At 54.5% G+C, this 56,211-nt stretch carries 59 protein-coding genes and 1 tRNA gene (2 of these 60 running past the window's edge); 35 read left to right on the top strand and 25 right to left on the bottom strand.

What is annotated here, in order from left to right; genetic code table 11:
* Together RO22_RS12660 and hemN are read right to left on the bottom strand one after the other, a co-directional pair.
* A protein-coding gene (locus RO22_RS12660; RefSeq protein WP_041158448.1) for a nitrate reductase subunit alpha crosses the window boundary here: on the bottom strand, positions 1–2,468 show its 5' portion. It extends 1,315 nt beyond the left edge of the window; only the first 2,468 of its 3,783 coding nucleotides appear in the window; it begins with the start codon at positions 2,466–2,468; its stop codon lies off the left edge, out of view.
* A 174-nt stretch (positions 2,469–2,642) separates the two neighbouring features.
* On the bottom strand, positions 2,643–4,028 hold the full coding sequence (gene hemN, locus RO22_RS12655; RefSeq protein WP_041158447.1) for an oxygen-independent coproporphyrinogen III oxidase: 1,386 nt from the start codon (positions 4,026–4,028) through the stop codon (positions 2,643–2,645).
* 241 nt (positions 4,029–4,269) lie between these two features.
* Here hemN and RO22_RS12650 point away from each other — a divergent pair, with 241 nt between their 5' ends.
* The 7 genes from RO22_RS12650 to RO22_RS12620 all read left to right on the top strand — a co-directional run bounded on the left by RO22_RS12650 (position 4,270) and on the right by RO22_RS12620 (position 10,310).
* On the top strand, positions 4,270–5,265 hold the full coding sequence (locus RO22_RS12650; protein WP_009286652.1) for a peptidase U32 family protein: 996 nt from the start codon (positions 4,270–4,272) through the stop codon (positions 5,263–5,265).
* A gap of 9 nt (positions 5,266–5,274) precedes the next feature.
* The gene (locus tag RO22_RS12645; protein WP_009286651.1) at positions 5,275–6,222 is read left to right on the top strand and encodes a U32 family peptidase; all 948 of its coding nucleotides are present in this window, start codon (positions 5,275–5,277) and stop codon (positions 6,220–6,222) included.
* Between the two features lie 137 nt (positions 6,223–6,359).
* Positions 6,360–8,111 carry a ribonucleoside triphosphate reductase gene (locus RO22_RS12640; protein ID WP_009286650.1) on the top strand — a complete coding sequence of 584 codons (1,752 nt, stop codon included), beginning with the start codon at positions 6,360–6,362 and terminating at the stop codon, positions 8,109–8,111.
* 44 nt (positions 8,112–8,155) lie between these two features.
* Positions 8,156–8,320 carry an anaerobic ribonucleoside-triphosphate reductase gene (nrdD, locus tag RO22_RS25205; RefSeq protein WP_027959384.1) on the top strand — a complete coding sequence of 55 codons (165 nt, stop codon included), beginning with the start codon at positions 8,156–8,158 and terminating at the stop codon, positions 8,318–8,320.
* Positions 8,321–8,390: 70 nt separating this feature from the next.
* Entirely contained in the window at positions 8,391–9,140 is a 750-nt protein-coding gene (locus tag RO22_RS12630; protein WP_009286649.1) for an anaerobic ribonucleoside-triphosphate reductase activating protein, read from the top strand.
* A gap of 119 nt (positions 9,141–9,259) precedes the next feature.
* Positions 9,260–9,706 (top strand): Rrf2 family transcriptional regulator, encoded by a 447-nt coding sequence (locus tag RO22_RS12625; RefSeq protein WP_022523538.1) that lies wholly within the window; start codon positions 9,260–9,262, stop codon positions 9,704–9,706.
* A 127-nt stretch (positions 9,707–9,833) separates the two neighbouring features.
* Positions 9,834–10,310 (top strand): DUF4870 family protein, encoded by a 477-nt coding sequence (locus tag RO22_RS12620; protein ID WP_022523539.1) that lies wholly within the window; start codon positions 9,834–9,836, stop codon positions 10,308–10,310.
* Positions 10,311–10,382: 72 nt separating this feature from the next.
* Here the strand turns inward: RO22_RS12620 and RO22_RS12615 are convergent, their stop codons facing one another.
* The gene (locus RO22_RS12615; protein ID WP_039858598.1) at positions 10,383–11,594 is read right to left on the bottom strand and encodes an NnrS family protein; all 1,212 of its coding nucleotides are present in this window, start codon (positions 11,592–11,594) and stop codon (positions 10,383–10,385) included.
* Positions 11,595–11,858: 264 nt separating this feature from the next.
* Here RO22_RS12615 and hmpA point away from each other — a divergent pair, with 264 nt between their 5' ends.
* The gene (gene hmpA, locus RO22_RS12610; RefSeq protein ID WP_009286645.1) at positions 11,859–13,031 is read left to right on the top strand and encodes an NO-inducible flavohemoprotein; all 1,173 of its coding nucleotides are present in this window, start codon (positions 11,859–11,861) and stop codon (positions 13,029–13,031) included.
* A 56-nt stretch (positions 13,032–13,087) separates the two neighbouring features.
* On the opposite strand, the gene RO22_RS12605 is transcribed toward hmpA, so the two are convergent.
* Positions 13,088–13,435: an SCP2 domain-containing protein gene (locus RO22_RS12605; RefSeq protein WP_223827950.1), complete on the bottom strand. Its 348-nt coding sequence runs from the start codon at positions 13,433–13,435 to the stop codon at positions 13,088–13,090.
* A gap of 306 nt (positions 13,436–13,741) precedes the next feature.
* Here RO22_RS12605 and RO22_RS12600 point away from each other — a divergent pair, with 306 nt between their 5' ends.
* Both RO22_RS12600 and RO22_RS12595 read left to right on the top strand, forming a co-directional pair.
* Positions 13,742–14,353, top strand: coding sequence for a cytochrome c oxidase subunit 3 family protein (locus RO22_RS12600; RefSeq protein ID WP_223827951.1), 612 nt, complete (start codon positions 13,742–13,744; stop codon positions 14,351–14,353).
* A 15-nt stretch (positions 14,354–14,368) separates the two neighbouring features.
* Entirely contained in the window at positions 14,369–14,671 is a 303-nt protein-coding gene (locus RO22_RS12595; protein WP_027959377.1) for a cytochrome C oxidase subunit IV family protein, read from the top strand.
* A gap of 40 nt (positions 14,672–14,711) precedes the next feature.
* On the opposite strand, the gene RO22_RS12590 is transcribed toward RO22_RS12595, so the two are convergent.
* From RO22_RS12590 to RO22_RS12570, 5 genes are all read right to left on the bottom strand, one after another.
* Positions 14,712–14,909: a hypothetical protein gene (locus RO22_RS12590; protein ID WP_022523544.1), complete on the bottom strand. Its 198-nt coding sequence runs from the start codon at positions 14,907–14,909 to the stop codon at positions 14,712–14,714.
* 11 nt (positions 14,910–14,920) lie between these two features.
* Positions 14,921–16,864, bottom strand: a complete 1,944-nt coding sequence (locus RO22_RS12585; RefSeq protein ID WP_027959376.1) for a nitric oxide reductase activation protein NorD — start codon at positions 16,862–16,864, stop codon at positions 14,921–14,923.
* Positions 16,865–16,873: 9 nt separating this feature from the next.
* On the bottom strand, positions 16,874–17,686 hold the full coding sequence (locus tag RO22_RS12580) for a CbbQ/NirQ/NorQ/GpvN family protein (RefSeq protein WP_009286643.1): 813 nt from the start codon (positions 17,684–17,686) through the stop codon (positions 16,874–16,876).
* Positions 17,687–17,758: 72 nt separating this feature from the next.
* Positions 17,759–19,114 carry a cbb3-type cytochrome c oxidase subunit I gene (locus tag RO22_RS12575; protein WP_009286642.1) on the bottom strand — a complete coding sequence of 452 codons (1,356 nt, stop codon included), beginning with the start codon at positions 19,112–19,114 and terminating at the stop codon, positions 17,759–17,761.
* Positions 19,115–19,152: 38 nt separating this feature from the next.
* A complete protein-coding gene (locus tag RO22_RS12570) occupies positions 19,153–19,605 on the bottom strand; it encodes a c-type cytochrome (RefSeq protein ID WP_027959375.1) in 453 nt (150 codons plus the stop codon).
* Between the two features lie 454 nt (positions 19,606–20,059).
* Here RO22_RS12570 and RO22_RS12565 point away from each other — a divergent pair, with 454 nt between their 5' ends.
* From RO22_RS12565 to RO22_RS12525, 9 genes are all read left to right on the top strand, one after another.
* On the top strand, positions 20,060–20,626 hold the full coding sequence (locus RO22_RS12565; protein ID WP_009286641.1) for a YIP1 family protein: 567 nt from the start codon (positions 20,060–20,062) through the stop codon (positions 20,624–20,626).
* 69 nt (positions 20,627–20,695) lie between these two features.
* Positions 20,696–21,046, top strand: a complete 351-nt coding sequence (locus RO22_RS12560) for a DUF488 domain-containing protein (RefSeq protein ID WP_027959374.1) — start codon at positions 20,696–20,698, stop codon at positions 21,044–21,046.
* A gap of 325 nt (positions 21,047–21,371) precedes the next feature.
* Entirely contained in the window at positions 21,372–21,674 is a 303-nt protein-coding gene (locus RO22_RS12555; RefSeq protein ID WP_022523551.1) for a c-type cytochrome, read from the top strand.
* Positions 21,675–21,700: 26 nt separating this feature from the next.
* Positions 21,701–23,848: a transcriptional regulator NosR gene (gene nosR / locus RO22_RS12550; protein ID WP_084625331.1), complete on the top strand. Its 2,148-nt coding sequence runs from the start codon at positions 21,701–21,703 to the stop codon at positions 23,846–23,848.
* Between the two features lie 17 nt (positions 23,849–23,865).
* Positions 23,866–25,743, top strand: a complete 1,878-nt coding sequence (gene nosZ, locus RO22_RS12545; protein WP_027959373.1) for a TAT-dependent nitrous-oxide reductase — start codon at positions 23,866–23,868, stop codon at positions 25,741–25,743.
* Positions 25,744–25,811: 68 nt separating this feature from the next.
* A complete protein-coding gene (locus RO22_RS12540) occupies positions 25,812–27,110 on the top strand; it encodes a nitrous oxide reductase family maturation protein NosD (RefSeq protein ID WP_083868730.1) in 1,299 nt (432 codons plus the stop codon).
* On the top strand, positions 27,107–28,039 hold the full coding sequence (locus RO22_RS12535; RefSeq protein WP_051051908.1) for an ABC transporter ATP-binding protein: 933 nt from the start codon (positions 27,107–27,109) through the stop codon (positions 28,037–28,039). The genes RO22_RS12540 and RO22_RS12535 overlap by 4 nt, the downstream gene beginning before the upstream one ends.
* Complete coding sequence (locus RO22_RS12530; protein WP_009286640.1) at positions 28,036–28,860, top strand: ABC transporter permease; 825 nt, start codon at positions 28,036–28,038, stop codon at positions 28,858–28,860. Before RO22_RS12535 ends, RO22_RS12530 begins: the two co-directional genes overlap by 4 nt.
* A 39-nt stretch (positions 28,861–28,899) precedes the next feature.
* On the top strand, positions 28,900–29,436 hold the full coding sequence (locus RO22_RS12525) for a nitrous oxide reductase accessory protein NosL (protein ID WP_039858446.1): 537 nt from the start codon (positions 28,900–28,902) through the stop codon (positions 29,434–29,436).
* Positions 29,437–29,468: 32 nt separating this feature from the next.
* Here the strand turns inward: RO22_RS12525 and RO22_RS12520 are convergent, their stop codons facing one another.
* The 3 genes from RO22_RS12520 to RO22_RS12510 form a co-directional block, all read right to left on the bottom strand.
* Positions 29,469–29,855 (bottom strand): SirB2 family protein, encoded by a 387-nt coding sequence (locus RO22_RS12520; RefSeq protein WP_039858445.1) that lies wholly within the window; start codon positions 29,853–29,855, stop codon positions 29,469–29,471.
* An 11-nt stretch (positions 29,856–29,866) separates the two neighbouring features.
* Positions 29,867–30,259 (bottom strand): hypothetical protein, encoded by a 393-nt coding sequence (locus tag RO22_RS12515; protein ID WP_039858443.1) that lies wholly within the window; start codon positions 30,257–30,259, stop codon positions 29,867–29,869.
* Between the two features lie 82 nt (positions 30,260–30,341).
* On the bottom strand, positions 30,342–30,911 hold the full coding sequence (locus RO22_RS12510; RefSeq protein WP_223827952.1) for a hypothetical protein: 570 nt from the start codon (positions 30,909–30,911) through the stop codon (positions 30,342–30,344).
* 176 nt (positions 30,912–31,087) lie between these two features.
* Here RO22_RS12510 and RO22_RS12505 point away from each other — a divergent pair, with 176 nt between their 5' ends.
* From RO22_RS12505 to RO22_RS12485, 5 genes are all read left to right on the top strand, one after another.
* Positions 31,088–32,986 carry a type IV pili methyl-accepting chemotaxis transducer N-terminal domain-containing protein gene (locus RO22_RS12505; RefSeq protein WP_041158445.1) on the top strand — a complete coding sequence of 633 codons (1,899 nt, stop codon included), beginning with the start codon at positions 31,088–31,090 and terminating at the stop codon, positions 32,984–32,986.
* Positions 32,986–33,654 carry a two-component system response regulator NarL gene (gene narL / locus RO22_RS12500; RefSeq protein ID WP_009286636.1) on the top strand — a complete coding sequence of 223 codons (669 nt, stop codon included), beginning with the start codon at positions 32,986–32,988 and terminating at the stop codon, positions 33,652–33,654. Before RO22_RS12505 ends, narL begins: the two co-directional genes overlap by 1 nt.
* A gap of 238 nt (positions 33,655–33,892) precedes the next feature.
* Entirely contained in the window at positions 33,893–35,485 is a 1,593-nt protein-coding gene (locus RO22_RS12495; protein ID WP_035558452.1) for an antiporter, read from the top strand.
* Between the two features lie 72 nt (positions 35,486–35,557).
* A complete protein-coding gene (locus RO22_RS12490; protein WP_022523564.1) occupies positions 35,558–36,016 on the top strand; it encodes a universal stress protein in 459 nt (152 codons plus the stop codon).
* A gap of 57 nt (positions 36,017–36,073) precedes the next feature.
* A complete protein-coding gene (locus RO22_RS12485; protein WP_041158444.1) occupies positions 36,074–37,567 on the top strand; it encodes an MFS transporter in 1,494 nt (497 codons plus the stop codon).
* 92 nt (positions 37,568–37,659) lie between these two features.
* Here RO22_RS12485 and RO22_RS12480 read toward each other — a convergent pair whose 3' ends face one another.
* Positions 37,660–37,980: a carboxymuconolactone decarboxylase family protein gene (locus tag RO22_RS12480; protein WP_039858439.1), complete on the bottom strand. Its 321-nt coding sequence runs from the start codon at positions 37,978–37,980 to the stop codon at positions 37,660–37,662.
* Between the two features lie 159 nt (positions 37,981–38,139).
* The gene (locus tag RO22_RS12475) at positions 38,140–38,556 is read right to left on the bottom strand and encodes a MarR family winged helix-turn-helix transcriptional regulator (protein ID WP_039858438.1); all 417 of its coding nucleotides are present in this window, start codon (positions 38,554–38,556) and stop codon (positions 38,140–38,142) included.
* Between the two features lie 127 nt (positions 38,557–38,683).
* On the opposite strand from RO22_RS12475, the gene RO22_RS12470 reads away from it, so the two are divergent.
* Positions 38,684–39,250 carry a YIP1 family protein gene (locus RO22_RS12470; RefSeq protein WP_039858437.1) on the top strand — a complete coding sequence of 189 codons (567 nt, stop codon included), beginning with the start codon at positions 38,684–38,686 and terminating at the stop codon, positions 39,248–39,250.
* A gap of 73 nt (positions 39,251–39,323) precedes the next feature.
* Here RO22_RS12470 and RO22_RS24150 read toward each other — a convergent pair whose 3' ends face one another.
* Entirely contained in the window at positions 39,324–39,755 is a 432-nt protein-coding gene (locus RO22_RS24150; protein ID WP_009286632.1) for a DUF488 domain-containing protein, read from the bottom strand.
* 425 nt (positions 39,756–40,180) lie between these two features.
* Here RO22_RS24150 and RO22_RS12465 point away from each other — a divergent pair, with 425 nt between their 5' ends.
* Positions 40,181–40,540, top strand: coding sequence for an Atu4866 domain-containing protein (locus RO22_RS12465; RefSeq protein WP_081742520.1), 360 nt, complete (start codon positions 40,181–40,183; stop codon positions 40,538–40,540).
* A 38-nt stretch (positions 40,541–40,578) separates the two neighbouring features.
* On the top strand, positions 40,579–40,785 hold the full coding sequence (locus RO22_RS24145) for a winged helix-turn-helix transcriptional regulator (protein ID WP_083868725.1): 207 nt from the start codon (positions 40,579–40,581) through the stop codon (positions 40,783–40,785).
* Between the two features lie 54 nt (positions 40,786–40,839).
* On the opposite strand, the gene RO22_RS12455 is transcribed toward RO22_RS24145, so the two are convergent.
* Entirely contained in the window at positions 40,840–41,670 is an 831-nt protein-coding gene (locus tag RO22_RS12455) for an AraC family transcriptional regulator (RefSeq protein WP_039858436.1), read from the bottom strand.
* A 123-nt stretch (positions 41,671–41,793) separates the two neighbouring features.
* Between RO22_RS12455 and RO22_RS12450 the strand changes: the two genes are divergently transcribed.
* Both RO22_RS12450 and RO22_RS12445 read left to right on the top strand, forming a co-directional pair.
* Positions 41,794–42,222, top strand: a complete 429-nt coding sequence (locus RO22_RS12450) for an organic hydroperoxide resistance protein (protein WP_039858435.1) — start codon at positions 41,794–41,796, stop codon at positions 42,220–42,222.
* A 43-nt stretch (positions 42,223–42,265) separates the two neighbouring features.
* Positions 42,266–43,207 (top strand): alpha/beta fold hydrolase, encoded by a 942-nt coding sequence (locus tag RO22_RS12445; RefSeq protein WP_009286629.1) that lies wholly within the window; start codon positions 42,266–42,268, stop codon positions 43,205–43,207.
* 210 nt (positions 43,208–43,417) lie between these two features.
* On the opposite strand, the gene RO22_RS12440 is transcribed toward RO22_RS12445, so the two are convergent.
* Positions 43,418–44,353, bottom strand: a complete 936-nt coding sequence (locus RO22_RS12440; protein WP_084625329.1) for an AraC family transcriptional regulator — start codon at positions 44,351–44,353, stop codon at positions 43,418–43,420.
* A 99-nt stretch (positions 44,354–44,452) separates the two neighbouring features.
* Here RO22_RS12440 and RO22_RS12435 point away from each other — a divergent pair, with 99 nt between their 5' ends.
* Entirely contained in the window at positions 44,453–45,397 is a 945-nt protein-coding gene (locus RO22_RS12435; protein ID WP_039858433.1) for an alpha/beta hydrolase family protein, read from the top strand.
* 99 nt (positions 45,398–45,496) lie between these two features.
* On the opposite strand, the gene RO22_RS12430 is transcribed toward RO22_RS12435, so the two are convergent.
* Positions 45,497–46,975 (bottom strand): PLP-dependent aminotransferase family protein, encoded by a 1,479-nt coding sequence (locus tag RO22_RS12430; RefSeq protein ID WP_039858432.1) that lies wholly within the window; start codon positions 46,973–46,975, stop codon positions 45,497–45,499.
* Positions 46,976–47,076: 101 nt separating this feature from the next.
* Here RO22_RS12430 and RO22_RS12425 point away from each other — a divergent pair, with 101 nt between their 5' ends.
* Positions 47,077–47,637, top strand: a complete 561-nt coding sequence (locus RO22_RS12425) for a LysE family translocator (RefSeq protein WP_235270504.1) — start codon at positions 47,077–47,079, stop codon at positions 47,635–47,637.
* A gap of 401 nt (positions 47,638–48,038) precedes the next feature.
* Here RO22_RS12425 and RO22_RS12420 read toward each other — a convergent pair whose 3' ends face one another.
* From RO22_RS12420 to RO22_RS12410, 3 genes are all read right to left on the bottom strand, one after another.
* Positions 48,039–48,986, bottom strand: a complete 948-nt coding sequence (locus tag RO22_RS12420; RefSeq protein ID WP_039858429.1) for a pirin family protein — start codon at positions 48,984–48,986, stop codon at positions 48,039–48,041.
* Positions 48,987–49,030: 44 nt separating this feature from the next.
* Positions 49,031–49,333 (bottom strand): GNAT family N-acetyltransferase, encoded by a 303-nt coding sequence (locus tag RO22_RS12415; RefSeq protein WP_027959351.1) that lies wholly within the window; start codon positions 49,331–49,333, stop codon positions 49,031–49,033.
* 265 nt (positions 49,334–49,598) lie between these two features.
* Complete coding sequence (locus RO22_RS12410; RefSeq protein ID WP_009286625.1) at positions 49,599–51,065, bottom strand: MFS transporter; 1,467 nt, start codon at positions 51,063–51,065, stop codon at positions 49,599–49,601.
* 62 nt (positions 51,066–51,127) lie between these two features.
* Here RO22_RS12410 and RO22_RS12405 point away from each other — a divergent pair, with 62 nt between their 5' ends.
* From RO22_RS12405 to RO22_RS25025, 3 genes are all read left to right on the top strand, one after another.
* A complete protein-coding gene (locus RO22_RS12405; protein ID WP_009286624.1) occupies positions 51,128–52,057 on the top strand; it encodes a dihydrodipicolinate synthase family protein in 930 nt (309 codons plus the stop codon).
* Complete coding sequence (locus RO22_RS12400; RefSeq protein ID WP_027959310.1) at positions 52,050–53,063, top strand: 2-hydroxyacid dehydrogenase; 1,014 nt, start codon at positions 52,050–52,052, stop codon at positions 53,061–53,063. Before RO22_RS12405 ends, RO22_RS12400 begins: the two co-directional genes overlap by 8 nt.
* A gap of 147 nt (positions 53,064–53,210) precedes the next feature.
* Positions 53,211–53,321, top strand: coding sequence for an IS66 family transposase zinc-finger binding domain-containing protein (locus tag RO22_RS25025; protein WP_309599316.1), 111 nt, complete (start codon positions 53,211–53,213; stop codon positions 53,319–53,321).
* Positions 53,322–53,464: 143 nt separating this feature from the next.
* Here the strand turns inward: RO22_RS25025 and RO22_RS12395 are convergent.
* From RO22_RS12395 to RO22_RS12380, 4 genes are all read right to left on the bottom strand, one after another.
* A tRNA-Pro gene (locus tag RO22_RS12395) sits at positions 53,465–53,541 on the bottom strand.
* A 132-nt stretch (positions 53,542–53,673) separates the two neighbouring features.
* Entirely contained in the window at positions 53,674–54,495 is an 822-nt protein-coding gene (locus RO22_RS12390; protein ID WP_009286596.1) for an inositol monophosphatase family protein, read from the bottom strand.
* A 94-nt stretch (positions 54,496–54,589) separates the two neighbouring features.
* Positions 54,590–55,024: an anti-virulence regulator CigR family protein gene (locus tag RO22_RS12385; RefSeq protein ID WP_009286595.1), complete on the bottom strand. Its 435-nt coding sequence runs from the start codon at positions 55,022–55,024 to the stop codon at positions 54,590–54,592.
* A 114-nt stretch (positions 55,025–55,138) separates the two neighbouring features.
* Positions 55,139–55,633, bottom strand: coding sequence for a pilin (locus RO22_RS12380; RefSeq protein ID WP_162836268.1), 495 nt, complete (start codon positions 55,631–55,633; stop codon positions 55,139–55,141).
* 241 nt (positions 55,634–55,874) lie between these two features.
* On the opposite strand from RO22_RS12380, the gene pilB reads away from it, so the two are divergent.
* Positions 55,875–56,211, top strand: the 5' end (the start) of a protein-coding gene (pilB, locus tag RO22_RS12375) for a type IV-A pilus assembly ATPase PilB (protein ID WP_041158443.1). 1,412 nt of this gene lie beyond the right edge of the window; only the first 337 of its 1,749 coding nucleotides appear in the window; its start codon is at positions 55,875–55,877; the stop codon falls past the right edge of the window.

The following is a 56,211-nucleotide window of genomic DNA, read 5'->3' as shown; positions in this document are numbered from 1 at the left end:
GGGTGAATAAAGGGGTGCATATCAGAAGTGTTAAGGTCGTCCTTCTCATACCAGGTCGCCGTCGGCAGCACGATATCCGAGTAGAGGCAGGTGGTGGACATGCGGAAATCCAGCGTCACCAGCAGGTCGAGCTTGCCTTCCGGCGCCTCGTCACGCCATACCACTTCTTCGGGCTTCTGGCCGCCGAAGTCGCCCAGGTCTTTACCCTGAATACCGTGGCGAGTACCCAGCAGGTACTTGAGCATGTACTCATGGCCCTTACCGGAGCTACCCAGCAGGTTGGAGCGCCAGATGAACATATTGCGCGGGAAGTTCTCCGGTGCATCCGGGTCTTCCGCTGCAAAGCGCAGTTCACCGCTCTTGAGCTGCTGAACAGCATAGTCGGCTGTCGACATACCCGCGGCTTCGGCTTTTTTCGCCAGGCGTAGCGGGTTAGTGTCCAGTTGTGGTGCTGACGGCAGCCAGCCCATGCGCTCAGCGCGCACGTTAAAGTCAATCAGGCTACCGGGGTAATCCTCGGCCTTGGCCAACGGCGAAAGAATTTCTTTAATCTCGAGCTTCTCGTAGCGCCACTGGGAGGAGTGACTATAGAAGAAGGAAGTAGAGTTCATGTGGCGCGGCGGGCGCTGCCAGTCGAGGCCAAAGGCCAAAGGCGTCCAGCCAGTCTGCGGACGCAGTTTTTCCTGACCAACATAGTGGGCCCAGCCGCCACCGCTTTGACCGATACAACCACACATGACCAGCATGTTAATCAGGCCGCGGTAGTTCATATCCATGTGGTACCAGTGGTTCATACCGGCACCAACGATGATCATGCTACGGCCGTTGGTTTTATGGGCGTTATCGGCAAATTCACGGGCAATGCGGGTGCACTGCTCTGCAGGGACACCGGTGATTTTCTCCTGCCACGCGGGAGTATAGGGGCGAATCTGATCAAACGAGGTCGCGCCATCATCTTCGCCGTCGCCGACAAAGCCACGGTCGATACCGTAGTTGGCACACATCAGATCAAAAACGGTGACCGCCAGCATTTCGCTGCCATCGGCTCTCTTTAACCGCTTGGCGGGCAAATTGTGGAACAGCAGGTCGTCAGCAGCGCCGACACCGGCCCCTTTGACGTGTTCAAAGTGTTCGTGCTCAATGCCACCGAAATAAGGAAACGCCACGCGAGCGACGCTATCGTGGTGGTTGACCAAACTTAGCAACGGCTTGATTTCAGTGCCTGCGGCGTCAAGCGATTCCAGGTTCCACTTGCCCACTTCGTCACCAGTTTCGCCCCAGCGGAAACCGATGGAACCGCGCGGTACCACCAGCTGGTCACGGGTTTCGTCCCAGGCAACGGTTTTCCACTCGGGATTGTTTTCCTGGCCCAGGGCAGCATCAAAATCACTGGCACGCAGTTGGCGGCCCGGTGCGAAGCTGCCATCTTCACGCACTTCCAGTTCCACCAGGAACGGCATGTCGGTATAGCGCCGCACATAGTCAGTGAAGTAAGCACTCGGGTTATCGAGGTGGAACTCTTTGAGGATGACATGGCCCATGGCCATCGCCAGGGCGGCATCGGTGCCCTGTTTGGCGGACAGCCATTCGTCGGTGAGTTTGGAAACCTCGGCATAATCCGGGGTGATCGAAACCGTCTTGGTGCCCTTGTAACGTACTTCGGTAAAGAAGTGGGCATCCGGGGTACGCGTCTGGGGCACGTTGGAGCCCCAAGCGATAATGTAGCCGGAGTTGTACCAGTCAGCGGACTCGGGAACGTCGGTCTGCTCGCCCCAGGTCATCGGTGACGCCGGCGGCAAATCGCAGTACCAGTCGTAGAAGCTCATGCAGACGCCACCAATCAGCGAGAGGTAGCGACTACCTGCGGCGTAACTGACCATGGACATGGCAGGAATCGGCGAGAAGCCGAGAATACGGTCGGGGCCGTACTGCTTGGCGGTGTAAACGTTAGAAGCAGCGACCAGCTCGTTGAGCTCGTCCCAGTTACCGCGAACGAAGCCGCCCATGCCGCGAGCACGTTTGTACTGTTTGGTCTTGGCGGGGTCTTCGACAATAGACGCCCAGGCGTCTACCGGGTCTGGGTTAGCCTTGAGCGCTTCGCGCCATAGCGCCAGCAACGGCTTGCGAATCAACGGGTACTTGAGGCGGTTGGCGCTGTACAGATACCAGGAGTAGCTGGCGCCGCGCGGGCAGCCACGCGGCTCATGGTTAGGCAGGTCGGGACGGGTACGGGGGTAGTCAGTCTGCTGGGTTTCCCAGGTAACTAAACCGTTCTTAACGTAGATCTTCCAGCTACAGGAGCCGGTGCAGTTCACCCCGTGGGTGCTACGCACTACCTTGTCGTGTTGCCAGCGGGCACGATAACTATCTTCCCACTGGCGGGATTCGCTGCGTAGCTCACCGTGTTCGTTGGCAAAAGGCTCGCGGGACTTGCGGAAGAAATTCAGCCGATCTATGAAGTGACTCATGGTCGATCTCCAGGCTCCTCGGAAATTTGCATACCCGACAGTGCGGGTTCCATGGAGTGGATTCTGCGTGATCGACAAGCGAATTACTGCGTGATTACCTCCATATACACCCTATCTACCCCCAAGGTGATAGAGCGGCCAACGTAAAGGAATAGACGGTTGGCACTGTTGAAATTACACCGTGCGCGAATAACGGTTTTCCGTTGGTTTCAGGTAGGCGTCGAACGCCATGGCCAGGTTGCGGATCATCAACCTCCCTGAAGGCAGCACCTCGATTTCATGGTCGCGCAAAGCAATTAACCCGTCGTCCGCCATCTCTTCGAGGCTCGCCAAGGCACTCGCGAAGTAGCTGCGAAAATCGATATTGTGCCGGGCCTCGATAGCGGCAAATTCAAGTCGGCCGTGACACATCAGGGTATTAATGACATCGCGGCGCAGGCGGTCGTCATCGCTAAGGCGATAGCCACGGAAGACCGGTAAATGCCCTTCATCCAAACGATGCTGATACTGGGCAGTTTCCTTGACGTTTTGGCTGTAGGTATCGCCCACCTTACCAATCGAAGTAATGCCCAGCCCAATCATGTCGCAGTCGGCGTGGGTAGAGTAGCCCTGAAAATTGCGCTGCAGAGTGCCATTTTCACGGGCCAGGCTCAGCTCGTCATTCGGAAGGGCGAAATGGTCCATGCCGATGTAGACATACCCTGCGGCCGTCAGGCGGTTAATCGTAAGCTCCAGCAGCTCCAACTTGCGCTCGGGTGGCGGCATGTCTTCGGGGCGAATTAGCCGCTGAGCTTTAAACAGTTCGGGTAGATGGGCGTAGCTATAAGCGGCAATGCGATCCGGTTGCAGGTCAATAATCTTGGTTAGCGTCGTATCGAAACTCGCCACCGTCTGCAGCGGTAAACCGTAAATCAGGTCAACGCTGACCGATTCAAACCCCGCCTCGCGGGCAGCCTTGACCAGGGATACCACCTGCTCTTCACTCTGGACGCGATTGACCGCTTGCTGCACGTCGTGATCGAAGTCCTGAACCCCGAAGCTCAACCGATTGAAGCCCAGCGTGTAGAGCTCGTACACCTGTTCGGGTGTCACGGTGCGAGGGTCTACCTCCAGCGAGAATTCACGCTCTTCAGGTGCGGCGAAGTGAAAGGCTTCGTCCAGCGCCGCCATCAGTTCGCGTAGCTGGGCATTGCTTAAGTAGGTTGGGGTGCCGCCGCCCAGATGCAGTTGGGTCATTTGGCGGGTGGTATCGAACAGCGCTCCCTGAACACGTATCTCCTGTTTTAACCACTGGAGGTATTCGGCAGCTCGCTCGGTATTATGAGTAATGATTTTGTTGCAGGCGCAGTAGTAGCACAGGCTTTTGCAGAACGGGATATGCACATAGACCGAAAGCGGCTTGGGTACTGCGACCCGATTACTGCGCTCGGCGGCGCTACGGTAATCATCCTCGGCAAACGCGGCATGAAACTGGGGCGCAGTGGGATAAGAAGTGTACCGCGGGCCTGGGCGGTCATATTTCTCTACCAGGGGGCGATTGAAGAGCAGTTCATCTTGCATGATCGAAGTAGGTCTCTGAAAAGGGGCTCTAAAAGAGGTCTCTGAAATGGAACTCTGGAAGTGGGTGCAGCAAGCATTGGTTAATATTCATACAATATACGTTTTAAAAACTGCCTGCATCCAGCTTGCCTCCTCTGCAGCGTTATCCTCTTTTGAAAGCCACCCCGATATGACCTGTGTCAAAAGCCGACAAAAAATAGGTGACTAAAATGCTCGGACTTTCCCCGCAAGGAGTCTCGCTATGGAGCTTGTATGTCCCGCTGGCAACCTGCCCGCCCTAAAGCGCGCTGTAGATGAAGGTGCCGACGCCATCTATTTTGGCTTCCAGAACATCACCAACGCACGGCAATTCGCCGGGCTAAACTTTACCGACAAACGTGCCCGCGAGGGGATCGATTACGCCCACCGACATGGCAAACGCGTTTTTTGCGCCATTAATACCTATCCCCAGCCCGATGGCTGGGAACACTGGACTCGGGCCGTGGATCAGGCCGCCGAACTGGGCGTGGATGCGCTGATTCTCGCCGATATGGGACTGCTCGACTACGCGACTCGCCATCACCCCGAGATCTCGCGGCACCTTTCAGTGCAGGGTTCGGCGACCAGCCATGAAGCGCTACGCTTTTACCACCAGCATTTCGGCATCAAGCGCGCCGTACTTCCACGGGTGCTGTCAATCACTCAGGTACGCGACCTGGCCAAGCAAACACCGGTAGAACTGGAGGTGTTCGCTTTCGGCAGCCTGTGCATCATGGCCGAAGGACGCTGCTATCTCTCCTCCTACCTGACCGGCGAATCGCCCAATACCCGGGGCGTCTGCTCGCCAGCGGCTCATGTCCGCTGGGAAGAAACGCCTGAGGGCTTAGAGTCACGCCTTAACAATGTTCTTATCGACCGCTACGCCGAAGGCGAGCGCGCAGGCTACCCCACCCTATGCAAGGGTCGCTTCGAGGTAACGGGCGAGACCTATCACGCCATTGAGGAACCCACCAGCCTCAATACTCTGGAGCTATTGCCGGAACTACGCGACCTGGGTATTAGCGCCGTCAAAATTGAAGGTCGTCAGCGCAGCCCCGCCTATGTCTCTAAAGTGGCCGGGATCTGGCGTCAGGCGCTCAACCGCCTAGAGGCTCAGCCTGAGCGCTTTGATCCAGAACCCGCCTGGATGGCAGGCCTTGCCGAGCTTTCCGAAGGTGCCATCACTACCCTAGGCGCCTACGAGCGCCGCTGGAAATAGGAGCCTACTATGCCGAACACTACACCTCCCCTATCACCGACCTTATCAACCGGCCCTCTGCAACTCTCCCTCGGGCCGGTGCTTTTTTACTGGACTCGGCAACGCTACGCCGACTTCTACCGCGAGGCGGCCGACTGGCCGGTAGAGATTATAACCCTGGGCGAAACCGTCTGCTCGCGGCGCCGCGATATGAAACTGGACGACTGGCTAGGCATTGGGCGCGAGCTCACCCAGGCGGGCAAGCAGGTGGTACTCGCCAGCCAGACCTTGATCGAGTCCGAAGCCGACTTGCGTGACTTGCGCAAGCTGTGTGACAACGGTGATTTTATCGTCGAGGCCAATGACCAAAGTGCCCTGCAGCGCCTCTCCAGTGCCGGACTGCCGTTTATCGCCGGTGCTGCGCTCAACCTCTACAACCCGGCGACACTGGGCGTTATGGCCCGTGCCGGCATGCGGCGTTGGCAAGCCCCGGTGGAAATGTCACAGCAAGACTTAGCCAAGCTTATTAACGATTGCCACCAGGCAGGCGTTCCCCACCCATGCGAAGTATTCGCCTACGGGCATCTCCCCTTGGCCTGGTCGTCACGCTGTTTTACCGCCCGGCGTCACCAAACACCCAAAGACCGCTGCAAGTTCGTCTGCCAAAAATACCCCGAAGGCTTGGTGCTACGTTCACAAGAGTCCCGGGATGTTTTTACCCTGAACGGTATTCAAACCCTTTCCAGCGCCTGCCAGGATCTGCGCCATGAACTGACGTGCATGGCGGATATGGGGGTATCAGTAGCGCGTCTCAGCCCACGGGCGGAAGGCATGGCCGAGGTGGTCACGGCTTTCGACCAGGCCCGCCACGGCAGGTTAGCTACGCCCGATCCTTTGGCGCTGGTGGATGCTGAAATCTGCGACGGTTACTGGTATGGCCGACCGGGTATGGATAACACCCGCACGATGATTGGCTAAAGCCATAGCCTAGGCGCCACCACGCCTTACTATTTTTCCCCACCATTTTTGACCTGGATCATTTATTGCAAAATCCTGAACGCTTACCCTTCAACACCACATATAGTATTTATTTTTATTAAATCTAGCATATATAGGTGAATTGGGTGAAAAGCTCCACAAGCGTTCAGGTAGCAAAGCATCATATTGACGTCGCCTCGACGGTCAATGAGTACCTCCAACGCGCCGACTGGCGTGTTCACGCCAATGCCAACCAGGGGTATTCATTGGGCGGTTTAATCCTCAACGTCTCAGGCAAGTTGATAGCCAACTACTGGCTCGATGAGATTTACCCCCACGCCGTGGGGGAAGCTCATAGGGAAGGTGATTTGCATATTCACGACCTGGATATGCTGTGCGGCTATTGCGCCGGCTGGTCGCTACGTACTTTGCTTTTAGAGGGATTCAATGGGGTGCCGGGACGGGCGGAAAGCCACCCGCCCCGCCACCTTTCAAGTGCCCTCGGGCAAATGGTTAATTTTCTTGGCACCTTGCAGAACGAGTGGGCCGGGGCACAAGCCTTCAGCTCTTTCGATACCTATCTGGCACCCTACGTACGCAAGGACGGCCTGACCTACGCGCAGGTTAAGCAGGCGCTTCAGGAATTCATCTACAATCTCAATGTACCTTCGCGCTGGGGTAGTCAGACGCCCTTCACCAACCTAACCTTCGACTGGGTTTGCCCCGACGACTTGCGCCAACAGGCACCGGTTATCGGTGGAGAGGAGCAGCCGTTCAGTTACGGCGAACTACAGGTTGAAATGGACTTAATCAACCGGGCCTATTTGGAAGTGATGGAGGCCGGGGATCGCCACGGGCGTGTGTTCACCTTCCCGATACCCACTTATAACATCACCCATGATTTCGACTGGGAAAGCGACAACGCCGAGCGGCTCTTCGCACTGACCGCCAAGTACGGCCTGCCCTACTTTCAAAACTTTCTAAATTCGGATCTGGAACCCCACATGGTGCGCTCCATGTGCTGCCGCCTGCAGCTTGATTTAAGTGAACTGCTCAAACGCGGCAACGGTCTGTTCGGCAGCGCGGAGCAAACCGGATCGTTGGGAGTAGTGACGATCAACTGCGCCCGGCTGGGTTACCGCTTTGCCGGCGACCGGGCCGGGCTGTTCAGCGAGCTGGATCGCCTACTGTCGCTCGGGCGCGATAGCCTCGAACTCAAGCGCGAGCGCATTCAGCAACTAATGGATCAGGGGCTCTACCCCTTTACCCAGCGCTACCTGGGCACGTTACGTAATCATTTCTCTACTCTGGGTGTGAATGGGCTTAACGAAATGGTGCGCAACTTTACTGGGGATCGCTGCGATATAGCCGACGCCCAAGGGCTGCAGCTGGCGCTGGATCTTCTTGACCACGTCCGGGAGCGGATGCGCGAATTTCAAGAACAGACCGGCCATATGTATAACCTTGAAGCTACTCCTGCAGAGGGCACCACTCACCGCTTTGCCCGGGAGGATCTGACTCGCTTTCCTGACATTCTTCAGGCCGGTACACCCGAGGCGCCCTACTACACCAATTCCAGCCAATTGCCGGTGGATCATACCGATGATCCCTTTGAGGCACTGAGCCATCAAGACCCCTTACAGACTCGCTATACCGGTGGCACGGTATTGCATCTCTATATGCGCGAACGGATTACCTCGGCCACCGCCTGTCGCAAGCTGGTTAAAACGGCGCTCTCTCACTTTCGCTTACCCTACCTCACAGTCACACCCACCTTTTCGATCTGCCCGGTGCATGGCTACCTGTCGGGTGAACATGAGTTCTGCCCCAAGTGCGACGAAGCACTTTGGGCAAAAACGGCGAGCGCAATCGACGCCGCCACGGCTTGAGGCATTTGCCTCACTTTTTCTCAACTCGTTTAAGGAACACGCTAATGCAAACCTCTCAATATGCTAGCTTGCCCACTGAGCAGCGCCAGCGCTGCGAAGTCTGGACCCGCGTCATGGGCTACCACCGCCCGGTAAGTCAGTTCAATATCGGCAAACGTGCCGAACACCAGGAGCGACGCCATTTTACTGAAGCCGCCGCCTCTCGGTAGCTAGCCCTCACTTTTCTCTAACGACAGCTGGGGGGTCTGGCTACAGGCGCCCCAGCAGGGGGATATCACTATGGCTATGCAGACGACACTTGACGACATCACAACTAAATTATCTTCGGTTCGGCTGCCGACTGCCGGCCTTGTGCCCATGACCACACTGGATTATCCCGATCATCTGGCGTGTGTTGTCTTTCTCCAAGGCTGCCCGCTACGCTGCGGCTACTGCCACAATCCCAACATGATCCCGTCGCGCCGAGGTGAACCCCAGGAGTGGCAAGCGATACGGGAATTCCTGAGCACCAGGCAAGGCCTGCTGGAAGCGGTGGTTTTCAGCGGTGGTGAGCCCACCCTGAATGCCGGTTTGTCCGATGCAGTAAAGGAAGTGAAAGCATTGGGCTTTAAGGTGGGACTACATACCGCCGGCCCTTATCCTGACCGCCTCACCCAGCTATTACCGCACCTTGACTGGGTGGGGCTGGATGTAAAAGGACGCGGAAAAGAGTTTGACCGCATCTGCGGCCGTCCCGGCATCTGGCAGTTGCATGCCCGTAGCTTGGAGGCTTTGCTCGACAGCGGACTCAATTTCGAGTGCCGTACCACCATTCACTGGAAAGATTTTCAGCTTACCGATGTGGAACGCCTGGCACTGAGTCTTGCCGACTGTGGGGTACGCCACTATGCGCTGCAGGTGGCCCGCAGCGAGCAATGCTTCGATCCCACCTATTCTCAGCCAGTTGCCAATACTCCATCTACAGCTCAGATGAATGCGCTGGTAAGCCGTTTGAAACCGTACTTTGACCAGCTTGAGCTAAGGCAATAACGCTTTCCTTCTTGACTCAGGTCAGCATTAGTACCCCCATGTTCTGATTGCAACTTACTGAACGTTCATACAACATGTTTCTTTTACAGTTGGATTACTCTCGGAGCAAAGCACACTCCATGCATCTCACTCGATTCACCGATTATTCAATACGCGTGTTGATCTTCCTCGCCGTGAAAGGCGAAGAGCGTTCTACTATCAATGAGATCGCAGAGACCTTTGATATTTCTCGCAATCACCTGATGAAAGTCGTTCAGGAGCTTAGCCAGAAGAACTACGTTACCGCTATTCGGGGCAAGAACGGTGGCCTATTGCTCACGCGAGACCCCGCTACTATCGTGCTGGGTAAACTCGTGCGCGAAATGGAACATGGCATGGAGCTAGTCGAGTGCTTTCATAGCGATAACAACTGCATCATTACTCCCTCGTGTCGGCTCCAGCCCATTCTAAACGAAGCCTTGTCAGCGTTTCTGGAGGTGCTTGACCGCTATACTTTGGCAGATGTGTTGTCCAATCGTTACCCGCAGTTGGCAGGACTAATGCGTATCCCCACCGTCAATGTCTGACGATCACTAGAAACAACCCTATTAATTTCAGCTAAGGAAATTCTGCATAGTTGCTCTACAATAAATGCATTAAAAATGCATTTTAACGCGCTATTAATGATTCCCACTTTGCCGAATGAGGTTTTCTATGGCTATCTCCCCATCATCCATGCCCTCCGCATCTCACTCCGCGGCCACTTCAACGTCGACTTCCTCTAATACGTTTAAGAAAAGCCGCGGGCGTGGCGCGGCTATCGTTGTCTATATGCTCTTTCTGGGTAGCGTATTAGCGGTGGTCACCGCCCCCATAGGGGTACTCATTGCCCACATGAAAAGAAACGATGCCGAGGAGTGGGTCGCTTCCCATTTGCAGTTTCAGATTAGAACGTTTTGGTTAGGGCTATTAGGCGGGGTGTTGTTCACTGCCATTTGGCATCTACTGGGCTGGATCGGGCTACCCGCCGTAGCCCCCTGGGCTCTAGGCTACCTCTATTTTACAGCCTGCCTGATCTGGATGGTGGGCCGTTGCGGGGTAGGCATTACCCGCCTCACCAACAACCGTCCAGTGGCTAACCCACGCAGTCTTGCCTTTGGCGGTGCCCGGGTCACCCTGGCTGATCGCTAATGAGCGTTTGAATACCTCAATGGTTTTAATACGCCTGCATCCGGACGGATGCAGGCGCCATCTATTATTCGTTCAGCCATCCTGATCATCGACTCGCGCCTGCATCAACGGCCAAGTGTAGTGCACGACGAATATTGCGTAGGCAACGCACCAGAAGATGATGCTCAGCGTATAGGTCCAGTGGGTGATCTGGGGAAATAACGCCAAGACGGGTGAGCGCACCAAGGCGGCTATTAGCATTAAGCCCAGCGCCACACCAATACCGGGCAAAGTGCGTATGGGGCGGCCCGTATGACCTAGCGAAACTCTGGCCATCATGGCCAGCATCATGGTGCCCATGCCACCAATGGTCAGGGCGTGCACGGCAAGTTCAACGCGCATCAGCCCCATGAGTGCCAAGACCCACATGACAAGCCCTAGCGGAATGCAGGCGTAGCTGCCGTGCAGCCCCCAAAGTAAAGGTTCACGCCAGCTATGCAACCCACCCCAACGCGCCATGCGAACAGTGTTGGCCAACGCCGCCAAGAGCATCACTCCCCCCATTAATAAAGCAGGAATGGCAACCCCCAACATGATGACCAGCTGCAGCACGACTACGCCAGCCGTACTCACCAGCGTCACTCCTTCGAGCAAAGCAATAGGTTCAGGTTTGGTGCGGCCCAAACGATTGGCAGTGAACATGGCAATCACACGTCCGCCAACGACTGTCATCATCAGTGTGATTAACAGTACGGCCAAGTAGGCGGCTTGGCGGATCAGCTCGGCGTCACCCTGCATCACCCCTAAGTGCATCGCCAGGTTAGCCGTGGCAAACAGCAACAGCACAGGTATAAAGATCAAGTTGCGCCAACGCTTTGCGGTAATAACCAGACGCGCCATAGTAATGGCGACCACTGGAAGAAATGCAAGGTCAACCGCCAGCAGCAGCCATCCTGGCAAATCCATGGGAAAAGCCATCAGCACTCTACCCAATAGCCATAACACCACCAGTCCCAATAGCGGCCCGCCGTTTAAGCTCGGCAAGCCTGTCCAGTTTCGTACAGCGGTAAGCAAAAACCCTCCGATCACTGCTGCGGCAAAACCAAACAACATTTCATGCTGATGCCAGAACACCAGGCCGCCATAAGGGCGCAGCAAAATATTGCCATGCCAAAAGCCCAGCCATACCAGTAGAGATAAAATACTGAACAGCGCGGCCAACAGGAAAAAGGGCCGAAAAGCCAGACGCAGCAACGGTAGTTGCTTGAGCTTGGAGGCAGGCTGGGAAGAGGTGATGGTTGGCATAGCATAATACCCCACTGAATTACTTGGATTTGCATTGTGCGCCAGGCCAATAGCAAAAACCATGACAAGTATCAAAAATGCATCTTATAGACACAGATAAGCTTCATCGTCACTCCATACCAAGCGCTTTTGCATTGTGTTCAGGCCTTGTTGTTCAAATGGCTGGCAGCCCCTCTCCTCAACAGAGCCCCTGCATGGTTGGTATTTATCGCTTTTGGCGTTAAGATGCATTTGTAATGAATCTTAACGCTTGAGGTATTATCCGTGCTAACACATGAGCAAGAAAAGCTGATCAACGCGACCGCTCCCGTCGTGGCCGAACACCTGAATGCGATTACGCAGCGCTTCTATCCGCTGATGTTTACCCGTTACCCAGAGGTTAAGCCGCTCTTTAATGAGGTTCATCAGCAAAGCGGTGGTCAGCCCCGTGCCCTGGCCAACGCCGTGTTGGCCTATGTGCAACTACGCAGTAATCCAGCTCAGGCGCGTGCTACTCTGGATGTTGTGGTCAGTAAACACGTCTCGCTAGGCATTCTTCCCGAGCAGTACCCTATTGTCGGTGAATGCCTGCTGGCAGCGATTGACGAAGTGCTGGGTGAAGCTGTCACCCCGGAAATCGCCGACGCATGGGGCGCTCTATATAACGAGCTTGCCGCCCTGTTAATTGACCTCGAAGACCAGCGCTATCGTGAGTTTGAGCAACGCCCGGGGGGATGGCGCGGCACACGCCGTTTCAAGATTGCCAGTACCCAGCAGGAAAGTGCTTTAATTCGCTCTTTTATCCTTGAGCCCGAGGATGGAGGTCGTGTGGCTGAGCATGAGCCAGGTCAGTATATCGGTGTACGTCTAACCATTAATGGCGAGCTGGTTTATCGGCATTACAGCCTCTCAGACACGCCAAATGGCCAAAGCTATCGAATCTCGATCAAACGCGAAGAACAGGGCCAAGTCAGCCGCCACTTCCACGATGTCTTACAACCCGGCGACACCTTGGAACTGTTACCACCAGCAGGTGACCTCACGCTGATTGAAGGTGACGAACCTCTGCTGCTTGCCAGCGGCGGCGTTGGGCAAACGCCCCTGCTCCCCATGGCAAGACATGCCTTGTCCCTTGGGCGGCAAGTCACCTACCTACACGCTGCCCTGGATGCCGACCACCAGGCCTTTAAAGGCGAATTAGAAGCGCTGAAGAGCGAGTATCCTCAACGTCTTAAGGCTGTCCGTATTCATGAGCGCGGCAACGAAGCCGAACATATTGGTCGTATCGACCACAGCTTATTAGCTCACTACCTGCCTGATCTTAAGGCGCGCTGCTATTTCGTCGGCCCCCAAGGATTCATGACAGCGATTAACAGCGCTTTGTCCGAACTGGGTGTCGACGAGGATCGCCGACACTTTGAGCACTTTGGCCCCTCACGCCCCCTCGACGCAGCGTAATAATGGGCGGCCTCGGGATATCCCGAGGCCGCTTGTGAACATTTCAGAAGCCTGGGTCACTCTTTACGTACCAAACGCTCCAGCCCCAACAACAGTTCCCCCACACGCCCTTGTGCAAGGCCTTCCTCGCAACCGTCAAGTAGATTTTTGAGCGTCAACCCCAGCTCTGTATCCCCTTCAATGATTAAGCGACGCTGGAAAAACAGGCTGTCGGGATCTTCGCGGCGCGTGGCAAGGCACAAGAATTCCCGCCAACCTCCCCGAATGGTTGCCTCGCCTTTCTCGCGACATAATATCAAGCGCTGGGATTCAAGCGTCAGACTTAGCGTCACACCTAAATCGGCGATGGTGAGACTAATGCGCCGACCTTCCAAAGCATCGAATTCCCCCTCAGCAAGCGGCATAGCAAAAGTACGGTTGAGTAAAGGCTCGACTATACGTTGCTTAATTGTAAACGGTACCCGTGGATCAAGGAGACGTATCAAATGGCTAGGCGTTATAGGAGGGGAAATTGAAAAAGAGGGCATGGAAAAAGGTAAAGACAGCAATGACATAACAGTCACTCCGAAGTAAAGGCATCATCGGCAAACACTAGGCCACTGATGCTAAGCGTTGCCGTGGCGCTGGGTAGTGACGCGTGTCAAATAAAAGAAATATTGCACCAAAATTAACATGTATTTAAAATGCACTTAATATATTGACGAAAACTAATGAGCCCTGATACCTCGGCACAACGCTTACCGAGTGGAGTATTAATGAGGCACGACCTGCCCAATCCCGGCTGGGGGCCGCTTTCAGCGCTACCTGGCAATCCACTGATGTGGGTATTGATACTGAGCGAAATGCTGGTTTTCACCGCCTTCTTTGCGCTCTATGCCGGTCAACGCGCCCTTGACCCTGCACTATTCAATGAATCCCAACATCAGCTTGACCCGGTGCTGGGCGGCCTCAATACCCTGGTGCTCTTGACCAGTGGGCTTTTTGTAGCCTTTGCCGTTGAGGCGATAAGCGCTAAGCGCATACAGCGCAGCCGACAGTGGTTAGGCGCCGCTATACTGTTGGGCCTACTGTTCTGTCTCATTAAGGTTTTTGAGTATACAAGTAAGTTTGCCGCTGGAATAACGCCAGAAACGAACGTTTTTTTTGGTTTTTACTATGGTTTAACCGCCTTCCATTTTGCTCACGTTGTGTTCGGCTTAGCGCTACTAGGCTTAGTGAGCTGGCGCACCTCCACCGAGAACGTAGAAACGGCGGCAGCCTTCTGGCATATGGTGGACTTGATTTGGATCCTGCTTTATCCACTGATTTATCTGCTCAGATAATTTTGTGAGGAAACAATGAGGGCACTGCCCGGTACACGACGTTTACTGATTACTTGGGGCGTATTAATGGCGCTGACCCTGGTTTCCATGGTTTCCGCTCGGCTAGATCAGACCACCGACTGGCAGGTGCTTCCCCTATGGTCAGCCGCCATGATAATGATGGCGACGGGGTTCAAAGCCCACTGTGTGCTCATGGTCTATTTAAACTTGCGCGCCGCGACCCCAGCCTGGAAGGGAGTTTTCATTGCCCTGACACTATTAACGTTAACGCTGATTGCCGCGGGCTACCTGGCCGGTCGCTTTCATTTAGTGGGGTAGCCTCACAGGATTGGATTTAGCGAAGTGCGGAATCAGTACCTCAAGGCCGCTGCGCGGCGTTTGCCCAGGCTTCCAGCGACCGACCCAACCGCATCAAACCATAAACGATAAAGGGAACCAGCAACATCAGCGCCACGCCCCAATCTCGGTTATTGATAAGCCATACCAGCGGCACGACTATCCCTAAAGCGACCAAAGACCACAGACTAATCGCCGCTACGAAGCGCAAGCGCACCATAGATAACCTCCTTAGGAAGCAACAATCTGGCGGTAGATACTCGGCAGCGCCAAGGCGAGATGCTCCGGACGCTGGACAATGGCATAACCCCCTCGCCCAAACAGATGAGGAATATAGCGCCCCGCCTCCCGGTCAATCGTTACCCCGAACACGCGCACTTCTTCCCGTCGCGCTTCAAGTACCGCTTTGCGCGTATCCTCTATACCATAGCGCCCTTCATAATAGTCGGTATCGTTAGGCTTACCGTCGGTCAGAAGTAGCAGCAACCGGTGCCGATTGGGCCGTTTGGCAAGCGCTTGGGAAAGGTGCCGAATAGCGGGCCCCATACGCGTGTAGTGGCCTGGTTTGAGCGCTGCGATCCGCCGTGACACCCGCTCGCCCATTGGCTCATCGAAACTTTTAAGCGTATTGACCCAAACACGGTGACGACGGTGGGAGGTAAAGCTGTGAATGGCATAGTCATCGCCGCACCCCGCAAGGCCGTGCCCCAATACCAGCAGCGCTTCTTTAGCCACATCCAGCACTCGCCGGTCTTCCAGCCAGGCCTCAGTGGAAAGGGATACATCGACCAGGATCGAAACCGCCAAATCCCTCGCCTGGGTACGGCTAGCTTGATAGAGACGGTCGCTGGCTTCACCGGTCGCCGCCAGATCACAGCGGGAGCGAATGACGGCGTCCATATCCAGCTCGCTGCCATCCAGCTGGCCACGTAGCGTCTCACGACGCGGCCTAAGTGCTTCAAACTCGCGTCGGACTCGTCGAATGCGCCGTTTTGTCGTTTCATCCGGCTGCCAGTTCTCCCCCTCCTCGCTCTGGACATCGCTGAGTACCACACAGTGGTCAGGCATATAGATTTGCTTACGATGATTCCATTCCGGATAGGTATGGCGCCCACGCAGCCTTCCCCCACTCACCTCACCCGGCGCCAGATCAAGATCAAGCTTTAGCTTGGAAGCCGCCTTCTTACGGTTAGCACTGAGCACAATTTCATCAATCTGATCGGCCGCCTGTTTGGCCTCATCATCGTCTTCATCCTCTACATGACGATTGAGATTGACCATTTCGGCCCAGGAAAGCATCTTTTCGGATGCATTGAGCATTAAAGAGTCATCGCGGTCGGCCTGATCCTGCTCGCGCCGGTCAGCCTTACGTTTACCATGATCATCTTGTAGTGAATTCTTCCCTGCGACCGGTGCCTCATCATCTTCCTGCTCGGTTCGTGCTTTCTTATGGGTACCCAGGGCAACGGCTTGCCCCCATAGCGGCACCGGAAGTGGCGGCCGGTATCCATGCGGCGCATGAAAATTGTCCAAAGACAGGGTCTCGTCGAGGATGGCGATATGCATCACTTCGGCCCAGCCAGCCTCGGGCGGCGTTTCTCCCAGCTGGGCACAGAGAACGGATTCAAGCGCTGCTTCCATCGGCGGCAAGCGCTTGCGCTGGGGGCGAATGGCCAGCAATGCCTGACATAATCTGGCGTGGCGCTGAGCGAGCCCAGGGAAATGGGCCAACACTGCCCGAGTCGCCCGGTTTACTTCACGCAGCTGGAGAAGGTCTTGCTGTAGCGGATCTTCGACGACGTGCACATGCTGGGTCGCCGCCAGGTACGCTACCAGCCAAAGGTAGAGGTCCCGGTTCAAGGAAGCCTCGGCGAACAAGGCAATGCGTGGCGGTAACAACAGGCTTTCTTCGTCACGGCGTGCTTGATCGAGCACCTCCTCATCAAGCCCAAGCCTTTGGCGTAAGGATAAGCGATGCGACGAATTACGCCCCGCAATAGCAGCAACATCGATACCCGCCTCGCCACCTCCGGCGCGGAAAAAGACGCCGAGCATGGGCCGCAGCGTTTCAAGACGCACTGCGGCTTCGGGATGGTCAGGGTAACTTGCCGCACTGGAAGCCCAACGGTGCCAATGGCGGCCTACAAACTCCTCGACTTCAAGAAAATCAAGCATGCCGTGCCCTCACCCAAAGGTTGCTTGAATGGCTTCCATCAGCCCTTCCTGAACATCTGCGTCATCACTCAGCGGCTCCACTAAGGTAGCCCGGGCAGCTTCCAAAATGGGCACCCCGGCGGCAATCAGGGTAGCGCAGTAAACCAATAGGCGAGTAGAAACACCCTCTTCTAAATCCTGCCCCTTCATGGCCCGCAGGCTGGCGGCAAGATTGACCAGCGCGGCGCACTGCTCACCGGGCAAACCACTCTCCCGCGCGACAATATCGCGCTCGACTTTGGGTGGTGGAAAATCAAATGACATGGCCAGGAAGCGCTGGCGGGTACTCGGTTTAAGCGATTTGAGAATATGCTGATAGCCAGGGTTATAAGACACTACCAGCATGAAGTCATCCGGCGCTTCGAGCAGTTCCCCGGTACGTTCCAACGGCAGTAGTCGGCGGTCATCGGTCAGCGGGTGAAGCACCACGGTGACATCTTTACGCGCCTCCACCACCTCATCGAGATAGCAGATCCCCCCTTCGCGCACTGCTCGAGTAAGCGGGCCATCGACCCAGCGGGTCTCACCGCCCTGCAATAGATAGCGGCCTGTAAGGTCGGCTGAAGTCAGATCGTCGTGACATGAAATAGTGAATAGCGGACGGCCCAGCTTCGCGGCCATATGGCTAACAAAACGTGTTTTACCACACCCGGTGGGGCCTTTAAGTAACAGCGGCAAACGTTGACGAAAGGCGTGCTCAAACATAGCGCATTCGTTGCCGACATTCTCGTAGAAAGGTATTTCACGCTCATCGATAGGATTAGCGACAGAAGAAAGAGGCATGGGAAGACTCCATTGCCGGAAAATAAATAAATAAAGAAAGAAAGCAAAAACGGCCCCGCAGGGCCGTTAAGTTCAGGCCGAGCCTGCCCCAGCTGTAATTTGTGTGCCGCCGGCTGGCACCTGCTCTCGGGCGGGCCCGAAGAAGGAGTAGAGCAACATGATCGCCCCCACTGCCACGGCCACACCAGCGCCCAGACGCATGATGTAGAACAGGCCTAATTGATCCTGCACTTCCATGTAATTCATGCCCAGGACGCGCTGTAAGTGAGTCTGCACGACCCCGGCGAAGGTCAGGGTAAACGTCATGAAGCACATGGCACTGGTGACGATCCAGAAGCCCCACATGTTCAGCACTTGGTTATAAGGCTGCACACGGCGGATCTGCGGCATGGCGTAGGTAATCACGCCAAGAATCAGCATCACATAAGCACCATAGAAAGCTAGATGGCCATGAGCGGCGGTTACCTGAGTGCCATGGCTGTAGTAATTCACGAACGAGAGGGTATGCATAAAGCCCCACACACCAGCGCCGAAAAAGGCAATGGTTGGGCAGCCTAAGGCCCATAGCATGGCCGCTTTATTAGGATGGTTACGACTGCCCTTCCAGAACATGGTAAAGGCGAATACCACCATGGCGAAGAAAGGCGCCACTTCAAGCGTCGAGAAGATACTGCCGATGGGCTGCCAGTAGCCAGGTGCGCCAATCCAGTAGTAGTGGTGCCCGGTGCCCAGCAGGCCGGAGAACAGTGCCAATCCAACAATGATATAGAGCCATTTTTCGATCACTTCGCGATCCACACCGGTCATTTTGATCAGCAGGTAACCCAGCAAGGAAGCCATGATCAATTCCCATACGCCTTCCACCCAGAGGTGCACCACCCACCACCAGTAGAGTTTATCCACCGCTAGATTGGTCGGGTTGTAGAAAGCGAATAACCAAAATACTGCCGCTAGCCAGAGCCCCAGCATTAACACCAGATTGATAGCGGTCTTGCGGCCCTTGAGCAGCGTCATGCTGGTATTGAAAAGAAACATTAGAAAAGAAATGGTGATGAGTATTTTCACCCAGAACGGTTGCTCAAGAAACTCGCGCCCTTCATGGATACCGAACTGGTAGCCGACCAGAGCAGCGACGCCAGCAAAAGCAAAGATCGCCAGCTGGATATACGCCAGATTGGGACTATGAATTTCCCGCTCGGCTTCCTCTGGCATCAGATAGTAGGTACAGCCCATAAAACCGATTAGCAGCCACACAATCAACAGATTGGTATGGCTGACACGCATGATATGAAAGGGCATCACTTCGGCCATAAAGTTGGGCCAAGCATAGACGGTGGCGGCCAGTAGTCCGAAGACTATTTGTAGCGTAAATAGCGCCATGGCCACCATAAAAAAGGGTAAAGCAACCTTCTGGGTTTCATATTTCATTGTACGGTTCTCCTTGATTCATCCTTCGGCTGGTAGCTTCAGCCAGCGGGATGTGGGGGCCAGTCCTGGTTGTCGATACCATCGGTCCATTCGAGAAAGTCAATTAGCGAGTTCATATCCTCTTCGCTAAAGTCATACGCTGGCATTTGACGACGACCCTCTATCCCCAATGGCTGGGCGCGGATCCAGGCATTAATACCCGATCGGGCAGCCTCAGGATTTTCATGGCCTCCATAGCGTTCCCAGACGTTACCCAGTTCAGGAGCGAAATAAGCACCCTCCCCCATAATGCTATGGCAATTGATACACATGTTTTTTTCCCACACTTCTTTGCCATGCTTAACAGAATCCGTGAGGCCTTCGCTGTCCGTGGAGACATTGACCATGTACCAATGACTATGAGCCGTTAGCGCGGCAAATAGCAGGAAGAAGAACAGCGAACCACCGTAGAAAATATTGCGGGCCGCTGATTTAGTGAGACCATCAGCCATAAGCCATACTCCCTTGCTAGTCAGATCCGACCTTAGGCTGGGAAGCCAAAAGGCATGCATTTATTAAGATGTATATTATTTACATTTTAAGGTTAGCAGAAGAATCCCCCTAGCAACATTGCCACAGATCAATTTTTGGCAAGAGCAAAACCCAGGGTAAATTTAAGATTACTAATTAATTCGAGCCAGAATGCGGCTGGGTTTCTTAATAGTGCCTAATCACTCTGTGCGATTTGCACCAGATCATAGCCGTTCTAGAGGTAGGCTGATGCTATGACTTCTCAGATTTCACACGGGCATGCACCGCTGCCGCTGATGTGGGTTGCGCTCTCTTAAAACAGAGAGAATCAAGCTTCACACTTGACAAAATACAAACTAGCCTTAATTCTGAATATAATATCATGACATGATATTTTAAGCCCACAACGATCACAACTGACTGCGAGGCTAGACAATGAACCCTCTAACCATTATTCAACTGCCCTTTACCCATTTAGCGGGATGGAAAGACCTCCAGCAACGCCATCCTTCAATCGCCACTCTGGCTTGGTGCATCGTGCTGCCCATGTCGTTGTTACCTCCCGTGATGCTCTATTATGCCGGTACACACTACGGAGATATCTTCGCTCCAGGCTTCGCCGATCGGCAGTGGCGCTTCATCACGACCATTCTGTTCCTGGCCGAGCTGCTCACCTTCTTTGTAATGGGCTGGCTAATTCACGCGGTGGTCAATAGCGATCGTGATCTCTCAATTAGCTACCACGACGCTTATCTGTTGGCAGCCCTAGCACCTTTGCCACTTTGGTCAGCAGCGACCGCTCTGCTGATCCCCAGCCTGTTGTTCAATGCGCTGGTAGTACTGGTGGCACTGGGCATCTCTTGCAGTTTGGTCTACCACGGACTGCAGGCTCTGTGTAAACGCTCAGCGAATGACGTAACAACGATGTCTGCTACTTACACCGTTATGGCCGCCGGGGTGCTGGCATGGGGCTTGCTGATGGCTATTGTCTGGGCTTACTAGGATTCAAGTAGAGTGGAACCGACTCACTAGCTAGGCTTTAAAGGAAACTCATTGACTTGCGAGATAGCGATGGATATTGAATTAAAGCGAGCCTATGACTCACCTCAAAGCAAAGATGGTTATCGTGTCCTCGTCGACGGTATCTGGCCGCGCGGGGTGTCCAAGGAGGAAGCCAAAATCGATGAATGGCGCAAGGAGGTCGCCCCAAGCAGCGAACTTCGCAAAGCGTTTCATCATGGCTCACTCGACTGGAGTGGCTTCCGCCGTCGCTATCTCAAAGAGTTAACCTCTTATCGCGAGTCTCTTCGTGATCTTGCACAACGTGCCAGGAAAGAGCGAGTTACTCTGGTATTTGCCTCTAAGGAAGAGCGCCGTAACAATGCCGTAGTCCTGCGCCAGTACTTGAACATGTTGAAATAATCCGCGCTGTAAAAAACATTTTTACATCGCCACGCCCCTAGCGCCGTGGTGCATAGCCAAGCGTCTGAATTTCGAGTTGAAATCACAATAACGACTGACGTCATCGCCTACCCACTAAGGGGTAATAAGCTAATGCTCTGTAGGGGTACGCGAGACTAAAAATGATCCAGATCAACATTAGTCCCCCTTATTTCTTTAAAGTGAACTTCATACCTTTTCTCGTACTGAGCAATCAGTACCCAGCAACTCGTATACCTCTATAAACCACCTTGCCACGTTGCCGAATTGGTAATTTCAACTCAAAAGATGCATAAGGAATACTTCAATGAAAACCCTCGCGTCCATACTGTTGCTAGGCGTTGTTGCTTCTATTTCGGTTACCGCTCATGCAGATGGCGAAGCCACCTATAACCAAGCCTGCATGGCTTGCCACATGACGGGCGCCGCAGGTGCTCCCATTCGCGGCAATGCCGAACACTGGGAGCCACGCTTAGAAAAAGACATGGACACCCTGTACGACCACGCGATTAACGGTTTTCAGGCAATGCCGCCGAAAGGAGGCCAATTGGGCTTGAGCGATGACGAAGTGAAAGCTGCCGTCGACCACTTGCTAGAACCGGTTCTATAACGCTCTTGACCCAAAAGGAAACCACGATGTCCCCTGTGGCTTGCCCGCGCCGTCTAACCGGCATCTGGATTAGCTTACTGTTACTCCTAGCGATAACACTGCCCGCCCAAGCTATCGAACTGGAGCAGGTACGCGAGGGGTTTCCCACGGCAGAGCGTCTTGAAGCCGCGGATTCACAGTGGCCGGTAAGCCGTGTACTCGCCAGCGACGATGAGTTGCTCGGCTACGCTTTTGAGAGTGTGGATGTCGCTCCGATCCCCGCCTACTCAGGCAAACCGGTCAATGTACTGGTGGGCATCGGTCTGGATGGGCAAATTGTACAGGCCGACATCCTCAGTCATTCCGAACCGATCATGCTGGTGGGCATTCCCGAATCGAAGCTAAATAGCTTCGCCGATGAGCATGAATCGGCCCACGTCAATGACAGGCTCAGGGTCGGCGACAATCTTGACGCTATCTCTGGCGCGACGGTGACCGTCATCGTCGTCAGCGACACCATCATGCGCAGCGCCAGGCAAGTGGCCGCTGAACAGCAGCTCATTGCCGACCCCTCCCAGACACCACCGGCACGCGTTCGAGAAGACGTTTTCGCCCCTGCCAACTGGGATGAACTGACCGGCGACGGCACCATTCGCCGTTTGCAACTGACCCATGGCGAGGTCGATGCGAGCTTTATAGGTACGCCCGCCGAAGATTACCTGCGCTCGCCACAGCCCGCCGATAAAACCTTTATCGAGCTGTTTTACACCTACCTCAACCCACCAACCGCTGGCCGCAACCTGCTCGGCGATACTGGCTATGACCAACTAATGGTCGAGCTGAAGGATGGCGAGCACGCTATTGCCGTCATGGGGCGTGGTGACTACTCATTCAAGGGTTCAGGGTATGTGCGCGGCGGCATCTTCGATCGCATCGAGCTTTCACAGGGCAGCACTCGGGTCAGCTTTCATGATCGCGATCACATCCGCCTGGGTGATCTGGCCCTCGAAGGCGCGCCCTCGCTGGCCGAGCGAGACATCTTCATCGTCCGCGAAGAGGCGGGCTTCGACCCCGGACAACCGTGGCAGCTGGAATTACTGGTTCGCCGCGCCTCTGGCCCCTTGGATACCGAGTTCAGCCGCTTTAGCGCCGACTACAGTGTTCCCGAGGCCTATATAGAACGGCCTGAGCCACCGGTGGAAGAGCCTATCTGGGTACAGGTTTGGCGCGACAAGGCTTTCCAGATCGTTGTGCTATCCGCCGGATTATTGGTGCTCACTGGCATCATGCTGTTCCAGGATGTGCTGGCGCGCCACCCGCGTGTTCTGAACCCACTGCGTCTGGGTTTCAAGATATACACCTTAGTATTTATCGGCTGGTACTCGCTGGCCCAGCTATCGGTCGTCAATATCCTTACCTTCACCAACTCGCTGATAAGCGGTTTTAGCTGGTCCTCATTTTTGATCGACCCAATGCTATTTATTCTCTGGTCGTTCGTGGCGGTGAGCCTGCTGCTGTGGGGCCGCGGAGTTTTCTGCGGCTGGCTGTGCCCCTTCGGCGCTTTACAAGACCTGGTCAACCAGGTCGCTCGCAAACTAAACGTTAAGCAGATCGAGGTGCCCTTCGGGCTCCATGAGCGCCTATGGGCGATTAAATACATCATTCTGCTGGCCTTGTTCGCAGTCTCGCTACATTCGCTTGGCACCGCGGAACGCTACGCCGAAGTGGAGCCGTTCAAGACCGCAATCACCCTGCGTTTCCAACGTGACTGGGCCTTCGTTATTTATGCTCTTGGACTGGTGGCGATTTCTGCCTTCAACCACAAATTCTACTGCCGCTATCTGTGCCCTTTAGGTGCCGGGTTGGCTATTCCTTCGCGTTTACGCCTGTTCGACTGGCTCAAGCGCCACCGCGGTAGCTGCGGTACCCCGTGCCAAATCTGTGCCAATGAATGCGAAGTGGCCGCTATACACCCGAACGGCCGCATCAATGCCAATGAGTGCCACTACTGTCTCGACTGCCAAGTGACCTACCACGACGACCAGCGTTGCCCGCCCATGGTCAAGCGCCGCAAGCGCTATGAAAAGGCGGCCAATATGTCATCGCGCGGTAATAGCGTTGAGACCCAACGGGATACCGATGCCAGCGGCAAACAGGCCGCATGGCAACGCATCCCTCTTCACCAGCAAGACTGATCTCAGGGGAATCAAGCATGAGCGATAAAAAAGACCATATTCAGGATATCGGCCGTCGCCATTTCTTGCGCAATACCGCCGTCACCGGCGTTGCCGGGGCGGGCCTGGCCAGTGGTTTTGGCGCAGGTGCGTTACTCAATAGCCGTCAAGTTCAGGCCGCCGGCGCCAACGGTATCGACGTTGCACCCGGCGAGCTCGACGATTACTACGGCTTCTGGAGCGGTGGCCACTCGGGCGAGGTTCGGGTGCTCGGTGTACCTTCAATGCGCGAACTGATGCGGATTCCAGTGTTCAACGTGGATAGCGCCTCTGGCTGGGGGATCAGCAACGAGTCGAAGCGGATACTCGGCGAATCGAGCCATTTCCTCAACGGCGACTGCCACCACCCCCATATTTCCATGACCGACGGCAGCTACGACGGCAAGTACCTATTTATCAACGACAAGGCTAACACCCGCGTTGCGCGCATTCGTCTCGATATCATGAAGACGGACAAGGTCACCACCATCCCCAACGTCCAGGCGATTCACGGTTTGCGCCTGCAGAAGGTGCCTTACACCAAGTACGTCTTCGCCAATGCCGAACTGCCGATCCCCCAGATCAATGACGGCCGCGACCTGGAGAACCCCGACAACTACTTCACTATGTTCAACGCTATCGATGCCGAAAGCATGGACGTAGCCTGGCAGGTGATCGTCGATGGCAACCTCGATAACACCGATGCCGACTACACCGGTCGTTTCGTCGCCTCTACCTGCTACAACTCGGAAAAGGGCATGACCCTGACCGAGACCATGCGCAACGAGCGCGACTGGGTCGTGGTATTCGACGTTGAAGCGATTGAAGCCGCCGTGGCGGCCGGGAACTACAAGACACTGGGTGAATCAAGCGTACCGGTACTGGATGGGCGCAAGGGCTCGCAACTGACACGTTACATCCCGATCCCCAAGAACCCCCATGGCGTGAATACCTCACCGGATGGCAAATATTTCATCGCCAACGGCAAGCTATCCCCCACTTGCTCAATCATCGCCATCGACAAGTTGCCTGAGCTGTTCGACGACAGTATCGAACCGCGCGATACCATCGTGGGTGAACCTGAACTGGGCTTGGGCCCGCTTCACACCACCTACGATGGCCGGGGCAACGCCTATACCACGCTGTTCATCGATAGCCAGGTAGCCAAGTGGAATATTGAGGATGCCATTCGCCACTACAATGGCGAAGACGTCAACTACCTGCGTCAGAAGCTCGATGTCCACTACCAGCCTGGGCATAACCACGCCAGTCTCACCGAATCCCGGGATGCCGACGGCAAGTGGCTGGTGGTGCTGTCGAAGTTTTCCAAAGACCGTTTCCTGCCGGTAGGCCCTCTGCATCCCGAAAACGATCAGTTGATCGACATCTCCGGTGAGGAAATGAAACTGGTGCATGACGGCCCCACTTATGCCGAGCCCCACGACTGTATTCTGGTACGCGCCGACCAGATCAACCCAAGCCGAGTATGGACACGAGACGACCCCTTCTTCGCCGAGACCGTGGCCATGGCCGAGGCAGACGGCGTCAACCTGGAGGGCGAAAGCAAGGTAATCCGCGATGGCAATAAAGTACGCGTGTACATGACCTCCATCGCACCGCAATTTGGCCTGACCGAATTCAAGGTCAAACAGGGTGATGAGGTGACCGTGGTCATCACCAACCTTGACCAGGTCGAGGATCTGACCCACGGCTTCTGCATGGTCAACCACGGTGTGCAGATGGAGATCAGCCCCCAGCAGACCGCTAGTGTCACCTTCACCGCCGACAAAGCCGGGGTGCACTGGTACTACTGCAACTGGTTCTGCCACGCAATGCATATGGAAATGACGGGGCGCATGCTAGTCGAACCCGCCTGACGCCTCACTGACAGGAGTCTGACGACACAATGCGGGCCGATTCCTTCGGCCCGCTGCGGGAGAACACCATGAAACGACACCCTGGCTATTTAGGTTGCCTACTGGCGCTGCTATGGATTTTTTGGCTGCCTAGCGGGGTTTATGCCGCCAACTGGCTCGCCACGCCTGGTGAGCCGTTACAGCCGTTGATCGAACAGGCGACCGACGGCGATCAATTGCTGCTGCCTGCAGGACGCTACCCTGGGCGTGTGGTTATTGACCGCACGCTGCATATCCGGGGCGAGTTGCAAGCCATCCTCGATGCAGGAGGCCACGGCCATGCGGTGGTGCTGGCAGCTCCCGACATTATATTTGAAGGTGTCCGCATTGAAGACTGGGGAGATAACCTGACAGCACTGGAGGCCGCTATTTTTGTCGAGCCCAGCGCTCACGGTAGTACCATCCGCAATAACCAGCTAAGCGGGCCTGGCTTCGGCATCTGGCTCGATGCTGTCAATAACGTCAGTGTGATAGGCAATACCATTCGTGGCGATACCCGACTGCGCTCTCAGGATCGCGGCAACGGCATTCACCTCTATAACGTTAGTGACTCGATTATCGAATCCAACGATGTTGCGCAGACTCGCGACGGCATCTATCTCGACAGCAGCCGCCACAACGTGCTGCGCGACAACACCCTGCATGACCTGCGCTATGGCGTGCACTACATGTACTCCTTCGACAATCGTCTTGAAGGCAACCTGACCCAACGAACCCGAACCGGCTACGCCCTGATGCAATCCAAACGCCTGGAAGTCGTTGATAACCGTTCGGAAGCAGACGACAACTACGGCATTTTGATGAACAACATCACCGACTCCCTGTTGAGCGGCAACCGTGTCGAAGGCGTCACCCAGCCCCTGGGGGCAGATGGCGAGGGGCGTCTAGCGGGCGGCGACGGCAAGGCACTGTTCGTTTACAACTCGCAGTTCAATCGTATCGAGAATAATCGTTTCGCAGCCAGCGACATCGGCATCCATCTCACCGCCGGTTCAGAGGATAACCAAATGGCGGGCAACGCCTTCATCGCTAATAAGCAGCAAGTCATGTATGTCGCCACCCGTGAGCAGGATTGGTCGGGCAATTACTGGAGCGACTACCTGGGTTGGGATCTTGACGATAACGGTGTCGGCGACACCGCTCATGAACCCAATGACGCCATGGATCATCTTCTCTGGCGCCACCCCTCCGCGCGCCTGTTGATGCAAAGCCCTGCGGTGTTGGCACTGCGTTGGGTGCAACGTCAGTTCCCGGTGTTTCGTCCCCCGGGGGTCAGAGACAGCGCGCCCTTGATGAGCGAGCCCGGCCGAGAAGGAAATGCTCCATGAACCCAGTAATAGAACTACAGCGAGTTACCAAGCGTCACGGGGCGCTGGTGCGACTAGCTGAAATGGATCTCACCATCAAAGAAGGCGAGATGCTCGCCCTGCTGGGACATAATGGCGCGGGCAAGACGACCATCATGAAACTCATACTGGGCTTAATTGCGCCCAGCTCGGGCCACGTTGACGTCCTCGGTGGCGCTCCTGACGGGCCACATGCCGAACGCCTACGGCGTCAGTTGGGCTATCTACCTGAAAACGTCACCTTCTACGAACAGCTCACCGGGCGTGAAGTGCTCACCTATTTCGCTCGTTTAAAGCGCGCTGACCGCCATCAGGTAACGGTTCTGCTTGAGCGTGTGGGCCTGGTCGAAGCCGCCGACCGTCGCGTTAAAACTTACTCCAAGGGCATGCGCCAGCGCCTTGGCCTGGCCCAGGCTTTACTAGGGTCTCCCCGGCTATTGTTGCTGGATGAACCCACCACCGGCCTTGACCCCGCGGCCACCCGCGATTTTTATCAAGCGGTAAAAGCCCTACGCGACAACGGTTGTACCGTGCTGCTCTCTTCCCATGTACTGCCGGGCATCGAACCCTATATCGACCGCGCCTTGATCCTGGGCAAAGGGCGACGCCTGGCCCTGGGCAGCCTTAAACAGCTGCGTGAAGAAGCACAGCTACCGCTCACGTTTCGTATCCACGGCACATTGCTGGCCATGCAGTCTCAGCTCTGGAAAGCCATGTCCCTTGAGCCTATCCCAATCAATGAGCGCTGTGTGGAGGTCAACGTGCCCGCGGAAAATAAAATGCAGGTGCTACGTCAATTAACCACCATGCCGAATATCGACGACATCGAGTTATCACCACCCACCCTTGAGCATCTCTACACGCATTTTTCTACTCGCCCCGCCTCACTGACGCTAGGAGCCAGCGCATGAAGGCCATGTTCATCGTCGCCGCCAAAGAGTTCCAGGATGGCCTGCGTAATCGCTGGGTACTGGCGATCACCGTGATCCTTGCCGTTCTGGCAATGGGTATTGCCTACTTTGGTGCCGCTGCGAGCGGCGGTCTTGGTTTTACTTCACTGGCCACCACCCTGGTCAGTTTATCAACTCTGGCCGTTTTTCTGATCCCCTTAATCGCGCTGATGCTAGCCTACGACGCCGTTGTTGGTGAGCAGGAGGCCGGCACGCTACTACTGCTACTCACCTACCCTATAAGTCGTTCGGCGTTGATGTTTGGTAAGTTCTTCGGCCATGGGATGATTCTGGCTGTCGCCACGCTACTCGGTTTTGGTATCGCGGGTATGGTTATTGCGTTGGGCGCTGAAGGCGTACCGCTTATCCAACTAACCGTCGGCCTAGCACGATTGATCGCCAGCAGTGTGCTCTTGGGCTGGGTGTTTTTGGCCTTTGCCTACCTGATCAGCGTAACGGTCACCGAAAAGGCACGGGCCGCCGGGCTGGCACTAGGAGTGTGGTTTCTGTTCGTGCTGGTATTCGATCTAGTACTGCTGGCCCTACTGGTTGGCGTCAAGCAGGGGGGCGACTGGCTCCCCTACCTGATGCTGCTCAATCCCACCGACAGTTTTCGCTTGATCAACCTGTCGGGGTTCGACAGCACACAGCTAGAAAGCGGTATCGCGGCTATCGCGCAGCAAGGTGCGTTCCATTCTGCCTGGCCGCCCTTGGCAATGCTGGTTTGGGTCGTGGTGCCCCTGCTATTGGCCGTCCGTCGCTTCCACCGTCATACCGCTTAACATCATCTCTTAACATCATTTTATTAACGAGGATTGACCATGCCCGCCCTGCTGCCCATTCTGGCCCTTACTATTTTGCTCATGACCGGTTGCAACAATGCCACTGACAGCGCCGAAAGGATGCCGCCTCAGCCTATTAGCGGCGATGACATCTGCCATGTATGCGGTATGTTTATCACCGAATTCGAAGGCCCCAAAGGTCAGGCATTTATGCAAAGCCACAGTGACGCGCGTAAGTTCTGCTCTACGCTGGAGATGTTCGTTTTCCTCCAGCAGCCCGAAAATCAGACCCAGCTGCGCCACGCCTATGTACATGATGTCGGCGTGACACCCTGGGAGGCACCTAAAGACGATGCCTTTATCCCTGCAGCAGACGCTTGGTATGTGGTCGGCCATGATCGGCGCGGCAGCATGGGCCACACCCTTGCGCCGTTCTCCAGCCATGAGCATGCCGAGCAGTTCGCCGTAGTTCATGGTGGCGAGATAATCACCTATGACGATATCGACCTGGAATTGCTCACCCGGCTCGGGCGCCACGAAGGGAGCGGCCATGCCGCCCACTCAATGGCGCAATAAAAGTGAGGAGTGAGGCAGAAAGTAGCTGCAATTCAGGCTAGCCAGGAAAGCGGGCTGTGATGAACAGCGGCCCCCACCATATAGGCGAAGATAGCCACCGCCACTACCGCGGCTAGGGCTCGCACCGTTGGCGTCGCCCCGCGCTTAATCGCAATGGTGCCAATACCGATATAGGCCAGCAGCGCCAGTAACTTGGCGCCAAGCCAAGGAAGCTGCCAGGGCCATACGGAAAGCAATACCATCAAAGTCACCCCCAGCCCCAACAGAGCCGTATCAATAAGATGAGGCAATACCTTGACCCAACGGGCGTTGAGCCGCGGGCTTTCCTGCACCGACCACCAGGCGCGCACTACGAAGAGCGTGATGCTCAGCGCAGCGGCCGACATGTGCAAGTGCTTGATGAGGAAATAGTGCTCCATGGTAACCGTCCCTAGCCGACGTTAAGCGCATTGCCGTGATGATCGAAGGCAAGATAGGCGGTGATATTACCCATTTGCAGCGACTCCATCATACGCTGGAGCTGCCGTTCAACCTCGGCGTCATCTTTTGGGTCGTCCATGGCAGCTGTGAAAACTAGATCCCATTCGATCTCGGTACGGCGTGACTCCTCAACCAACGCCGCCATGCTGGTCAACTCCTCCGTCGACTTATCTACGCATACCACAGGCACCAACACACCCCCTTCACCCTGTTCGAAGCGACGACGCTGATCAGCATCAGGGAAGTCGGGCAGCTCTGCGCGAACGAACACAAACAGCAGGCGCTGGGGCTTAGGTTGTTTACGCGCTTCCTGCAGTAAATCGGCAAACGTCGCTATGGTCATAAAATGGGCCTTATCGCTAGTGGTTTAGAATCAGAAGGTGAGAGAGTAGGTAAGAATGAACAGGTGAGACTCATAGGCGGCGTTACTCGGGTGACTCTACGAAAAGCCACAGCAGCAGCATTACCATAAACAGAGGGATCAACAGGCTAAGTGGCGCCGCGCGCCAACCATAGGCTTGGACTACCAGAGGCGCCATCCGCAAGGAAAACCCTACCCCCGCCGCTAAAGCCAGAAAAAGGGCGACACAAAGACTCACCCAACGACCAGGCATCCAGCCTTTGGCGTGGGCGATGCCCGTCGTAATCACCGCACCTCCCAGTCCAAGCCCAGCCCCCACTAACAAAAACTCCCACGGTCGGCTAGCCATCCCAAACCCGCCCAGCGCCAACGCTAGCCCCAGTAATAGCCATTGCATCAAGCGGCAGGTGTCTCCCCGCCTGGCGATATACCAAGCCGGCCAAGCCAACAGCACACCGCTACTCAACGGTACCAGCACATAGAGGGGTTGTTTTGCGAGCAGGGCATAAAGTGTCCAGCCAGCCACCGCTAAAGCGCTTGCCAGCGGCATCAGCAGCATGGCTACCAGCAACTGATAACCATTTACTGGCTGTTTTGATGTCTCCAACGTGGGAGGCGGCACAGATGATGGCATGGCGTTTCCCAGCGAGGGTATAAAGACATCGGAAGACATGTAAGAATTGTCTGTAAATACTGGGCGTAGGTCAAAAAACATCGGAGGTAGGTCGGCTAACCCCAAAGGAATAGCCCTCGTATCGAAATGCAGACAGTGCCACACTCCCTTACCTCTTCCGCGCTATCGGAAATGCCATGAAATTACTTCAGCGCTCCCTGGTTGCTCGCATCATTGCGTCCTTACTTGCCATTAGCGGGATGGCACTCATCAGCATCACCCTGACCATGGCAATGTCTAACAGCAGCCGTGGCGATGCTGCCGCGATTAATGTCGCTGGCTCACTACGCATGAATGCCTATCAAATCATGGGGGCACTGCAACGCCTGGAGTATGCTCCAGAGGAGACTAGCGCAGAACAGCTCGAAGGACTGATTTCGAGCTTCGATCAACGTTTGTATGGCACAACGCTTCAACAAACGATCCCCATCGATGATCGTCACGAGCGCCGCCGTCAACTGGAAAAACTTCAGATCTACTGGCAGCACACGCTTCGTCCGGCACTAGAGGCACCGTCCCCAGCCACTGCGCTTGACCTCGATACGCTAGAAATGATGATCGTGGCGATGGTCAATGACATTGAAGTGCTGGTGACCTATTTGGAAGAGAGCACTGAGGCCAAGGTGCGGCTGCTGGGGATGATGCAAGTGCTCTTTCTGGTACTGATCGCTATAGTGGTCTCGATCGCCCTCTACGATGTTCGCTTCAATCTGGTAGTTCCTTTGCGTCAACTGATGGTTCTTGCCCGCGAGGCGGCACAGCGTAACTTCAAGCCACGCTCCGAACTCCGCGGCAGCGACGAGTTGGCTTTGTTGGGCCATACCTTTAACAAGATGTCTGCGGAGCTTGCAACAAGCTACGCCGCATTGGAAGACAAGGTGTCGCGCAAGAAGCAGGAGCTTGAACGCAGTAATCAGGCACTGCGGGTAATGCACGATGCCAGCCGCTCGCTGTATGGGGGCGGTAATGATCTCTGCTCTAGCGCAGCCCCTATGTTACGCGAACTGGAAAAGCTGCTGGATATCGGGCCAATACGGCTTTCTCTCAACGATCCTTTCGACCAACGGGAAATGCCGGTTTTAGAAACCCACTCGCGTACCCGACCAGAGTATTGCCGTGACCAGGAGTGTCACGCTTGCCTGATCGATCCTCGCCCCTTGGAGATGGTGTCCAATAACCAGTCACAGTGCTTACTGCTACCGATTAGCGTAGGCGATACGCTGCTAGGCACCCTGGAAGTGTGGTATCCCCAGGAGCGCCTCAACGATAGCACCCGTCGGCTGCTCACCATGTTAGCCGACCAGCTCGCCACGGCGGTGTATCTGCAGCGACGTATCGAGGAGCAGCAGCACGTTACGCTGATCAACGAGCGAACCATCATTGCGCGGGAACTTCACGATTCTCTAGCCCAATCGCTCTCTTATCTCAAAATGCAGGTCGCTCGACTCGAACGCATGCAGCAAAAAGAAGCCACCCGAGAGATGCAGTCTGCGGTATTCGACGAGCTGCGTACCGGCCTAAACAGCGCCTATCGTCAGCTACGTGAGCTGCTCACTACCTTCCGGCTCAAACTAGAGGGGCCGGGGCTGCAATTTGCCTTACGCCAGACCGTCGATGAGTTTAGCCAGCGCATGGAGGTAACGGTCGAGCTTGAGTACGATGTGCCGCCTTACCTACTTAACCCCAATGAAGAAATTCACGTGCTGCAGATCATTCGTGAGGCGCTGGCCAATACTCACAAGCACGCCCAAGCCCACTGGGCTGGAGTCACTGTGCGCTTCGCCGATGCTCGCCTGCTAGTGCGTATTGAGGATGACGGCATAGGCCTGGAAGACGATAGCTCGCCACCTATGCACTACGGTTTGGTGATCATACGCGACCGAACCACTACCCTGAACGGGGAGCTGAGTATCACCAATCGTCCCACAGGGGGGGCCAGCATTGAGATAGTCTTCACCCCGTTGACCGCTCGCTTAATTCAGCAGCAGCCTGTGACGGCTGCCTCCGACTCTCACTTAGGTACAGGGACTTCTTAATGACGCTGACCAACGCCAACGATACACCCGCCAGCCTGATGATTATTGATGACCACCCGCTACTCCGGCGTGGCGTCGCTCAGCTGCTTGAGCTAGAGGACGATCTTGAACTGGTTGGCGAGACGGGCGACCCTGAAGAAGGCATTGCACTGGCCCTCAAACTTGAGCCTGACCTGGTTTTACTTGATTTAAACATGCCGGGCGTCAATGGCTTAGAAGCCTTGCGCCGCCTACGGGAAGCCAACTATAGCGGCCGTGTGGTGATGTTCACTGTTTCCGACCATGAGGATGATGTTGTCGCCGCACTGCGCAACGGTGCTGACGGTTACCTGTTAAAGGATATGGAGCCTGAAGACATGGTTCGCCAACTGCGTCAGGCTGCTTTGGGGCGCATGGTCATCAGCGAAAGCCTGACCGCCCTACTCGCTGAAGCCCTGCGTAATCAGCGCAATGCCCCCACCACCCCGGATATTCATAGCCTAACGCAGCGTGAACGCGAAATTCTGCAACAGCTTGCTGGCGGACTCTCCAACAAGCTTATCGCACGCAAGCTGGATATTACCGAAGGCACGGTCAAGGTTCACGTCAAGCATCTGCTCAAAAAGCTCAACTTACGCTCACGTGTCGAAGCTGCCGTCTGGGCAGTCCAGGAAGGTATCGATCACTAATCGATTCTGTGTGGTTACCTCTAAAGACTCCCAGAATACTTTTGCTCTGACCCGCCTTTACCTCCTCTCGATTTTTTCTGTTAAAAATCAATGAATCCATGCTTTTCAGCGACTACCTCTCAAGAGGTATGTCGCTGTTTTTCATACTATTTCCACCTATTCCCCAATTTCTTCCTCCAGCGTATCTTGCTTTCTAACTGCTAGATGCAGATAGGTTTGATGCCAAGGGGAAAGCGCCATGAGCAAGAGAAATGCCGACATTGAGAAATGGAATGTCGAAGACGCCCAATTCTGGGAACAGGAAGGCAAGCACATTGCCAACCGCAATCTATGGATATCCATTCCCAGTCTGCTGATGGGATTCGCTGTCTGGATGATGTGGGGAATGATTACCACCCAGATGCAGAACCTGGGTTTTTCGTTCACGGTTAACCAGCTATTTTCACTGACGGCGCTTGCCGGTCTAGCAGGTGCCACACTGCGCATCCCAGCATCGTTCATGATCCGCATCGCTGGCGGGCGTAACACCATCTTCCTGACCACCGCGCTATTGATGATCCCCGCTGCCGGCACTGGTATCGCCTTGATGAACCCAGGCACGCCGTTCTGGGTATTCCAGGCTTTGGCGCTACTTTCCGGTATCGGTGGCGGTAACTTCGCTTGTTCAATGAGCAACATTTCCACTTTTTATCCCAGCAAACAGCAAGGTTACGCCCTGGGCATGAATGCAGGCCTCGGTAATTTCGGCGTCACTACCATGCAGATTGTCATCCCGCTGGTAATGACCGTCGGTATTTTCGGCGCTATAGCCGGTTCGCCGATGGAGTTGCAAAGCGCTAGCGGTACGTTGATCGGCCGGATCGAGGCAGGTACCGATACCTGGATCCAGAATGCTGGCTTTATCTGGCTTGTATTCCTGGTTCCATTAGCGTTCGCCGGTTGGTTCGGTATGAACAATCTTCGCACTATTACGCCCAACCCTGGTTCGCCGCTGGCGGCTTTTAGCAAAATATTAGGCCTCTACGGCGTCGGCATGGTAACTGCCATCGTCGGCATGCTAGCTCTCAGCTGGCTTAATATGTGGGTTGCCCTGCCGCTAACCATTGTTCTGACTCTGGTGTTGTTGCGCCTGATTCCTGGCGACATCAAACCTAATATCCAGAAGCAGTTCGCAATATTTTCCAATAAGCACACTTGGTCAATGACCATCCTCTACATTCTGACCTTCGGCTCTTTTATCGGCTTCTCTGCAGCCCTGCCGCTCTCTATCAACGTCATCTTCGGCAACATGATGGAAGCCACTGCCGATGGCACGCTGATTCGCGTGGCCAACCCAGAGGCGCCCAGCGCTTTAACCTGGGCCTGGATAGGCCCCTTCGTGGGCGCCCTGATCCGTCCGCTGGGCGGATGGATCTCCGACAAAGTGGGTGGCTCCATCGTCACCCAAATAATCTCTGCGGTCATGGTGGTCGCCTCTATCGCCACCGGCTACGTGATGATGCAGGCCTATAACGCCACCGATCCTAATCAATTCTTCTGGCTATTCCTGCTGCTATTCATCGTGTTATTCGCCGCCAGTGGTATCGGCAACGGCTCTACCTTCCGCAGCATCGGGGTTATTTTCGACCAGCAGCAGAAAGGCCCGGTACTTGGCTGGACCTCAGCCGTCGCTGCCTATGGCGCCTTCATCGCCCCGCGGGTAATGGGCGAGCAAATCCAGGCCGGCACACCGGAACTTGCCATGTACGGCTTTGCGGTCTTCTACGCCATCTGCCTAGTCATCAACTGGTGGTTCTACCTACGCAAAGGTGCCTACGTTAAGAACCCCTAAATAGGGCTTGCTTGTTTACGCCCGGAGCCAAGCTCCGGGTCTTCACCCCCTACCCCAATGCGGGAGGACACCATGAAAATCATGATCGCCTATGACGGTTCGCGAAACGCCAAGCTGGCTCTCGCTCAGGTCGTCAACATGTTCCGCTGTAACCAACCTCTGCTGGTACTGGTCGGCGTGGTGGAGAATCCACTCGACGCTACCGATAACAACGAGGCGCTTTTTCAGCAGGAGCACGATGAGGTTAAACGGCACCTTCAAGAGGGTGTGGCATTCGCCATCGGCGAGGGCTTCCAAGCCGAGCAACTTCTAGCCGAGGGGGATGCACGCAAGATGCTGCTTCAGGCCACTCGCAAACTCTCGCCAGACCTACTGGTCATTGCCCGCCATAGCCATCAGCCGGACGGCGGCATCATCGCCAAGTCGTTGACTTATTTTGTTGATGAACTCGACTACATGACTTTCGGCAGCGTCAGCTCGTTCCTGGCCCGGCGCGCCGAGTGTCCCTTGTTAATCCTACCCAGCCCTTGAGCAGCCTCTACACCTCCTTTGGTACAGCCCACCTTTGGGACACAGGACGATACGACCATGAAAGTTTCCGCTGTATTCAAGTTTCGCAGCCCCGAAATTCGGGCCTTGCACCTGACCTGGATTGCCTTCTTTATTACCTTTTACGTGTGGTTCAACATGGCGCCGCTCGCGTCGAGCATGCTCAAGAGCGTCGACTGGCTGACCACGGATGATCTCAAGCTGTTCGCCATCTGCAACGTCGCCTTGACCATTCCTGCCCGCATCATCGTTGGCATGGCACTGGATCGGTTCGGCCCGCGACGGGTGTTCTCGGTGCTTATGGTAACTATGTCACTACCGGCACTGGCGTTTGCTTTCGGTAACAGCATGACGCAGCTGTTGGTGGCGCGCTTAGTACTGAGTTCGATTGGTGCCAGCTTCGTGGTGGGTATCCACATGACGGCGCTGTGGTTCAAGCCCAAGGACATTGGCTTCGCTGAAGGTTTCTACGCTGGCTGGGGTAATTTCGGCTCTGCCGTCGCGGCCATGTCGCTGCCGACCATCGCCCTGAGCATGTATGGCGGCCCCGATGGCTGGCGCTGGGCTATCGCCCAGAGCGCTATTGTTATGGCCGCTTACGGTGTTTACTACTGGTTCGCGATTACCGATGGCCCGGATGCCCAGGCCCACCGCAAGCCACGCAAATCCGCTGCCATGGAAGTGAGCTCCTGGGGCGATATGATCAAGCTGATCATCTGGACCATCCCACTGGTCGGCGTACTCGCCATCCTGGTCTGGCGTATCCAGTATATGGGCTATTTATCAGTTACTGGTGCAACCATCGCTTATCTAGCCATTATCGCGATCGTTATCTATCAAATTGTCCAGATCCTAAGAGTCAATCTACCGATCCTGCGTAAGGGGGTACCCGAAGATGATAAATACTCGTTCAACAGTGTGGCAGCGCTTAACAGCACCTATTTTGCCAACTTCGGCGCTGAACTCGCAGTGGTATCGATGCTGCCCATGTTCTTTGAGGAGACCTGGGGCCTGAATGCCGCTACGGCCGGCCTGATCGCTGCGTCATTCGCGTTCGTCAATCTGGTGGCGCGCCCCATGGGCGGCATGGTTTCCGACCGCATGGGTAACCGGCGCTTTGTGATGCTGTGCTACATGTTTGGCATTAGCGTTGGGTTCTTGCTAATGGCCATGCTCAATTCGAGTTGGCCACTCATTCTGGCCATTGCGGTGACCATCGGCACTTCGATTTTCGTGCAAGGGGCTGAGGGGGCAACCTTCGGTATCATTCCCTCCATCAAGCGCCGCATCACTGGGCAAATCTCGGGCATGGCCGGCGCCTACGGTAATGTTGGCGCGGTGATTTACCTAACCATCTTTACGTTTGTCACACCGTCGCAGTTCTTCTACATCATCGCGACCGGCGCCTTCATTAGTTGGGTTATCTGCCTAGTGTGGCTCAAGGAGCCAGAAGGCGCTTTCGATGACGAATACTACGTCTCTTCAGTCGATAGAGACATCGAAGAACAGGCTCTTCAGAACGCCAAGCACTGAACGGTCGGAACATCTGTAGCATCACGGCACTGTTCGCGTCGATTGGATCCGGACAGTGCCTCTAGATTCAGAAGAGCGCCCCCAGAGCGCCCTTAATCAGGATCCGTGATGTCCTCAATCCAGGTTAAGGCCGCCACAGCAGTCGGAAATCCGGTGGTAGGAATCGCTAACATGGCTACTTGTTTCAGTTCCTCGGCACTCACGCCTTCCTCCAAGGCACGACGCACATGGGAGTGAACGGCCCCTTCGGAGCGTGCCCCTATGGCCAGCGAGAGTTTTATCAAGCGTCGGCTACGTTCATCAAGCGGCCCAGCTTCAGCACAGGCTTTGCCCAAAGCGGCATAAGCTTCCCATATCTCAGGATACTGGTTTGCGACATCTCCAGCTCCAGATGGCAAATCATGCTTTGTCATAGTGCAATACCTTAACGATAAATTGAAGTTCACAGTATAGAAGTACAGCAACTAAATGCCACACACCACACTTAAGAGCTAAACACAGCAATCGAACCAAGCATTATTAATGAGGACATTCGATGTATATTGGCTATATCCAACTTCTTAAGCTCTGCATTAAGTGGACTTATGCCAACCCGGAAATGGCGTCTCTTCCTGCAAATGACGCAACTCAGGTTGATGAGCTTCAGCGATTTGCGTTACCCGATTCACGCCCTCTTCCAATAAATGCACTTCTATTTGGCGGCGATCCTCACGCCCTTGCCGCCGCACAACCAATGATAGCTGCTCACAGCGGTCAACTAGCGCCACCACCCCATGATGTTTTGATTGAAGCCGTTCCGCTAGCTCCCCCACCGTCGCCCAGTCTCTTCCATGGAAACCACGAAGATGTAGCAATAGTTGATACTGCAAGGGCGTCAGCCCATAGCGGCGACAGATATCTTCACTATGGCGAAGAAAGCAACGCAACCGGTAACGAAATTGCGACAGCCGCTCAAAGTCGCTTTTATCAAGTGTCTGAGGGTTATTCATTTTTCCAATTCTCTTTACCACATACTCGGCTATTGCTGACTCGCCAATTTAGAGCGCTTTAAAAAAATACAATATCACACCATGATACAAATAACCATTGAGATTACACCTGCAGGGGGGATCTGAAATGAGAGCACTCACTTTTCTCAAATTACCATTCAACCATCGTGAAGGCTGGAAAGAGCTACAGGCTTCCTCCCCCTCCATTCCTTTACTAGCGTGGCTGGTGGTGTTACCCATGTCCCTCTTGCCGCCAGTAATGCTCTATTATGCGGGCACCCATTACGGCGATGCATTTATGGCGGGCTTTGCTGACCGAGAGTGGCGTTTTATCACGACAATTATTTTCCTAGCAGAGATATTGAGTTTTTTCGTTATTGGCTGGGTAATCTACGCTGTAGTCAATGGAACTGAAGAGCTATCTATCAGATATCAAGATGCCTATTTACTTGCCACACTTGCACCAATACCGTTATTCGTCGCTTCATTGGCACTATTGGTACCCAGCTTACTTTTCAACGTAGTGGTTATACTTAGCGGGCTGGGCATCTCTTGCAGCTTGATTTACCACGGCTTACAAGCACTCTGTACCCATCAAGAATTTGATGTTGCTACGATCTCAGCCACTTACACAATCATAGCTGCCAGTGCTCTGGGGTGGGGTATTTTGTTTGCTGTTATCTGGGCTTATTAAGCCATGAATATTAGGCGCACTGGCACCAACCCATTCATCGTCAAGCCCAATGATGACGCGTGAAGCAAACGGTCTAACGTTGAGAAGTGGGTAATGTGTGCGCCAGGCAGGGCGATGAGCAAAATTCACGATCACTGGCGTCTTCCTCTTCGAGCGCTGATAGCACCAGCTCTTTGATTACTGGAAGGTGGGAATCTTCAATTTCACGAGCGGCGGTTAGTAGGGTAACTCGCCCCGCTCGTGCGAATCTCATTAAAGGCAGTAGCTTATCAGGACATGCCTTCAGCTCACTCCTGTAGCGCTCAAGAAAGAGTGATTTACTGATTTTTTGCTGTCGATACTGACGACATAATTGAGATGCAGGCGCTATCTCCGGGTACCACTCATTCAGCGCCAGTAAACTGGGAGACAACCCGCTAGGACATAACCGATCAACCAACACCCGAGTGCCGTTGTGCTCCTCTATCGGCGCATATATACGCTTTAGCATGATTTCATACGACATCGTTTATATACCTCCGCCAGCGCGCGCATGGCTTCAGCGAGTAAAGCTATATAGGTATTAACATAGTAGCAAACTTAGACAGGTTAATAGCCATAGGGATTTGCACCATTCATAACCGGGCGTTGGTCATCACCACGGTGGAACGCCCTCGCTCACCCTTATTTTAATAATAGGATTAGGCAAGGATGCAATAGAATTGTCTCTATGAGCGATTGCTCCCGCTAGTTAAACTTCTCCAAGTATTTTTCATTGTGCGGATTAACACATGACAATTTCAACTAACTTCGTATCAAAAGTTGTTTTATTAACCGGACGACGTTGATACCAGCGACATAGTGGTACGACCTACAGCGAGCCTGTAACTCCGTATGAATATGTGTCCGAGCTATTCAAGCAAATGTGGCATTTAAAGCGAGTGACCTTACATGCAAGACACCAAGCTTCCTATCTACTGGCAACGTGCGATAGTCGTTGCTGGCATTATCACTATTTTCCCCGCCACCACTACGGCTCAAACAGCCCCGAACATAGGAGATAACGCTATGGCAGAACACCCGTATGTTGGCATGTGGGTAACTAAAGATGGCCAAATACGCCACGAACTTTTACCCAACAATCGTTACGATGAAGCCCGTGGTGAGCGTGAAAGCGCCTATCAGGGCCGCTATCAGGTGACAGGTAACTATATCGAATACTGGGACGACACCGGTTTTACCGCTGATGGCGAGTTTATTGATGGCGTGCTCTATCACGGTGGTATGGTGCTATACCGTAACAAAGAGTAGCGCTAAAAAACGAATCACCCGAGCCGGACTTCGCCGTAATTCGTCACTACTTCCCTGAAGTGCCACCACGTGTGGAGTATGAGCTGTCTGAGATGAGCGCCAGTATGCTGACCGCTCTAGAGGGCTTTACTTCATGGATACGCATTCACTGGCCACAAATTGAAGAGAACCGTCGTGCCTTTGATAAGGAGCAGCCTGCCTCTACCGAAAATCGGTCGACATACCGTGATCGGGACGGTTATTGATGCCAGCGAGTCTGCCTAGTATTTATACTTCGTCTGGAGCTGAGCGATCAAATCTCACAGAGTGGCAGTTTGCGCTTCTCGCCATTGTCTTGGTGACATTCCCGTATAGGCTTTAAAAGCGCGCGATAAGGCCACTTCGCTTCCATAACCCACTTCACCGGCAATAATCTTGATCGGCCGGCCGCGCTTCAACGCCTGCTGTGCCATCCTGATACGCCACCCTTGCAGATACTGACCCGGCGTATCACCCACAACGTCGCGAAAGGTGGAAGCAAACACACTGCGCGACATACCTGCCCGTTCCGCCAGTACCTCCAGCGTCCATGTTTTTGTTGGTTCTTCATGCATGGCAACAAGTGCATTGCGCAAGCGTGGGTGTGAGAGGCCCGCCAGCATCCCCCCCTTCACATCGTTATTTTCCATCAACTGACGCAATATCTGGATCATGACTACTTCAAACAGACGGTTAACCACCGCAACTCGGCCGCATCGCTGCGTAAACGCCTCGTCAAAAAGGAGATCGAGAACCTGCGCTACACCAGCAATGGAGTCCAAAGGCAAACACACAACGTTAGGTAAACTTGCCGCAATTGGATTCTGCTCGCCTCCCTCAAAACGTAAGCTAGCACAGGCCATGTCGGCACCCTGTTCAGGATCGGTCATGAAACGGTGTGTCATTGGCCGGGCATAGAGCAACAAACTGGGCTGCGTAATGCTCAGAGAGCCATCGTGGTGTACCACTTTAACCGTTCCACGCCGCACCAAGTGCATCTGCCCTGATACCCCATCGGCTTCCAATGTATTGGTACCGCATAAAGCCCCTGCGTGAAATACCTGAGCCGTTACCGAAAAGTGCTCCATCAGAGTCGCTAACCTATCGACCATTTGATACTCCAAATCAATTTATCGAGATTATAGATCACCAATCGTCCAATTATAGCAGGCAGAATGCCTATCACCGGACAACATTTGTTTTCGGATCAACCACTGCTTTGGAGAAAACTAGACATGACTATCGAAAAAATTCTTTACACAGCTACTGCCTCAGCCACAGGTGGACGCGAAGGCCAAGCCACCTCTTCCGATAACGCTTTGAACGTCAAGCTTTCCACGCCACGCGAACTGGGCGGTGCGGGTGGAGACGGCACCAACCCTGAGCAGCTGTTCGCCGCTGGCTATTCAGCCTGCTTTCTGGGCGCCCTGAAATTCGTGGCGGGCAAGCAAAAAATCAGCCTTCCTGAAAGCACGTCTGTCACCGGAAAAGTTGGTATTGGCCAGATACCTATCGGCTTTGGAATTCAAGCTGAATTAACGATTGCGGCGCCAGGTGTGCCCAACGACGTTTTACAAACGTTAGTCGATCAGGCCCACATCGTCTGCCCTTATTCCAACGCCACGCGCAATAACATCGACGTCACACTCACCATCACCGAATAAACACCACCACCACTACTCAACCGCGAGAACAGGAAACGACATCATGAAAAAACTAAACCGCACATTGACCACTACAGTGCTAGCACTAGGCCTTCAAATTGGCTCAAACGCCTACGCTGCAGATGCCCAAAAAGCCTTCAACGCTGAACAAACCGCCAGCACTATCACAACGGCTGACGGGGTAGAACTGTATTACAAAGACTGGGGACCTGAAGATGGCCCAGTGGTCACCTTCAGTCACGGTTGGCCGCTCAATTCGGACAGCTGGGAAGCGCAGATGATTTTCCTGGCATCAGAAGGATATCGCGTTGTCGCTCATGACCGCCGCGGTCACGGACGTTCCAGCCAACCCTGGGATGGCAATGATATGGATCACTATGCTGACGACCTGGCCACGGTCATCAACACCCTTGACCTGAACGATGTCACACTCGTCGGCTTCTCGACGGGTGGCGGAGAAGTGGCTCGCTACATTGGCCGGCACGGAACAGATCGCGTCGCTAAAGCCGTCCTGGTTTCAGCGGTTCCTCCACTAATGCTGCAAACACCTGACAATCCTAATGGACTACCTATCGATGTGTTCGATGGTATCCGTGAAGCTTCTCTAAACAATCGCTCCCAACTGTACTTGGATATTGCATCAGGGCCTTTCTTTGGCTTTAACCGCCCAGACGCGGAACCCAACCAAGGCCTGATCCAGTCATTTTGGGCACAAGGAATGCAAGGCGGCCATAAAAATACCTATGACTCCATCGCCGCATTCTCGGCCACTGATTTCCGTGAAGACTTGGCGGCATTCGATATTCCCACCCTGGTGATCCATGGTGATGACGACCAGATCGTACCTTTAGACATTTCTGGGCAAGCGTCTGCGGCATTGGTAGACGGCGCGGAGTTAATTGTATATGAGGGAGCCCCACACGGTTTGACCGATACACATAAAAACCGGCTCAACCAGGATCTGCTCAATTTCCTTCAAAACTGATCGCTCCCCCATTGGCCCACTGCCCTGCAGTGGGCCAGTTTGTACCATCTTTGACAGCAAAAGTTCAGCAACCTGCCATGCCAAGTTCAATGAGGACTCTAGATCCAGGAGCAGTGTTTCAGCCTGTTCGCGGTGAATTCGCACTTTGAGTCCCAACACAGCATTGCTCCATGAGTGGGAACAACCTGTACATCATAGCCACTGTCGTCTTCAAGACACTCCCTTTGTACCTCTCTTACGGCCTTGCTTGCCTGCAAACGCACCGGGAGAAAAGCCCTCGTGCCGAACAAATGCCATCCCGAAGGCACTGGCAGATCCGTAGCCGACCCGCAGGGCGATCTCCGTGTTGGTAAGTTTGCCCTGCCGTAGCAGCGTCTTAGCGATGGCCATGCGCCAATCCGTTACGTATTCCATCGGCGCGCGTCCAATTTCCTTCCGGAACTTCTCGAAAAATCCGGAGCGGGACATACCCGCGTCCTGCGCCAGCCCTGAGACGGAAATCTCGCCACCCGCGTCCGCGTGAATGCGCTGCAAGGCGGCGGCCAGTTGCGGATCGGACAGCCCGCGCAGTAGCCCCGGCGGCATATTCACGGTAGGGCCCGAGCGGAGCGCCTCAATAAGCAGCACCTCTAGAAGCCGCTGGAGGATCAGCTCACGCCCCGGCCGGTCGGCGCGGGTCTCATCGTGAATCACCGGCACCAGGGCCATCAGGCGATCGTGCCCAGAGACATGAATCATCTCGGGCAGCAGTGACACAAGCAAGTCGCTCGCGGGTGTATCGAAGCGGCAATGCCCAACTAGCGCGCGCATCTCCACGGGGGCGTCCGCCGGGCCGAGGCGAACCCGCCCGGGTTCGATTTCCAGCGGCCGGTCTGGCCCCCTGGGTTCCGGCGGCACCTCGCTGGTCATGCTGAAGTCATGCAGATCGGGGATCAGGACGAAGTCTCCGGCCGCCAGCGTAACCGGCTTGCGACCGCTCACCTCAACCCGGCATCCCCCCTCGACCATCGCACAATAAAAGGGGCTGGCCATGTCATGCCGCTCGACCTGCCACTGGCCACCCGCCTCGACCATCTTCGAGATAGACACCGACGGTTTGAGCAACGTGACGACACTGGACAGAGGGTCTTCGATACCATCGGGCATATTTTGGACTCTTGATGAAAGAATTTGGACATTTGTGTATCGCATGAACGGGTAATCGCTGTCTATACTCTCCTGCTCATCAAACAAGGAGGCTAATAGATGAACCGACTGATCAACCTGTCCCGCGCACTGCCGACGCCGGATCCCGCCCTGACAGTGGCCTACACGCCGATCTGCCTGAAGATGCCTGGCCGCCACCCCCTGGAGCTGCGCCTTACCGCGCCAGCAACCGGGGACGCCATACCGATCGTGATCCTGTCGCACGGCTTTGGTCCATCGAGCTATATCCCCTCGAAAGACGGCTATGCCCCGCTCGCCCAGTTCTGGGCCGAACGGGGCATAGCCGTCATTCAACCGACACACGCCAGTTCACGGGTCGGCGGACTTGACCCCGACCGACCTGAAGGCCCCTTCTACTGGCGCGAGCGTGTGCTCGAGATGCGTGCCATCGTCGACCAGTTGGCCGAGATCGAGCGGCAGGCTCCCGCCATCTCAGGACGGCTGGATCACGACCGGATCGCCGTAGCGGGCCACTCCTTCGGCGGCCACACCTGCAGCCTGCTACTTGGCGGACGTTTGTATGGGGAGGATTTCTCTGATCCGCGCATCCGCGCGGGTGTCCTGCTGGCAACTCCAGGGCGTGGCGGCGCCGATCTGACACCCGATCATGCTCGGCGCTTTCCCTTTTTCGATGTGGATTTCAGCGGCATCGAATTACCCACCCTCGTGGTCTGCGGCGCGGAAGATGACCCGCATTTCACGCCACGCGGCCCCGAGTGGCACGCGGATGCCTTCCACGACGCGCCGGGGGCCGATGCCCTGCTGACAATCAGTGGCGTGGGCCATGGGCTTGGCGGAATCGCGGGGCTCGACGCGAAAGAGACCGAGGCAGAAGATCCCGATGCGCTGGAGGCGACCCGGCGGTTGGTATTGGCTTGGCTGCGGCGCATATTCTTCATCGAGCAAGATGCCTGGACACTTAGCCAGACTGCGCTCCGGGATAGAGCGGCCGCCGTCGCGAAGATCACCGTGAAAGAGCGCTAAGACGAGGTCTCATTGTCAGCTCGCCTGAAGGCTTTTCAATGCGCACCGAGGAGAAACCGAGATTTATCGGCCCGGTTGACCAAGCGAAAAAGTCACCAGCTAACTGGGTGTTGGAAGCAGTAATTGCCCAAGCTTACGAGCGGCATATTTTGCCTGTGCCCGTGTTAGCGCTGCGAAACCCAACACAATGGCAGGCGCTAATTCAATCTCACGGCAGCAGTGCCGAAGCGGTTGTAGCACTACTCCCTGCTGTTCCGCTGCATGGATTAACATGTTTTCGTCTTGATCCGGCGATAACCACAGAATCAGGTGGAAGCCTGCATGTTCGCCACTAATGCGATAGCGCCCCGGCGCTTCGGCCCTCAAGGTTTCAAGCACGATGTCACGCAACGTCTGATACTCCTGCCGAGAACGGCGTAAATGCCGTAAGAAAGCAGGGCCTTTCATAAACGCCGCCAACCCCAGTTGCTCCGACACTCCCACACTACGCCCTACCGTATGCCACAATTCGAGCACTTTTCGCTGTAGTTCTGGTGGAGCAAGCATATAGCCAAGCCTCAAATTGGAAAAAAGCGCCTGATTAAAACTCCCGCAATAGACTACTCGATTCATCGTGTCGATGGATTTTAGCGCTGGTAACGGCGCGCTTTGATAGTTGAACTCGCTATCGTAATCATCCTCGATGATCCAGGTGTTGTTGCTTTGGGCCCAGTCAAGAAGCTCTAAACGGCGAGTCGCCGACATGATAACGCCAAGCGGTGACTGGTGCGCCGGTGTCACATAGGCAATACGACATTCAGTTGCGCCTATTATGCCACCCAAATTAAGCCCTTCCTGATCAATAGGCGCGTAAAGCAGGTTAGCGCCTGCTTCTTCAAATATTTGGTGTACAGCTGGATAACCAGGATCCTCGACACACACATGATCACCAGGCTTTACTACACAGCGCGCGACCAGATCAATGCTATGGCGAATGCCGTTAGTGATGAGTATCTGCTCTGCCAGACAATCGATTCCCCGATGGTTACGCAAGTACTTGGCAATCTGTTCCCGCAATACCCAAGCGCCTTGCGGCTCAACGCTACACATCTGCTCGGGCTGCATAGCTGCCATGGCCCGCTGTAGATGCGCGGCCCACTCAGCAGGTGAAATAAGCAACGGGCTGGCAAGCCGGGCAACAAAAGGTACTCCTACCTGGGCTTGGTAGTGTTTTCTTACGCTAACGGGCGCCGCTTCGACCATCGCTGGCTCTTTATGGTGGGTCGCCGTCGTTTGCGCCGTGCTAACCGCTTTCAAATATCGGTCTGGGATAGTGGCACTGACACGGCTTCCAGACCCCACTTTGCGGGTGATGTAACCCTCGAGTTGCAAACGCTCAAAGACACTTTCTAACGTACCACGCCCTACCCCCCAACGTTGCGAGAGTACGCGTGTGGATGGCAACCGGTCACCCGCCTGTAGCAGACCATTCACAATCCCGTCGCGCATGGCCTGGTAGGCCAACTCAGATTTCGTTACACCGACGGGGCTGGTGGGTAAGGGCAAGTCTAAACCCGCTGTATTTTTTCCTTTAACCATAATGGTTCGTATCAATCTCGTTTATATGGCTCTCTTGTATGAGCCACTTTACTTCTAGCATAGCAACATATTGACGTTTCATTGGCTAAGGAGTGTTCACTATGTTGCTCACTGACTATCTGTTATTCGCCATGATTGCGGCGATGCAAGTTGGCTCGCCGGGCCCTTCGACAATTTTTTTGGTAAACAACGCGCTGGTGCATGGCCCCAGCCGGGCCATATTGATACTCACTGGGGATTTGGTGGCTATTGCTGGGCTCGCGGCTTGCTCACTACTGGGGGTCGGTGCGCTACTGGAGGCAAATCCAACGGTGTTTATGGCCGTCAAGGTAGCCGGTGCTGTTTATCTTTTATGGCTGGGTATGCAGCAGTTTCGCCTGGCACAAAGGGTTCGTATTTCCAGCGATCAGCCTACAACGCTGCAAAGCATACCCGTACTTTGGCGACAATCGTTTATGGTTGGGCTCAGCAACCCCAAGGCGATTCTATTTTTCTCATCGCTGTTGCCGCAATTCGTAAGTGCCCAGCAGGACTCCCACATTTCTGCGTTCCTTCCCCTCATACTGTTATTTGTGTTTATTAAACTGATCGTATCGAGCGCTTACGCATTAGCAGCAAGAACAATGATAGCGAAGGTGGCCACACCAGGCGCCGCCGTTTGAGGTAAGCGCGCGGCCGGAGGAGTGTTAATGCTGTTTAGCATCTTTATGGGCATAAGCGCTTTTTACTAAGTGCCCAAATGTTGGAAAAAGGCAGGCGATTAACTTCATGGTTGGACTTTCCCCTTGTGCTCGCCAAGTAGCTCGCTCCCAAGCGATGCCTTATAGAATAGAGTTTTGCAAACACTTCTCGCTATTGCTCAAAAACATCACTATGTATCTGGAAAGATATAGTCGGATGTTATGTATGGAGGGACGCCCCCTCGCCCCATAGCGACGTTACCGATGGAGGCCTTTGCGTAAGCACTGATTGAGATCCGACATCGGCTGGGAGCTCAATTCGCTGGCACTCCTACGAGTGAAGTATAAGCTGACTGCTTAAGGCGGCCAGCTTTTTTGGGGCGTTATTTAGCAGGTTCTCCAGGAAAAGGAATGAACTCCGCATCGTCTCCGGGGGGAAGACGAAAGCGACCATTCTCAAAATCTGCTTCTACCCAAGCCTGTTTGGCGGCTTCCAGCTTTTCTCGCGAAGAGGCAACGAAGTTCCAGGATATATAACGGGGGCCATTCAGCGTTTCACCGCCCAGTAGCATCAGCCTAGTTCCGGATTCGCCCGCCACCACCGTTATCGGGTCGCCTGGTCTGAACACCATCATGCGGCCGGCTTCAAAGGTTTCCCCTGCAATAATGACACTACCGGACATGACATAAATACCACGATCCTCATGGCCATCCGGCAAAGGAAGCTTTGCACCTGGCTGCAGTATCGCATCCGCATAGAACATTTCAGAGAAGGTTTGCACCGGCGCCCGCTCCCCCCAGGCCGTGCCCAGGATCAAACGCACTTCCTTACCCTCGCCCTCCAGTACTGGCAGTGTCTCCTCGGCATGATGCTCGAAGCTGGCAGGCTGGTCTTCATAGGCTTCAGGGAGCGCTACCCACGTCTGTATCCCCAACACAGAGTGCTTGTTCTGACGAGTAATAGCACTGGTGCGCTCCGAATGGGTGACCCCATTGCCCGCCACCATCCAATTAACCGCGCCAGGATGAATCATTTGGTTGGTACCCAGGCTATCGCGGTGTTGGAACTCCCCTTGATATAGATACGTAACAGTGGCAAGCCCAATATGGGGATGTGGGCGAACATCAATGCCTTCGTCGTTAAGAAACTCAACGGGCCCCATCTGATCAAAAAAGATGAACGGCCCCACCATCTGCCGTTTTGGGGCAGGCAGCGCACGGCGCACCTCAAAACCACCCAAATCCCGAGCGCGTGGAACAATTAGTGTCTCTATATCATTCAAGCTACCGGCGGATGGGCATTTTGGCTCTAAATCAGGCATCCAGCTCATAGGTTTTCTCCAGAAGTGAGAGGTAGGAAAATGGAGTACGCACCTTACAAAAGCACATCGTGCCACTCTGAGTGGCGTGCAAACTGTGCTTTTGCAAATGGGCATAACGGCATGATTTTCTTGCCCGAGGTGCGAACGTCTTCGACTGCTTTTGCAACTAACGCAACACCCACTTTTTGTCCGCGCATAGCATCAGGCACTTCAGTGCTATCGATGATGATCATCGAATCACCTGCTTTCGAATAGGTCATCTCTGCTTTAGCCCCATTGAGCTTGACTACATAGCGCCCCTTGGTATCGCTGGTTTCATGCTCAATGGTAAAAGAAGCTTCAGGTGTACCAGACATTGCTTTCTCCTTGTCGTATTACCCAGCAAACAACTCAGTATGTGTATCTATAAGTTAATAGTTATCAAAAGCCTTTTCTTTCTATAGCACTTAAGACCAGCACTTAAGACCAGCACTTAAGACCAGCACTTAAGACCAGCACTTAAGACCAGCACTTAAAACCAGCACTTAAGACCAGCACTTAAAACCAGCACTTAAGACCAGCACTTAAGACCTGTACTTAAAATTAGCACTAAGCTTAGTACTTAGCCCCTTGAATAAGATCTTACGTTCGGCCTTCATGGGGATGATTGAAAGTCAGGAAATGGCGCACGACCGGGCGTTCCTCCCCTTGATGGAAACGCAGAACCTCCTCTTGGATATCGGCGGCTGATTTAGAAACACGCTTATGCTGACGCAGATGCTCTGCCCAGGATTCAACTTGGAACCACTCCAGCATCAAGCTGGGATCGGCGGAATCTTCGGTAATACCCCAAGCATAGGCACCATCACGACGTCTTTCAGCAGAGAGCCTAGCCAATATTTTCAGAAAGGCTGAACGATCTTCGAGGGCTACCCGGTACTCTATCTGGATAAGCACCGGTCCGCGATCATACTCGACGGGAGTAGCTGTCAGTGGCTCAGGCCAATGATTCGACGGCATTAAGTCTGATTCGCCTTTGGGCAACTTGATACGGTGTGCAATAGATCCGATCGCTGCTAGCCCCGCCGCGCCAGATAGTAACGCCAACGGTACGCCAATCCCTTGAGCGATTACCCCCCATGCCAAACTGCCCGCGGCCATGGCGCCATTGAACACCGTCAGATATACCGCCAGAGAGCGGCCACGTACCCAGTTGGGAAGAATTGCCTGGGCGACGCCATTGAGGGTCGTCAACGCTGTAATCCAAGCGGCACCAAGGATCAATAGAGAGGACACTGCGAGCCATTTAGGCGGCGACAGGGATAGCAAAGCCATGACGGCCGAAGTGACTAATGTTGACGTTAGAAGTAAGCCGTCGGCGCTAAGATACGTACGCAAACGGGGCATAATAATAGCCCCGCCGATTGCGCCCAGGCCAACTGCGCCAAGCAATATGCCATAGAAACTTGGGCCGCCTTCCAGTAACTGACGTGCTACTAGAGGCAGCATTGCCCACACTGAGCTGGCCATAGCAAAGAAGAGAAAAGCGCGCAGCAGGACAACATGCAACTCGCGACTGGCGCGGGCATAGCGCAGCCCGGCTCGGAAAGCACCGGGGAAGCGCTCGGATAAGGCATCCCGTTGCGTTGCTGGTCGTTTCCACCAAAACAGCGCAGTGATGACAACTACATAGCTCAGAACGTCTACTCCATAGGTAAACGCTGCTCCCATGCTGGCCAGCAACAGCCCGTCTAAAGCGGGACCTACGGCACGGGCAATGTTGATCCCCAGCGAGTTAAGTCCCACTGCGTTTTTGAAGTCTTTCTTGTCTACCAGCTCGGGGACGATAGCCTGCCAAGTTGGCCCCATCAGAGCAACGCCTATGCCCCCTATAAACGTAAGCATTATAAGTGATGCCACAGAATGCTGATCTGTAAGCGATAGAATAACGAGGCAAACGCTGACACAGGCCAGCAGAAGCTGAAAGCAGGAACAGCCGAGAGCCCCGAAAAAGCCTTTCAAATCCGACGTCGGTGCGTTGGATGCCCAGGCCCAGGCATGATCATGGCCGTGTAGGCCACACGCGCTTGCACAGCCACAGCTGGCCATCGCTTGGGCGCTACGCCATCGAGCCCTGGCAATAAAGACCTTACAACAACAAGGAGAATATCATGTCCCAATTGAGTGATGACGTCTGGTCACCGGTGATTACCCCCTTCGGCGCCGACTTGGCGCCGGATACGCAACGTTTTGTGGCGCACTGCCAATGGCTGGCCTCAAATGGTGTCGGCTTGGCCGTGTTCGGCACAAATTCTGAAGCCAACTCAATGACGGTGGCCGAGAAACAGGAGCTGTTAAAAGCGCTAGTGCATGGCGGTGTCGATCCCTCCAGGATTATGCCCGGTACCGGGAGCTGTACAATTGATGATTGCGTGGCGGTGACATGCGAGGCGGTGGACGCTGGCTGTGCCGGTGTGCTGATGCTACCGCCCTTCTACTATAAGGGGGTTAGCGATGAAGGCTTGTTTCGCTTTTACAGTGAGGTGATCAACCGTGTCGCAAATTCGCGCCTACGGATCTACCTCTACCATATCCCGCCGGTCACTCATGTCCCGCTCTCGTTTGAACTGATCGAGCGTTTACGTGACGCCTTCCCGGGCATTATTGCTGGCATTAAGGACAGCGGCGGAGACTGGGCACACACCAAAGGGTTAACCGAGCGCTTTGCTGGGCAAGACTTTGCTGTGTATGCCGGCAGCGAGCGGTTTTTGCTTGATACCCTACGAGCAGGCGGTGCTGGCTGTATCAGTGCCACTGCCAATGTCAATCCGTCGGCCATCGTTGAGTTGGCAAGGCATTGGCAGGAGGACGATGCCAACGAGCGTCAGCAGAGCCTGAATGCTATACGCGACTTGTTTGAAAAGTACCCACTGATTCCTGGCATGAAGGCAGCGACAGCTTACTTTTCGGACAATGACGATTGGAGGCGTGTGCGCCCACCTTTAGTAGAGCTGGAGGAGCAGCATGTGTCTGAACTCGTGTCTTCGCTTAAAGCGACAGGATTCCAGATGGAAGGCGTAGGTGAGGCGAGCCATGGATGAGCAAACGAAATCGTGGCGTATTGTCGCTGTACGACGGCTCAGTGAAGCCCAGCTTGAGGCACTTTCCGAGGTTGCCGAGGTCGACTATTTCGAGGACGTGGACGAATCAAACCGTGCTGATTTCATGGCAGCGCTTTCCAGAGCTCATGGCCTAATCGGCGGTAAGCTAGAACTCAATGAGGCAATGCTAGCCGAGGCGCCTGCGCTTCAAGTGGTATCCACCATTTCAGTGGGCTATGACCACCTGCCCCTTAAGGCACTGAATCAACGCCGCATTCTACTCTGCAATACGCCAGATGTGCTTACCGAAACCACTGCCGACACAGCATTTATGCTAGTCATGGCGACCCAGCGGCGGCTAGTCGAACTGTCCAACCTTGTCCGCGATGGCGGCTGGCGAACACATATCGGTCACGAATACTTCGGTATTGATGTACACGGCAAAACCCTAGGCATCGTGGGTGCTGGTCGCATTGGTGCGGCGATTGCACGACGGGGAGCGTTGGGTTTTGGTATGCCCATTCTCTATACCGCCGCCTCATCCAAGCCTGCGCTTGAGCAGCAGTTAGGGGCGAAAAGGCGTGAGCTGAATGACCTGTTAGCTGAAGCAGATATCGTCTGCCTCAGCGTGCCCTATAACAGCGATACACATCACTTAATTGACGCAGATGCTCTAGCACGGATGAAAACGACGGCTGCCCTAATCAATATAGCGAGAGGTAAAGTGGTCGACGAGCCAGCACTGATCGAGGCACTCCACTCCGGCGGAATCCGTGCAGCTGGGCTTGACGTGTTCGTAGAGGAACCGCTTCCACCCGATTCGCCACTGGCGGCCATGGACAATGTAGTGACGACTCCACACATTGGCTCGGCGACCCATGAAACACGTGAGGCCATGGCACAGTTGGCAGTCGATAATCTGCTGGGCACGCTGATCGGCAGCGGCCCGCTTACCGCGGTTAATGAGCATGTCTGGCGACGGGCTGATGCTATTGAGGAAACATAATGCCTCGCCGCCTACAACACATCTTGTGTCTTGATGATTTCGAGCGGGCCACTCAGCGGCATTTAGTCCCGGCCGGTTTGTCGCGGTGGGGAGCGTCCATGAACTGCCCGAGAACGCCCACCATTGTGACGATGACAGCACACCGCGCTGAAGGTCATCGGTGAAGCGGTCAGCGAGGAGCTGCATGTGGTGCCCGCCCGGATCGAGGTGATCCGTCATGTGCGGCGTCAAGATCGCCCCAGCGCCCGCCAAGCATGAGGTTGCTGTGACATCTCCAAATACGATGATGGCGTGACATCACAGAAACTCCGGACAAGTGTCACCTATATGCCACTTATAAAACGCTAACAAACAAAAACGGCCACTGTAGCAATTAGCTAAGTGACCGTTTTATATGTTCTTGGTCGGAGCGACAGGATTCGAACCTGCGACCTTTGCAACCCCATTGCAACGCGCTACCAAGCTGCGCCACGCTCCGCTGTCTTTATTGGCCGCTACATCTTTGCCTCAAGACGGTGCGTATACTAGCGGTTTCTTGCATAAATGAAAAGCCCTTATAGCGCTTTCTTTTCAAGTATTTGTCACACACCGCTATAAATCTCATCACCCTTTATGGCTTACGTTGATCAGCTTCAAGCAGCAGATAAGCCATCGCGTCATATACACCGGGGGCCGTTACGATTAAATGATCCGGGTAGATATCTTCCGACACCGCTGAAGGTACCGGGTATAGATGCCCTACTCGCGCACCGGCTTCCCGTGCAATAACCCAGCCCGCAACGAAATCCCAGGGCGAGACACTCTCGTAATACGCATCCAGACGACCGCAGGCTACATCGCATAAATCGAGCGCTGCTGCGCCATTACGACGTACGTCTTGGCACTCAAACAGCACAGCTTCCAAGCGCTTCAAAAGTTGCTTACGCTCCTCTTTACGGTAGGGAAATCCTGTCCCTACCAGGGTGTTCGCCAGTGATTCTGCACTGCTTGGCTGTATGGTTTGACCGTTGCAAAAAGCCCCAGAGCCTTCTGCAGCACTAAAGGTCTCACCTAAAAACGGTGCATGAACAACGCCCACCTTGGCAACGCCCTCTTCCATCCAACCAATGGAAACCGCTACGTGGCGAAGCCCTTGAGCAAAATTAACAGTGCCATCAATAGGATCCACCACCCACAGCTTAGGTGCTGTTTCATGCAAAGCGCTTTCTGGAGCAAGCTCTTCACTCAGCCGCGCTTCCCCCGGAAAGTGCTCCTCCAGGCGTTGGCTAATGAGTTCATCCACGGCCACATCCACGTCGGTGACCAACTCATTATCCTTTTTTAAGCGCTGGGCAAAGCCTTGCTGCTCCCGCGCCTTGATAATCATCTGCCCAGCTTCTTCGGCAATAGCGATAGTAATTTCAAGACGTGCGGCTAGTGTGTGGTCGCTCATTGAATCTCCCTTTAGGACGCGATGATACTGTGAGCTTCTACCATAAGCCGCCGGGATATAATTTTCGAGTCATACCGACTTGCGCTTGCAATGGTTAACGCAATACGTCTACCAATACATCCACCACGATGCGCGTGGCAGCTTCAATTAGCACCACATCGGCACCAACACGCTCCCACTCATAGCCTGGGTAGCGCGGCAATTGAGATGCTAACTGGCCGTCAAAACGCTTGGCGATACCTGGGGGCAAAGGTTTGCCACGCTCAAGGTTGCGCTGAATACCTGGCGGCAACGATTCGGCTCGCGGTGCGTCATGCCGGCGCAGCAGCTGGCGCAGCTCACGTTCGTTAATGCGTGGTAAATCAACTCGCTCATCGCGGAAGTGACCAGGTCGGTTAGATTCATGTTGCTGGTGCTGGCCCTTATCGCGGGCACCGTGGGCCGGGGCATGGTCAGGCTGAGCAAAGGCTGCGCTATTAACTAGCAATGCGCCAAGTGCGCTTATGGCAATCAGTTTGATGGGCTTCACTGTAAGCTCCTCGCTTAAGGTCAGAGTTAGCAGTGTACTCGGTGAATAAGCACGAAGTGTGGAATTAAAAAGGAGCCGAAGGCCCCTGACAGAATAAATATATATAAGCGAATATCAGTCACGGCAGCTTGCAGGCAAGAAACGCGTAGGAATAGCATTAGACGCAGCGGGGCGGCACACCCACTCTACAGATCCACTATTATTATCGTTATTTACTTTAGGCTCGAAAACTAGCCGCGTGCCAACTAAAGCATCTACAACACCTTCACTCTTCATAGTCACGACGATCCCAACGCCTTGCCCATCTAACGTTTTTACATTCACACTATTTACATAGCTTCCTTGGATTTGAGCGGCAGCAGACAAACCAGCTTGATCATTACCTTTAGGCCACTCACCTGTTGTCATATAGTATTCAGAGACAGCTGTCTTAGCTGATGATGCAAGACTAATGGCCTCACTCACCTGAGCCCGACCCACATAGTTTTGATACTGCGGCACAGCAATAGATGCCAATACACCAATAATCGCAACGACGATCATCAGCTCAATCAGCGTGAAACCGCCTTGGGTGGTGTTACGAGAAATTGGCTGTGCAGCATTCTGCATGAAGGCATCTCCTGTGGGGTGAAGGAAAAGCCTTTTTAAGGATCGTGAGTCCTTAAAAAGAATTAGAAATCGTTGAAATTAAACTAACTTAAATGATCTACTTTTACAACGAACCTTATTAATATGATCAGCTTAGCCGACTACCGCTTTAACTACGTGAAAGGATTAGTCATTTCATCCCTGTAAACGCTAGTTTATGGTACAAGTAACACGCTTATATCGATGTAAAACAGGTTTTTTGATGAGCCAGCCCTCCTTAGAGTCGACTTTAAGCCACGCCTCCGTACATGGCGACCTGCGCGGCATTGCCCAGCGCTTGGTCAAGCACGGCTTGCTGACCAACGCCCAGGCCGCAACAGCGGAAACAACCGCGTCGGACTTGGAAATATCGTTACTTCAGCATGTGATCGAAAGCGGCCTGGTCGACCCTAACAAAGCCACACTGGCGGCTGGCTGGGAGTATGGGCTTCCAGTCATTAACCTGGAGGCGGTGCGGCTTACCTCACTGCCCCCCGCTGCAGACTATCCTGTCAAAGTACTGCAGAGCCTTAACGTTTTGCCATTAGCGCGCCACGGTC

The sequence above is a fragment of the Halomonas sp. KHS3 genome, assembly GCF_000830495.1.
Lineage (GTDB): Bacteria > Pseudomonadota > Gammaproteobacteria > Pseudomonadales > Halomonadaceae > Vreelandella > Vreelandella titanicae.
Note: the sequence above shows the minus strand (reverse complement) of the source record. Positions and strands in the feature narration are given on the sequence as shown.

Bases quoted from the DNA above. Each gene is read 5' to 3' on its own strand.
- RO22_RS12615 (WP_039858598.1), bottom strand. From the start codon at position 11,594: ATGCCAACCATCACCTCTTCCCAGCCTGCCTCCAAGCTCAAGCAACTA.
- RO22_RS12580 (WP_009286643.1), bottom strand. From the start codon at position 17,686: ATGCCTCTTTCTTCTGTCGCTAATCCTATCGATGAGCGTGAAATACCT.
- RO22_RS12650 (WP_009286652.1), top strand. From the start codon at position 4,270: ATGGAGCTTGTATGTCCCGCTGGCAACCTGCCCGCCCTAAAGCGCGCT.
- RO22_RS12495 (WP_035558452.1), top strand. From the start codon at position 33,893: ATGAGCAAGAGAAATGCCGACATTGAGAAATGGAATGTCGAAGACGCC.
- RO22_RS12425 (WP_235270504.1), top strand. From the start codon at position 47,077: ATGTTGCTCACTGACTATCTGTTATTCGCCATGATTGCGGCGATGCAA.
- nosR (WP_084625331.1), top strand. From the start codon at position 21,701: ATGTCCCCTGTGGCTTGCCCGCGCCGTCTAACCGGCATCTGGATTAGC.
- RO22_RS12485 (WP_041158444.1), top strand. From the start codon at position 36,074: ATGAAAGTTTCCGCTGTATTCAAGTTTCGCAGCCCCGAAATTCGGGCC.
- RO22_RS12645 (WP_009286651.1), top strand. From the start codon at position 5,275: ATGCCGAACACTACACCTCCCCTATCACCGACCTTATCAACCGGCCCT.
- hemN (WP_041158447.1), bottom strand. From the start codon at position 4,028: ATGCAAGATGAACTGCTCTTCAATCGCCCCCTGGTAGAGAAATATGAC.
- RO22_RS12450 (WP_039858435.1), top strand. From the start codon at position 41,794: ATGACTATCGAAAAAATTCTTTACACAGCTACTGCCTCAGCCACAGGT.
- RO22_RS12475 (WP_039858438.1), bottom strand. From the start codon at position 38,556: ATGAATAACCCTCAGACACTTGATAAAAGCGACTTTGAGCGGCTGTCG.
- RO22_RS12630 (WP_009286649.1), top strand. From the start codon at position 8,391: ATGGCTATGCAGACGACACTTGACGACATCACAACTAAATTATCTTCG.
- narL (WP_009286636.1), top strand. From the start codon at position 32,986: ATGACGCTGACCAACGCCAACGATACACCCGCCAGCCTGATGATTATT.
- RO22_RS12570 (WP_027959375.1), bottom strand. From the start codon at position 19,605: ATGGCTGATGGTCTCACTAAATCAGCGGCCCGCAATATTTTCTACGGT.
- RO22_RS12410 (WP_009286625.1), bottom strand. From the start codon at position 51,065: ATGGCCAGCTGTGGCTGTGCAAGCGCGTGTGGCCTACACGGCCATGAT.
- RO22_RS12530 (WP_009286640.1), top strand. From the start codon at position 28,036: ATGAAGGCCATGTTCATCGTCGCCGCCAAAGAGTTCCAGGATGGCCTG.
- nrdD (WP_027959384.1), top strand. From the start codon at position 8,156: ATGCAAACCTCTCAATATGCTAGCTTGCCCACTGAGCAGCGCCAGCGC.
- RO22_RS12435 (WP_039858433.1), top strand. From the start codon at position 44,453: ATGAACCGACTGATCAACCTGTCCCGCGCACTGCCGACGCCGGATCCC.
- RO22_RS12585 (WP_027959376.1), bottom strand. From the start codon at position 16,864: ATGCTTGATTTTCTTGAAGTCGAGGAGTTTGTAGGCCGCCATTGGCAC.
- RO22_RS12400 (WP_027959310.1), top strand. From the start codon at position 52,050: ATGGATGAGCAAACGAAATCGTGGCGTATTGTCGCTGTACGACGGCTC.
- RO22_RS12465 (WP_081742520.1), top strand. From the start codon at position 40,181: ATGCAAGACACCAAGCTTCCTATCTACTGGCAACGTGCGATAGTCGTT.
- RO22_RS12595 (WP_027959377.1), top strand. From the start codon at position 14,369: ATGAGGGCACTGCCCGGTACACGACGTTTACTGATTACTTGGGGCGTA.
- RO22_RS12560 (WP_027959374.1), top strand. From the start codon at position 20,696: ATGGATATTGAATTAAAGCGAGCCTATGACTCACCTCAAAGCAAAGAT.
- RO22_RS12600 (WP_223827951.1), top strand. From the start codon at position 13,742: ATGAGCCCTGATACCTCGGCACAACGCTTACCGAGTGGAGTATTAATG.
- RO22_RS12480 (WP_039858439.1), bottom strand. From the start codon at position 37,980: ATGACAAAGCATGATTTGCCATCTGGAGCTGGAGATGTCGCAAACCAG.
- RO22_RS12605 (WP_223827950.1), bottom strand. From the start codon at position 13,435: ATGCCGCTTGCTGAGGGGGAATTCGATGCTTTGGAAGGTCGGCGCATT.
- RO22_RS12415 (WP_027959351.1), bottom strand. From the start codon at position 49,333: ATGTCTGGTACACCTGAAGCTTCTTTTACCATTGAGCATGAAACCAGC.
- RO22_RS12565 (WP_009286641.1), top strand. From the start codon at position 20,060: ATGAACCCTCTAACCATTATTCAACTGCCCTTTACCCATTTAGCGGGA.
- RO22_RS12555 (WP_022523551.1), top strand. From the start codon at position 21,372: ATGAAAACCCTCGCGTCCATACTGTTGCTAGGCGTTGTTGCTTCTATT.
- RO22_RS12390 (WP_009286596.1), bottom strand. From the start codon at position 54,495: ATGAGCGACCACACACTAGCCGCACGTCTTGAAATTACTATCGCTATT.
- RO22_RS12430 (WP_039858432.1), bottom strand. From the start codon at position 46,975: ATGGTTAAAGGAAAAAATACAGCGGGTTTAGACTTGCCCTTACCCACC.
- RO22_RS12455 (WP_039858436.1), bottom strand. From the start codon at position 41,670: ATGGTCGATAGGTTAGCGACTCTGATGGAGCACTTTTCGGTAACGGCT.
- RO22_RS12625 (WP_022523538.1), top strand. From the start codon at position 9,260: ATGCATCTCACTCGATTCACCGATTATTCAATACGCGTGTTGATCTTC.
- RO22_RS12380 (WP_162836268.1), bottom strand. From the start codon at position 55,633: ATGCAGAATGCTGCACAGCCAATTTCTCGTAACACCACCCAAGGCGGT.
- RO22_RS12520 (WP_039858445.1), bottom strand. From the start codon at position 29,855: ATGGAGCACTATTTCCTCATCAAGCACTTGCACATGTCGGCCGCTGCG.
- nosZ (WP_027959373.1), top strand. From the start codon at position 23,866: ATGAGCGATAAAAAAGACCATATTCAGGATATCGGCCGTCGCCATTTC.
- RO22_RS12515 (WP_039858443.1), bottom strand. From the start codon at position 30,259: ATGACCATAGCGACGTTTGCCGATTTACTGCAGGAAGCGCGTAAACAA.
- RO22_RS12510 (WP_223827952.1), bottom strand. From the start codon at position 30,911: ATGCCATCATCTGTGCCGCCTCCCACGTTGGAGACATCAAAACAGCCA.
- RO22_RS24150 (WP_009286632.1), bottom strand. From the start codon at position 39,755: ATGTCGTATGAAATCATGCTAAAGCGTATATATGCGCCGATAGAGGAG.
- RO22_RS12505 (WP_041158445.1), top strand. From the start codon at position 31,088: ATGAAATTACTTCAGCGCTCCCTGGTTGCTCGCATCATTGCGTCCTTA.
- RO22_RS12620 (WP_022523539.1), top strand. From the start codon at position 9,834: ATGGCTATCTCCCCATCATCCATGCCCTCCGCATCTCACTCCGCGGCC.
- RO22_RS12535 (WP_051051908.1), top strand. From the start codon at position 27,107: ATGAACCCAGTAATAGAACTACAGCGAGTTACCAAGCGTCACGGGGCG.
- RO22_RS12440 (WP_084625329.1), bottom strand. From the start codon at position 44,353: ATGCCCGATGGTATCGAAGACCCTCTGTCCAGTGTCGTCACGTTGCTC.
- RO22_RS12405 (WP_009286624.1), top strand. From the start codon at position 51,128: ATGTCCCAATTGAGTGATGACGTCTGGTCACCGGTGATTACCCCCTTC.
- RO22_RS12575 (WP_009286642.1), bottom strand. From the start codon at position 19,114: ATGAAATATGAAACCCAGAAGGTTGCTTTACCCTTTTTTATGGTGGCC.
- RO22_RS12445 (WP_009286629.1), top strand. From the start codon at position 42,266: ATGAAAAAACTAAACCGCACATTGACCACTACAGTGCTAGCACTAGGC.
- RO22_RS12540 (WP_083868730.1), top strand. From the start codon at position 25,812: ATGAAACGACACCCTGGCTATTTAGGTTGCCTACTGGCGCTGCTATGG.
- RO22_RS12490 (WP_022523564.1), top strand. From the start codon at position 35,558: ATGAAAATCATGATCGCCTATGACGGTTCGCGAAACGCCAAGCTGGCT.
- RO22_RS12590 (WP_022523544.1), bottom strand. From the start codon at position 14,909: ATGGTGCGCTTGCGCTTCGTAGCGGCGATTAGTCTGTGGTCTTTGGTC.
- RO22_RS12470 (WP_039858437.1), top strand. From the start codon at position 38,684: ATGAGAGCACTCACTTTTCTCAAATTACCATTCAACCATCGTGAAGGC.
- RO22_RS12420 (WP_039858429.1), bottom strand. From the start codon at position 48,986: ATGAGCTGGATGCCTGATTTAGAGCCAAAATGCCCATCCGCCGGTAGC.
- RO22_RS12525 (WP_039858446.1), top strand. From the start codon at position 28,900: ATGCCCGCCCTGCTGCCCATTCTGGCCCTTACTATTTTGCTCATGACC.